At 65.8% G+C, this 57671-nt stretch carries 45 protein-coding genes (2 of these 45 cut by a window edge); 30 read left to right on the forward strand and 15 right to left on the reverse strand.

Annotation, left to right across the window (positions count from 1 at the left end; all coding sequences use genetic code 11):
* Positions 1 to 1468, forward strand: partial view of an ABC transporter ATP-binding protein gene (locus HGB41_RS07495; RefSeq protein ID WP_229422879.1) — the 3' portion only. The gene continues 341 nt to the left of window position 1, outside the view; only the last 1468 of its 1809 coding nucleotides appear in the window; its start codon lies beyond the left edge, outside the window; its stop codon occupies positions 1466 to 1468.
* Between the two features lie 199 nt (positions 1469 to 1667).
* Here HGB41_RS07495 and HGB41_RS07500 read toward each other — a convergent pair whose 3' ends face one another.
* The 3 genes from HGB41_RS07500 to HGB41_RS07510 all read right to left on the reverse strand — a co-directional run bounded on the left by HGB41_RS07500 (position 1668) and on the right by HGB41_RS07510 (position 4935).
* Entirely contained in the window at positions 1668 to 2420 is a 753-nt protein-coding gene (locus HGB41_RS07500) for a DUF2243 domain-containing protein (protein WP_171082752.1), read from the reverse strand.
* Positions 2421 to 2503: 83 nt separating this feature from the next.
* Complete coding sequence (locus HGB41_RS07505; RefSeq protein WP_171082754.1) at positions 2504 to 4069, reverse strand: hypothetical protein; 1566 nt, start codon at positions 4067 to 4069, stop codon at positions 2504 to 2506.
* On the reverse strand, positions 4066 to 4935 hold the full coding sequence (locus HGB41_RS07510) for an ABC transporter ATP-binding protein (protein ID WP_171082756.1): 870 nt from the start codon (positions 4933 to 4935) through the stop codon (positions 4066 to 4068). The genes HGB41_RS07505 and HGB41_RS07510 overlap by 4 nt, the downstream gene beginning before the upstream one ends.
* Positions 4936 to 5194: 259 nt before the next feature.
* On the opposite strand from HGB41_RS07510, the gene HGB41_RS07515 reads away from it, so the two are divergent.
* Positions 5195 to 7231 carry a tetratricopeptide repeat-containing diguanylate cyclase gene (locus HGB41_RS07515; protein WP_171082759.1) on the forward strand — a complete coding sequence of 679 codons (2037 nt, stop codon included), beginning with the start codon at positions 5195 to 5197 and terminating at the stop codon, positions 7229 to 7231.
* Positions 7232 to 7362: 131 nt separating this feature from the next.
* On the opposite strand, the gene HGB41_RS07520 is transcribed toward HGB41_RS07515, so the two are convergent.
* The 6 genes from HGB41_RS07520 to HGB41_RS07545 all read right to left on the reverse strand — a co-directional run bounded on the left by HGB41_RS07520 (position 7363) and on the right by HGB41_RS07545 (position 15778).
* Positions 7363 to 7659 carry a hypothetical protein gene (locus HGB41_RS07520; RefSeq protein ID WP_229422891.1) on the reverse strand — a complete coding sequence of 99 codons (297 nt, stop codon included), beginning with the start codon at positions 7657 to 7659 and terminating at the stop codon, positions 7363 to 7365.
* Positions 7660 to 7751: 92 nt separating this feature from the next.
* A complete protein-coding gene (locus HGB41_RS07525; RefSeq protein WP_171082761.1) occupies positions 7752 to 8606 on the reverse strand; it encodes a hypothetical protein in 855 nt (284 codons plus the stop codon).
* Positions 8603 to 12277: a tubulin-like doman-containing protein gene (locus HGB41_RS07530; RefSeq protein WP_171082763.1), complete on the reverse strand. Its 3675-nt coding sequence runs from the start codon at positions 12275 to 12277 to the stop codon at positions 8603 to 8605. Before HGB41_RS07530 ends, HGB41_RS07525 begins: the two co-directional genes overlap by 4 nt.
* A gap of 30 nt (positions 12278 to 12307) precedes the next feature.
* Positions 12308 to 12766, reverse strand: coding sequence for a hypothetical protein (locus tag HGB41_RS07535; protein WP_171082765.1), 459 nt, complete (start codon positions 12764 to 12766; stop codon positions 12308 to 12310).
* Between the two features lie 25 nt (positions 12767 to 12791).
* On the reverse strand, positions 12792 to 14285 hold the full coding sequence (locus HGB41_RS07540; protein ID WP_171083484.1) for a hypothetical protein: 1494 nt from the start codon (positions 14283 to 14285) through the stop codon (positions 12792 to 12794).
* Positions 14285 to 15778 (reverse strand): hypothetical protein, encoded by a 1494-nt coding sequence (locus tag HGB41_RS07545; RefSeq protein WP_171082767.1) that lies wholly within the window; start codon positions 15776 to 15778, stop codon positions 14285 to 14287. Before HGB41_RS07545 ends, HGB41_RS07540 begins: the two co-directional genes overlap by 1 nt.
* A 237-nt stretch (positions 15779 to 16015) precedes the next feature.
* On the opposite strand from HGB41_RS07545, the gene HGB41_RS07550 reads away from it, so the two are divergent.
* Together HGB41_RS07550 and HGB41_RS07555 are read left to right on the forward strand one after the other, a co-directional pair.
* Positions 16016 to 17077 (forward strand): M29 family metallopeptidase, encoded by a 1062-nt coding sequence (locus HGB41_RS07550; protein ID WP_171082769.1) that lies wholly within the window; start codon positions 16016 to 16018, stop codon positions 17075 to 17077.
* A 59-nt stretch (positions 17078 to 17136) separates the two neighbouring features.
* Complete coding sequence (locus HGB41_RS07555) at positions 17137 to 18312, forward strand: GAF domain-containing sensor histidine kinase (protein WP_171082771.1); 1176 nt, start codon at positions 17137 to 17139, stop codon at positions 18310 to 18312.
* A 9-nt stretch (positions 18313 to 18321) separates the two neighbouring features.
* Here HGB41_RS07555 and HGB41_RS07560 read toward each other — a convergent pair whose 3' ends face one another.
* Both HGB41_RS07560 and HGB41_RS07565 read right to left on the reverse strand, forming a co-directional pair.
* Entirely contained in the window at positions 18322 to 19026 is a 705-nt protein-coding gene (locus HGB41_RS07560) for an anti-sigma factor (protein WP_171082773.1), read from the reverse strand.
* Positions 19023 to 19613 carry a sigma-70 family RNA polymerase sigma factor gene (locus HGB41_RS07565; RefSeq protein ID WP_371868476.1) on the reverse strand — a complete coding sequence of 197 codons (591 nt, stop codon included), beginning with the start codon at positions 19611 to 19613 and terminating at the stop codon, positions 19023 to 19025. Before HGB41_RS07565 ends, HGB41_RS07560 begins: the two co-directional genes overlap by 4 nt.
* 194 nt (positions 19614 to 19807) lie before the next feature.
* Between HGB41_RS07565 and HGB41_RS07570 the strand changes: the two genes are divergently transcribed.
* The 12 genes from HGB41_RS07570 to HGB41_RS07625 all read left to right on the forward strand — a co-directional run bounded on the left by HGB41_RS07570 (position 19808) and on the right by HGB41_RS07625 (position 35526).
* Entirely contained in the window at positions 19808 to 21304 is a 1497-nt protein-coding gene (locus HGB41_RS07570) for a DUF4331 domain-containing protein (RefSeq protein ID WP_171082776.1), read from the forward strand.
* A gap of 16 nt (positions 21305 to 21320) precedes the next feature.
* On the forward strand, positions 21321 to 21596 hold the full coding sequence (locus HGB41_RS07575; protein ID WP_171082024.1) for a hypothetical protein: 276 nt from the start codon (positions 21321 to 21323) through the stop codon (positions 21594 to 21596).
* A gap of 62 nt (positions 21597 to 21658) precedes the next feature.
* Complete coding sequence (locus HGB41_RS07580; protein WP_171082778.1) at positions 21659 to 22840, forward strand: tetratricopeptide repeat protein; 1182 nt, start codon at positions 21659 to 21661, stop codon at positions 22838 to 22840.
* A complete protein-coding gene (locus tag HGB41_RS07585) occupies positions 22837 to 23967 on the forward strand; it encodes a HupE/UreJ family protein (protein ID WP_171082779.1) in 1131 nt (376 codons plus the stop codon). The genes HGB41_RS07580 and HGB41_RS07585 overlap by 4 nt, the downstream gene beginning before the upstream one ends.
* 74 nt (positions 23968 to 24041) lie before the next feature.
* The gene (locus HGB41_RS07590; protein ID WP_171082781.1) at positions 24042 to 25487 is read left to right on the forward strand and encodes a serine hydrolase domain-containing protein; all 1446 of its coding nucleotides are present in this window, start codon (positions 24042 to 24044) and stop codon (positions 25485 to 25487) included.
* Between the two features lie 72 nt (positions 25488 to 25559).
* Positions 25560 to 26411, forward strand: a complete 852-nt coding sequence (locus HGB41_RS07595; protein WP_171082783.1) for a phytanoyl-CoA dioxygenase family protein — start codon at positions 25560 to 25562, stop codon at positions 26409 to 26411.
* A gap of 165 nt (positions 26412 to 26576) precedes the next feature.
* Positions 26577 to 26948 carry a PilZ domain-containing protein gene (locus HGB41_RS07600; protein ID WP_171082785.1) on the forward strand — a complete coding sequence of 124 codons (372 nt, stop codon included), beginning with the start codon at positions 26577 to 26579 and terminating at the stop codon, positions 26946 to 26948.
* A 310-nt stretch (positions 26949 to 27258) separates the two neighbouring features.
* Positions 27259 to 29634, forward strand: coding sequence for a M1 family metallopeptidase (locus HGB41_RS07605; protein WP_171082787.1), 2376 nt, complete (start codon positions 27259 to 27261; stop codon positions 29632 to 29634).
* Between the two features lie 181 nt (positions 29635 to 29815).
* Positions 29816 to 32206, forward strand: coding sequence for a M1 family metallopeptidase (locus tag HGB41_RS07610; RefSeq protein WP_171082789.1), 2391 nt, complete (start codon positions 29816 to 29818; stop codon positions 32204 to 32206).
* A gap of 2 nt (positions 32207 to 32208) precedes the next feature.
* A complete protein-coding gene (locus HGB41_RS07615) occupies positions 32209 to 32709 on the forward strand; it encodes a DUF6702 family protein (protein ID WP_229422895.1) in 501 nt (166 codons plus the stop codon).
* Positions 32706 to 34748 (forward strand): TonB-dependent receptor, encoded by a 2043-nt coding sequence (locus tag HGB41_RS07620; protein ID WP_171082793.1) that lies wholly within the window; start codon positions 32706 to 32708, stop codon positions 34746 to 34748. The genes HGB41_RS07615 and HGB41_RS07620 overlap by 4 nt, the downstream gene beginning before the upstream one ends.
* A 40-nt stretch (positions 34749 to 34788) precedes the next feature.
* Positions 34789 to 35526 carry a 2OG-Fe dioxygenase family protein gene (locus HGB41_RS07625; protein ID WP_171082796.1) on the forward strand — a complete coding sequence of 246 codons (738 nt, stop codon included), beginning with the start codon at positions 34789 to 34791 and terminating at the stop codon, positions 35524 to 35526.
* A 436-nt stretch (positions 35527 to 35962) separates the two neighbouring features.
* Here HGB41_RS07625 and HGB41_RS07630 read toward each other — a convergent pair whose 3' ends face one another.
* The gene (locus HGB41_RS07630) at positions 35963 to 37051 is read right to left on the reverse strand and encodes a DUF1800 family protein (protein ID WP_171082797.1); all 1089 of its coding nucleotides are present in this window, start codon (positions 37049 to 37051) and stop codon (positions 35963 to 35965) included.
* Between the two features lie 155 nt (positions 37052 to 37206).
* Here HGB41_RS07630 and HGB41_RS07635 point away from each other — a divergent pair, with 155 nt between their 5' ends.
* Positions 37207 to 38367, forward strand: coding sequence for an efflux RND transporter periplasmic adaptor subunit (locus HGB41_RS07635; RefSeq protein ID WP_171082800.1), 1161 nt, complete (start codon positions 37207 to 37209; stop codon positions 38365 to 38367).
* Positions 38368 to 38380: 13 nt separating this feature from the next.
* Entirely contained in the window at positions 38381 to 41503 is a 3123-nt protein-coding gene (locus HGB41_RS07640; RefSeq protein WP_171082803.1) for an efflux RND transporter permease subunit, read from the forward strand.
* A 240-nt stretch (positions 41504 to 41743) separates the two neighbouring features.
* Here HGB41_RS07640 and HGB41_RS07645 read toward each other — a convergent pair whose 3' ends face one another.
* Positions 41744 to 42634 (reverse strand): hypothetical protein, encoded by an 891-nt coding sequence (locus HGB41_RS07645; RefSeq protein ID WP_171082805.1) that lies wholly within the window; start codon positions 42632 to 42634, stop codon positions 41744 to 41746.
* A gap of 503 nt (positions 42635 to 43137) precedes the next feature.
* Here HGB41_RS07645 and HGB41_RS07650 point away from each other — a divergent pair.
* The 11 genes from HGB41_RS07650 (at position 43138) to HGB41_RS07700 (ending at position 54956) form a co-directional block, all read left to right on the forward strand.
* The gene (locus HGB41_RS07650) at positions 43138 to 44691 is read left to right on the forward strand and encodes a methyl-accepting chemotaxis protein (RefSeq protein ID WP_171082807.1); all 1554 of its coding nucleotides are present in this window, start codon (positions 43138 to 43140) and stop codon (positions 44689 to 44691) included.
* Positions 44692 to 44871: 180 nt separating this feature from the next.
* Complete coding sequence (hemN, locus tag HGB41_RS07655) at positions 44872 to 46314, forward strand: oxygen-independent coproporphyrinogen III oxidase (RefSeq protein ID WP_171082809.1); 1443 nt, start codon at positions 44872 to 44874, stop codon at positions 46312 to 46314.
* A 2-nt stretch (positions 46315 to 46316) separates the two neighbouring features.
* Positions 46317 to 47075, forward strand: coding sequence for a sulfite exporter TauE/SafE family protein (locus HGB41_RS07660; RefSeq protein ID WP_171082811.1), 759 nt, complete (start codon positions 46317 to 46319; stop codon positions 47073 to 47075).
* Positions 47072 to 49462, forward strand: a complete 2391-nt coding sequence (locus HGB41_RS07665; RefSeq protein WP_171082813.1) for a heavy metal translocating P-type ATPase — start codon at positions 47072 to 47074, stop codon at positions 49460 to 49462. The genes HGB41_RS07660 and HGB41_RS07665 overlap by 4 nt, the downstream gene beginning before the upstream one ends.
* Before the next feature lies 1 nt (position 49463).
* Positions 49464 to 49616, forward strand: coding sequence for a cbb3-type cytochrome oxidase assembly protein CcoS (gene ccoS, locus HGB41_RS07670; RefSeq protein WP_171082815.1), 153 nt, complete (start codon positions 49464 to 49466; stop codon positions 49614 to 49616).
* A gap of 166 nt (positions 49617 to 49782) precedes the next feature.
* Entirely contained in the window at positions 49783 to 51255 is a 1473-nt protein-coding gene (gene ccoN, locus HGB41_RS07675; RefSeq protein WP_171082817.1) for a cytochrome-c oxidase, cbb3-type subunit I, read from the forward strand.
* 18 nt (positions 51256 to 51273) lie between these two features.
* The gene (gene ccoO, locus HGB41_RS07680; protein ID WP_171082820.1) at positions 51274 to 51891 is read left to right on the forward strand and encodes a cytochrome-c oxidase, cbb3-type subunit II; all 618 of its coding nucleotides are present in this window, start codon (positions 51274 to 51276) and stop codon (positions 51889 to 51891) included.
* 1 nt (position 51892) lies between these two features.
* Positions 51893 to 52057 carry a cbb3-type cytochrome oxidase subunit 3 gene (locus tag HGB41_RS07685; protein WP_171082822.1) on the forward strand — a complete coding sequence of 55 codons (165 nt, stop codon included), beginning with the start codon at positions 51893 to 51895 and terminating at the stop codon, positions 52055 to 52057.
* On the forward strand, positions 52050 to 53036 hold the full coding sequence (gene ccoP, locus HGB41_RS07690) for a cytochrome-c oxidase, cbb3-type subunit III (RefSeq protein WP_171082825.1): 987 nt from the start codon (positions 52050 to 52052) through the stop codon (positions 53034 to 53036). Before HGB41_RS07685 ends, ccoP begins: the two co-directional genes overlap by 8 nt.
* Positions 53033 to 54418 (forward strand): cytochrome c oxidase accessory protein CcoG, encoded by a 1386-nt coding sequence (gene ccoG, locus HGB41_RS07695; protein ID WP_171082827.1) that lies wholly within the window; start codon positions 53033 to 53035, stop codon positions 54416 to 54418. The genes ccoP and ccoG overlap by 4 nt, the downstream gene beginning before the upstream one ends.
* 10 nt (positions 54419 to 54428) lie before the next feature.
* Positions 54429 to 54956: a FixH family protein gene (locus tag HGB41_RS07700; protein WP_171082829.1), complete on the forward strand. Its 528-nt coding sequence runs from the start codon at positions 54429 to 54431 to the stop codon at positions 54954 to 54956.
* A 29-nt stretch (positions 54957 to 54985) separates the two neighbouring features.
* Here HGB41_RS07700 and fnr read toward each other — a convergent pair whose 3' ends face one another.
* Both fnr and HGB41_RS07710 read right to left on the reverse strand, forming a co-directional pair.
* Complete coding sequence (fnr, locus tag HGB41_RS07705) at positions 54986 to 55753, reverse strand: fumarate/nitrate reduction transcriptional regulator Fnr (RefSeq protein ID WP_171082831.1); 768 nt, start codon at positions 55751 to 55753, stop codon at positions 54986 to 54988.
* Positions 55754 to 56332: 579 nt separating this feature from the next.
* On the reverse strand, positions 56333 to 57121 hold the full coding sequence (locus tag HGB41_RS07710; protein WP_171082833.1) for a RuvA C-terminal domain-containing protein: 789 nt from the start codon (positions 57119 to 57121) through the stop codon (positions 56333 to 56335).
* A gap of 276 nt (positions 57122 to 57397) precedes the next feature.
* Here HGB41_RS07710 and HGB41_RS07715 point away from each other — a divergent pair, with 276 nt between their 5' ends.
* Positions 57398 to 57671: the 5' portion of a recombinase family protein gene (locus tag HGB41_RS07715; protein WP_171082834.1), read on the forward strand. 275 nt of this gene lie beyond the right edge of the window; the window shows 274 of its 549 coding nt (coding positions 1-274); it begins with the start codon at positions 57398 to 57400; the stop codon falls past the right edge of the window.

Genomic DNA, 57671 nt, shown 5'->3' on the forward strand with positions numbered 1-57671 from the left:
CCTGCGCGAATGGGTGTATGGCCACGTACTGCGCCTGCCGATGGCTTTTTTTGACCGCGCCATCACCGGCCAGCTGGTCAGCCGCGTCACCAACGATACCGAGGCGGTCAAGACCCTGTACATCCAGGTGCTGTTCGTGATGCTCGATTCGACCATCGTGCTGGTCGGGACCCTGGTGGCGATGGCCTGGCTCGACTGGCGCCTGATGCTGGTGGTGCTGGCGCTGGTGCCGGCGGTGGTCGGCATCGTCTGGCTTTACCAGCGCCTGTCGGCGCCGGCGGTGACGCGCGCCCGCGCCCTGCGCAGCGACATCAATGGCCAGATGGCGGAATCGATCGGCGGCATGAGCGTGCTCCAGGCCAGCAATGCCGAAGGACGTTTCGGCGAGCGCTTCCTGGCGACCAACCGCGCCCACCGCACCGCGCGCCTGGCCGAACTCAAGGCCAACGCCTTCCTGCTGCGCCCCGCGCTGGACCTGCTGAACGTGGTGCTGCTCACCATCGTGATCTACGGCTTCGGCCGGCGCGAAATGAATGCGATCGAGGTCGGCGTGCTGTACGCCTTCATCAGCTATATCGCACGGGTGGTCGAGCCGCTCATCCAGATCACCATGCAGTTCAGCGGCCTGCAGCAGGCGGTGGTCGCGACCGCGCGCGTGGAAGCGCTGCTGGATGAAACCGGCGCGGCAGAACATACGCTGGGGCGCATCGGGAACGAAGCGGCCTTCGACCCGCAAGCGCCGGCGGTGCGGGTGCGCGGCCTGAACTTCGGCTATATCGAAGGCCAGCGCGTGCTGCACGAGCTGTCGCTCGACGTGCCCCAGGGCGCTTTCTTCGGCATCGTCGGCCACACCGGCAGCGGCAAGTCGACCCTGCTCTCGCTGCTGCTGCGCTACTACACGGCGGATGACGGCAGCATCGACATCGGCGGCCTGCCGCTAGCCTCGATCGGCAACGAGCGCTTCCGCAACGAAGTGGGCCTGGTGCCGCAAGACCCCTTCATCCTGGCCGCGACGGCGCGCGAGAACATCGACATGGGGCGCGGCCTGCCCTTAGAGCGCATCGAGGCGGCGGCGCGGGCGGCGCATGCGCACAGCTTCATCTCCAGGCTGGAACAGGGTTACGAGACCCAGCTCGGCGAAGGTGGCTCGCGCCTGTCCTCGGGCCAGAAGCAGCTGGTGGCGATCGCCCGCGCACTTGCCGGCGAGCCGCGCATCCTGCTGCTGGACGAAGCAACCTCGCGTATCGACAGCGCCACCGAACAGATCGTGCAGGAAGCGCTGGAAGAACTGCGCGGCAAGGTGACCATTATCGCGATCGCGCACCGGCTGTCGACGATCCGCGCGGCCGACCGCATCATCGTGCTGAACCACGGCCGCATCACGGAAGCCGGCGCGCATGAGGACCTGATGCGGATCGAGGGTGGTTTGTACCAGCGGCTGTATTTGCTGCAGCAGATTGCGGTGTAGTGAGCCGGCCTAAGGTCTGTCTGACTGACGCGATGTGTGGAAAAGTGGATGTTCGTAGGGTGGTCGGGTCCTCCCGACCGCGCGTTCAACTCTGGCATGCACTGCGGCGACGCACGATCTGGCTGAACGCGCGCTCGGCGGAGCCGACCACCCGACGGTGTCGTGGTGGGCATGATGTAACGGTTCCTCCAGACTAGGTCTAGCCCCGGCTCCAGTTGAAGCACCCGGCCGGCACCCCCGCCCCGCTCACCAGCAGGGCCCCGTGCCGGTAGAAATCCCAGCGCCGTTCTGCGGGCACGGCAACCACCACCACACCCATCGCCCGGTCGCTCCACACCAGGCGCGCATCCACCGCATCGAGCGCGGCGAAGACCTCGCGCGGGCCGGCGCCGGGCGCGAATACCACCGTGGCAAAGCCGGTTTGCGCCGGCGGCAGCAGCGCCCAGGCGCCGGCGCCGGAGGTGACGGCCGCCAGCACCAGCATGGCCGCGGTGCTGGTCAATCCAGTACCGCCGCCCTTGCCCCGCAAACGCAGTCCCAGCGCGAGCGGCAGGAGGCCGAACAGGGCCAGCCACAGCAATTCCCACAGTAGCGGCGCATCGCTGTCGATGCGGATGCGGTGGATCTGCAGCAGCCAGTGCGACAGCACCGAATCGACGATGTGCCACACCCCGAAGCCTACCAGTACCGCTCCGACAAGAGGCCAGCCCCAGGCGCCGGCGCCGCGCCGGTGCAGGCGCCACAGTCCGGCCAGCGCAGCCAGGGCAATCACATACATCAGCGCGTGGAAATACCCGTCCCACAGCACCTGCAGCCGCAGGTCGTCCATGCCCGGAACCAGGCTGAGCAGGTGGTGCCACTGGAGGATCTGGTGCAGCAGGATGCCGTCGAAAAAGCCGCCAAGCGCGAAACCCAGCGCAGCGGCCCAGCGGGCCCACGGTGTTTTCCACATCACAATCACCTCGCGTCGAAGCAGGACCGGCCCAGTATAGCCGGGCCGGTTTCAACGCAAAGGCACCGTTCGCAAAGGAACGATCAGGTCCGCCGGCTCCAGGCAATACCGGCCGCAAGCGCAGCGAGACCGGCGACCATGAAGGTCGTGGCCGAGCGCAGGTTGGCAGCGCCGTGGAAGCCCACGACGTCCAGCATCGGCATTCCCGTGGCATTGATGACGACATAGAGCCCGAACAGGAACAGGCCGAGGAACAGGCGCGGCGTACGGCTCAGCTGGCCGAGCAGGGCGGCGAAGCCGGACAGTGCCAACACGCCGGCGGCGACGGCACATGCACGCACCGGTTCGTCGCTGCTCCAGCGCAGGGCGACGGTCCCGGTGAACAGGGCGCCGAGCAGTGCGGAGGCGGCCCATTGGCGCACGAAGCGCCGCCCTGCGCCACCCGGCACGGCGGCGGTGAGGCCGTCGCAATTGGCACTGAAGTCGCGCGTGGTGCTTTCGCTGCACAGGATGCCCCACCAGGCGACCGCACCGGCCAGTAATCCCGGCAGCACCGCGGCAGGCAGCACCAAAGCGCCGACGATGCTGGCAGCGATGGCGAGGATGGCGCTGGGGGCAGTCGTCAAGACCAGGCCGGCGTCGGCCAGCACCTGTCCCGGGGTGCCAGGGACGCGCGCGGCCAGGCGCATCAGGGGTTGCACGATGCGGGTCAGCGGCCGCAGCCAGCCATTGAGTACGCCCAGCGGCGAGCGGCGCTGGCGTGCCTTGCCGGCCTTGACGCGGTCCGGCGAGAAGCGGTGGAACAGCAGGACCGCCGGCAGCAGCGGCGCCAGCGCCAGCAGGCAGGAGAACAGGCGCCCGGCGACCTGCGAACCGCTCCACAGCCATTGCGGCAAGGTATGCGTCGGCAGCGCCGCATTGAAGGTCATGGCGCCGATGCCGACGCTGTCGGTGCTCAGGTAAAGCCGCATGGCTTCCATGGCCTGGGCCATGCCGGTGAAGTCGAGGATGGCCAGCGCGGGTGACGCCCCGGCCTCCTCGATCATCCCGCCGAGCGACAGCATCGCGGTCCAGACGAAGAAATACAGGATGTCGCCACGCTTTCCCATCAGCGGCGCCCAGCTGTCGCACAGCACCGCACAACTGGCGGCGAACAGCACCATCGGCAGCAGCAGCACACAATAGGTTTGCAGGTAGACGAGGGGCTGGACCGGTCCTTCGCCGCGCAGCAGGTGCAGCGCGAGGATGGTCAGCATGAAGGCGCCGAGCAGGGTCAAGAGGCCGCCGACGGCCCCGAGCCAGCGGCTGCCCACCAGTACCAGGTTGCCGGCGGGCGTGGCGCCCACCACCCCGCCGATGCCGCTGCGCAGGTCTTCGCCGGTGCGCCCGCGCGCGAGATAGAAACCGGCCAGCGAGAACAGCAGGCCGGCCAGCGTGGCGCTGCCCAGCGCCAGCGCGGAACTGGTGTACAGCACCCGTGCGTCCTCCACGATCAGGAGGGTCCTGCCGCTGGACGGGTCTTCGATCATGGCCCAGCTGATGGCGGCGATCGCCAGCACCGCGGCCAGGGTCGACATGCGGCGCATGCGCAGCCGCACTTCGCTCGCGGCCAGCACGGCCAGGATGCGCCAGGGGATGTGCCGCGTCATGCCGCCTCCGCCTGCAGCGCGTAGCGCTGCGCCATCAGCGCTTCTTCCAGGCTCGGTTCGGCCTCGCGCGCGCCGAGGCAAGGCAGCTCGGGGTGCGCGATGCGCAGCGCCATGCGCTCGCCCTGGCGCTGGGCCTGCAGCACGTGCACGCGTTCGCGCAGTGCTGCGTAGTCATGCTCGGCCACGTTGGCGGTCCAGACCTGGCCGCGCGCGCGCTGCAGGATCGCTTCGGGCGTTTCGTGCGCCACCAGCCGGCCCGAGCGCATGATCGCCAGTTCGGTCGCGATGCTCTCGACGTCGGACACGATATGGGTGGACAGCAGCACCAGCTTGCCGTAGCCCAGCTCCGCCAGCAGGTTGCGAAAGCGCAGCCGCTCTTCCGGGTCGAGGCCGGCGGTGGGTTCATCCACCACCAGGATGTCGGGGTCGTTCAGCAGCGCCTGCGCAATCCCGAGGCGGCGCTTCATGCCGCCCGAGAACGAGGCTGCCGGCCGGTGGGCCTGGTCGTGCAGGTTGACCAGCTCGAGCAGGCGCCGGATGCGCGCAGGGTCGCGCACACCCTTGAGTGCGGCGAAGTACTGCATGAACTCGAGCGCGCTCAGGTTCGGGTAGACGCCGAAATCCTGCGGCAGGTAGCCCAGGCGGTGGCGGATCGCATCCGGTTTGGCGGCAATGTCGACGCCGTCGAACAGGATCTGGCCTCGCGTCGGCCGGGTCAGGGTGGCGATCATCTGCATCAGCGTCGACTTGCCGGCGCCGTTGTGGCCGATCAGCCCCACCACGCCATGCCCGAGGGACAGCGACACCTCCTCTACCGCCCTGACTTCCTTGCCAAAGTGCTTGGTGACGCCGCGCAGTTCGAGCATGCCGTTCTCCTATTAGGTTGTTGCTGTAACTATAAGAAGACGACCTCCGGGTGACGAGCGGTTTGAGACAGAAGGTCGTAAATGCGGGATGAGTGCGCCGTGGAGAAGCGTTTGGGGGGCAGCCGAGGCAGTAACTATCGGTGAGCACCATGTGTCTTTTTGGTGACAACAAGATAGAAATTGAATTTCCATGTTGCAACAGGAATATAATGTTTCAATCATCACCTATTACTTTTTGTCGGTAAACCCGAGACCTTTCATGCTCCCTAGCCTGTCACGCGCCTTGGTGCGCTCCCGACGCATCGCGAATGTCGCAGCGCTGTGCATTGCGTCGGCGGCAGCTGGTGCGGGCGACACGGCCCCGTTGGCGCAGCGGCTGGCGGAAATCCGCGAGATTAACAAGTATGCCGGGCAGCGCGCCTTGCCGATCCTGCTGGCCATGGAGGCCGAGGGCCGCGCCGCGCCACTGGCCGAGCGCATCGAATTCCTGAACCAGCTGTCGAATGCCTATGACGAAGTCGGCAAGCTTGACGAAGCCAACGCCGTCGCAGACGAGCTGGTGGCGCTGGGCCGCAAGAACAACAACAACATCGCACTCGCCAAGGGTTTGCTGCGCAAGGCCTATATGGCCTTCCGCCGCTCCGAGCTGGCCGAATCGCACCGCCTGGTGTGGGAAGCGGAAACGCTGGCTTACACCACCAACGACGCCGAACTGAAAGTGCGCGCGACCATCTCCTCGGGCGATTCCTGGGCCGAGGAAGGCAACTTCCCCAAGGCGCTCGAACGCCTGCAGGCAGCCGCCGCGATGGCGCGCCAGAACAACGACCCGACCCAGGTGGTCATGTCGCTCAATGCGCTGATCGACCTGTACGGGCAGATGCGCGAATACGACAAGGGCTTCGAAGCCCTGGCCGAAGCCGTCGAGGCAGCGGAGAAAACGAATTCGCCCGGCCGCATGGCGACGCTCAAGCATGCGGAATACGGTTTGTCGGTGTCCACCGGCCAGTACCAGCGCGGCCTCAAGGCCTTGCTCGACAGCCTGGCGATCGAACGCCGCATCGGCGCCGAATCGCTGGCTGCCTACACGCTGGTGAACCTGTCCGATTGCTACCTGAAGCTGCGCGACTACCGGAATGCCGCCACCTATGCCGAGCAGGCCGTTACCGCCGCCCGCACGCTCAACGATGCCGGGCTCGAGGCGACGGCCCGCCTGAACCTGGGACAGGCCTATCTCGCCCTCGGGCGACCGGCCGAGGGCAAGCGCCATATCGAAGCCGGCATGACGGCCTACGAAAACCTGGGCGACCAGCCGGAACTGCAGCAGGTCCTGGTCGAATACGGCCAGGCGCTCGAACGCGTCGGCGACCTGCCGGGCGCCTTGCGCGCCTATCACCGCGAGCGCAAGATCTCGAACGAGCTGTTCGAAAAACGCCGCCAGCGCGCCGTCCTCGACCTGCAGGAAAAATACGAAACCGAGAAGAAGCAGCGCCAGATCGAGCTGCTGCGCAGCGAGAACGAAGTCAACCGCCTGCAGCACCGCGTCATGTGGCTGCTGGCGGCCGTGTTCGCGCTGGCCGCGGTCGTCGTCGGCCTGCTGTACCGCAAGGTGCGCCATGCCAACGCCCAGCTCTACGAAAAAAACAAGGAGCTCAAGCAGCAAAGCGTGCGCGATCCGCTGACCGGGCTGTACAACCGCCGCCACTTCCTGGACTACATGCGCACCACGCCGCAGCCGGAAGTACGCGAAGGCAGCGACCAGTGCGGCGGTCTGTTCCTGCTCGACGTCGACCACTTCAAGCACATCAACGACACCTATGGCCACGCTGCCGGCGATGCCGTGCTGACGGCTATCTCGGCCAGCCTGCGCGACATCCTGCGCGAAACCGACATGATCGTGCGTTGGGGCGGCGAAGAATTCCTGGCCTTCCTGCCGACCGTCCCGCGCGGCAGCCTGGACGAAGTGGCCGAGCGCATCCTGACTGGTATTTCAGCGGTGACGATTGCGCACGCCGGCCATGCCCTGACCGTGAACGTCTCGATTGGCTTCGCGCCCTTCCCGCTCGCATGCGGCGGCGAAGTGCTGCCGTGGGAGCGTGCGGTGAACGTGGTCGACATGGCGCTGTATCTCGCCAAGGCACATGGCCGCAACCGCGCCTATTGCGTGCGCGGCTTCGGCGACCCGTCCCAGGTCTGCCTCGAAGACATCGAGCAGAATCTGGAACGCGCCTGGCGCAACGGGCAGGTGAATTTGTCGGTCGTGCATGGCGCCGTGCAGGGCCAGCGGGTCAGCGCCTGACCAGGTTCTCGTTGGGTGGGCGGGTTTCCCGCCCGCGCGTTCAAACCGTCGTTGTTCCGTCGATATTTAATTCTACGCGTGCACTGGTTGAACGCGCGGGCGGCGGAGCCGCCCACCCTACGGGTTCCCGGCTAATCCGCCGCGTCCTGGATCTTCTCGCCGGCGTCCTCCACCTTCTTGCCGACTTCCTCGGTGGCGCGTTCCAGACCGCCCTTGGCGTCCTTGGTCGCATCCTTGATCTTGTCGCGGGCTTCGGCGGCGGCGCGGTCGGCCTTGGCCAGTTCATCCTCGACCTGGCGCGAAACCCGCACGCCGGCATCATCGAGCGCCTTGCCGGCCTTCTGGGCCGGCCCGAGCGCGTCTTCATCACGGCTGCAGCCTGCCAGCACGGCAAGGGCCAGCAGCGTTCCCAGCATGGTGGTTTTCATGGTTGACTCCTGCTATCTAGTTGCCAAATAGCATACACCTGTCAGGAAAAAGCTGGCTGACCGTTGGACGGGGTGAGTAGTCACTCCTGCGCTTACTCCCCACGGGTCGGGTCGGCCAGCGGATGCTCGCGCTCATCAATGATCTCCTGCCTCAGCGCGCGGGTGGCGTCGTCCTCGCCCCAGCGCCTGGTGAACACGGCCAGCCGGGCCAGCGCCTTGTCGTAGGTGCGCGCCCGCCGCAGCTTCTGCACCGCGCCGTTGGTGTCGGTCCAGGCCCGGGCGCGCTGCTCGGCGCGGGTGCAGTCGGCCGCCGCCTTGTTCAGCGACGACTGCACCTGGCGCAGCTGCTCCGGCGTGGCGCTGCTGCCGCGCAGGGCGATCAGTTCATCCTGCGCCTCGCGCGCCTTGCACTCGACGGCCAGCGCCACCGCGCGGTCCATGCGGCGCTCGACCCGGCTGCCGTCGGGTTTCACGACCATCCAGATCACCCACAGCATGACCAGCGCAGCGATCCACCAGCGCAGGCGCACCGGCGCCCGCTGCGGCGGGCGTGCCGGCATCGGCGCCCCACGGATGCCGGGCGGCGGAGGGATGCCCCGTCCTGGTCCTGTTCCTGCATCGCCGGCGGGCGGCGGCGTGGCGGAGGCGGCGGCTCGTGCGGAGGGAGGCGGTACCGGCGCCGGCGACGGCGGCGGCACCGCAGCGGCAGCTGCTGCGGCAGCGGCGGCCGGCTGGACCACCGGCGGCGCAGGAGGAGGCGCAGGCACCGGGCGCGGCGGCGTCACCGGCGCCTTGGCCAGCACCGGCGGCGGGCTCACGCCCGGCTGCACCACCTGCTGGGCCGTGCCGCACCAGGGGCAGAAATTCACCCGCCTCGGCGTCAAGCGCCCGCACGAGAGGCCAATGCAGCGGTAGACCGCGTCGTCTTGCACCATACCGTCTTTCATTCGGGATCCGGGATGGCGTCATCCACGTCGTCCGGATCGGGAATCACCTTGTCCAGCACCGCCGCCAGTTCCGGTAACGCGCCGACCGTGCTCCACTTGTCCGCCTTCGGGTTCCAGGCCATGTTCCAGGCGCGCGTGCTTGCGTCGACCTCGCCGCGCGCAGCCTGCTGGGCGATCTCTTCGACCGTGAACGGGCCGCGCTGGGCGCCCTGCACGAACAGCTTGTAGCGCGGCTGGCTGGTTTGCCCGCTGCCCTGCTCCACACCCTGCTGCGTGTCGTAAGCGGGCAGCGCCTTGGCCAGTTCGACCGCCGGGCGCCGCGCCAGCGCCTGGGCCGCGCGTTCGTCGTTCACTAAATATTCGGACAGGATCACCCGCTTGTCCACCGGCCGCTCGACTTCCCAGCTGTAGGCGTCGCCGGCGGAATCGGGTACGGATTCGGTCCACTGCCCGATACCGGCCAGCGCGGTCTCGATCTGCGCCGGCGAGAGCGAAGGGTCGAGCGCGGCGGCGCGGCGGATCCACTGGTCGTACAGGCGCCGCGCCGTGATATTGGGCAGCGATGGCGACGGCAGCTGGGCGCCAGTCTCGTCGACCTCCAGGCGCGGCTCGTAGACGCGCAGCTGGTAGTGGCGCATCAGCGCCGCCAGCAGCGTGAGCTGGTGCGGCCCGACATTGGCCAGGCGGTGGCGCACGGCGCCGATCACCCCGTCACGGTAATACGGCGGCAGGCCGTTGGAGCGGATCGCAAACTCGTTGCCGATCTGGAGCCACTCGCCCGAACCCGGCTCCACCTCGAACAGGTATTGCCCGCGCGGCTGGAAGCTGGCCTCGCGGTCGCCGAGGTCGGGCTTGCGGCGGATGACGCCGAGCGCGATCGCCTGCAGGAACCATTCGTAGTCGTCGGCGAGGCGATTGAGTTCGTCCATCGACGGCGACAACGGATGGCGGAAGCGCGTGGCGTCGAAATGCAGGTGGGTCGGGATCTTCGGGTTCTCGATCTGGTACGAGGCGCGCCAGGTCGGCAAGCCGCGCAGCACCGTCATCGGGTAGCCCGACAGCTCGATATAGCAGACCGCCTTGCCGGAGATGCCGGTGTTGACCACCGAGAGCAGGTCGCCATGGAAGTACCCGGTCGGCACCGCAGCACGGAGCTCGGCTTCCATCTTGCGCCAGCTTGCTGCATCGCCGACGCCGATGAAGCACTTGAACTGGTCGGCCGCGGGTGTGAACTCGGCCGAGAAGCGCGCGTTCACCCAGGGCATGGCACTGCGGATCCATTCGGCGAACACGCGCTGGCGCTCCGGCGGGCTCATGCTTGATAAGCGTTCCAGCAGCGGGTCGACCGGCTCCGGCTGCTCGAGCTCCTGGCTGGAGAGCTGCAGCTGCGCCCGGCGGAATAGCTTGAGCAGCAGGTCGGCGCGCAGGCGCTCGTCGCCCAGTTGCGGGAACAGCCGCGCCGAGCCGCCGAATTCCAGCAGCACTTCTTCGCTCCAGGCGCTGACGTCGCCGGTGAGCCGCACCGGTGGCGGCAGCACGTCGGCGGCCAGCTTGATATAGGTGGCATGCTCCTGGCGCGCATCGGCGCGCAGTTGGCTGATGCGCTGGTCGGCTGCATGCAACATGGCCTGCACCTGGCGGCGGCCATCCTGGAATTCGCCGGCAATGCCGCTCCACTGGGCCTGGCCCTGCTCGTCGGTGCTTTGGGGGTCGCCCAGCCAGGCCGACATGTTGCGCATGACTTCGATCGACTGCCCGGCCGCCACCGCCAGCAGGTGGAAGCGCAGGTAGTCGGCGATGTCGCGCTTGAGGTGGTTCATCACTTCGCGCGCCTGCGGCTCCTTGCCGAACATGCGGCTTGATGCCTGCGACAGGTTGTTGAGCGACTCCTCGACCTGGCGGGTGCGCAGCGCATCGCGGATGTCGCGGTAGCGGCGGCCATTGCGCTCGGCATTGGCCAGGTCGCGCTGCGACAGGCGCGCCTTGACCTGCTCCAGCAGCGACAGCACGAATTCCAGCCCGCCCTGCTTGCGGTCGTCCAGCAGCGCGTACAGGCGCTCGCGCACGCGCGATTTCAGGCGCCCGCTCAATTCACCGGTGTGGCGTTTGATGCGGTCTTCGCTGGTCTCGGCAGTGGCGCCGGCTTCGCGGATCGCATCGCGCTCCAGGTGCGGCAGCAGTTCGGCCACTTTCTCGCGCCACTGCTTGATGTCGTAGGAGGCCATGATGCGGTCGACTTCGAGCTGCACCTTGCTTTCCACGCGTTCCAGCAGCGAGCGCCCGTCCTTGTCGAGCAGGAGCGTGCCGGTGAGCGCGTATTCCGGGAACGGCGTGATGTCCACCGTACCCTTGCGGAAGTCCGGGAAGGCGTCGAAGGGACGCTCGCCCATCTCCATCTGTTCGCGCATGAAGGTGTCGCGTTCGCCGTCGCCGGCACGGCGCGCCATGGAGCCGTCTGTTCCCACCAGTCCAAAGAAAGCCTTCACCATCAGCCCGGCCAGCTCGTAGGCGCGGATGTCGTCGCGCAGGCTTTGCTGGGTGTCCAGCACGGCCTGGCCAAAGGCCGAGTACACCTTGGAATAGGACAGGCGCATGTCGCCGAAGCGCTGTTCCGGCACGCGCGGGTTGTAGGGTCCCAGCTTGTGCTGCTGCTGGTTGACCGCCACCGAGCGCTTGCGGTTGGCGAAATCGGCCGACGCGAAATCTTCGAACAGGGTATCGGCGACCATCTGGTAGACGTCCTTGACGTCGAGCGTGGCCTTGTTGGCGAGGTTGGCGGTGTCGACGAAATACACGTCGTCGAAAGGCGCGCCCTTGCCCGAGATGCTGTCCGGGTCCATCCATGCTACCCGTGCATTCATGTCGCGCATCGCCGTTTCCAGTTCCATCAAGGTAGCGTAGGCATTGGCCTCGGTGCGCTCCTTGTTGGCCTTGGCGAAGCCGCCCGGCATGAACATCACCAGGTCGACCTGGCTGTCCGACACCTCTTGCCGGGCGATGGCTTTCGACAGCCAGCCCAGGTCGATGGCGCTGCCGGCGCCGGTCCCGCCCGCGCACGAGGCGATGACGACGATGCGGAATTTCGAGGTATCCACCTGCAGGCCGAGGCGCTGGTAGTTCTCCTTGCGCTCGATGCCGGCATTGCTGCTCAGGAAATTCAGCGCGCCCTTGATGCGGCCGCGCAGCTTGGGATATTTGTCGAACAGGTAGAGCCGCGCCAGCGCACGGATCTGGCCCGCGCCCTTCGAGGGGTCGATGCCGAGCGAGCGCAGTTTCTTGGGGCGCAGCGGCATCCAGCTTTCGATCAGCGGAAAGCGCGCCAGGCTGTCGTCGGACTCGTGGTATTGCGGCAGGTCGAGCGGCTCGACCAGGCGTTCTTCGTCGGTGAGCTTCACCAGTTCGTACCAGGGGTCGGTGCGCTGCGACTTGCCTTCGTCGATGACGGCGTTGTTGTCGAGGTCGAAGTGCAGGAAACGCGCCACAGGGAAGTCGCCGATCGATTCGACGCGGGTCGGGCTGTGCCGGTTCCAGACGGCCGACAGGATGCGGCGGCGGATGCGCATCATCACTTCCATGCCGGTGCCGCCCGCGCCGATGAACAGCGTTGGGCGCAGGTCGACCTTGAGCTCCGATTTGGCGTTCAGGCTTGCTGGGTTGGGAAAATCTGCCATATCGTGTTCTTTCGAGTGTTTACTTTACGCTTAGCGGCGGCCGACGAACAGCGCCGCGACCAGCGCGATCACGCCCACTGCCACCAGCGGGCCGGTGACGGCGAAGGTCAGGAATTTGCTGGCATTGATGATCGCCAGTACGGCGGCGGCCGATAAAAAGGCCAGGCCCACGAACAGCATCCAGCCGGCGCTGCCCGCCGACGAAGGCGCCACGCGCCGCACCACCAGGTGGTGCACGTAGGCGTTGCGCACGAAGAAATACACCACCAGCAGCACCACGAACACCACCGCACCGATGGCCAGGTCGCGCGTCGAGGTGTCGGTCGCGGGAATCGGCGCATTCGTCGTTCCGGGCACGACTTCGACCGGACGCCCGGCAGTGTCCGGAGAAGTCTGCGGCAGCGAATCCTGGGGCGAGCTTGATTCGTCGGGCAGCTTGAAGCCCGGATCGGCCTGGGACGGTGCGGAAGGTGACTGGGTTCCTTGCATGGAGCGGTTTCCTTTTTTGTTTTTGTCAGCGGCCAAGCCGTACCTGCGCACCTTCGCGCAAATCAAACAGCTCGTGGCCGAACAGGGTGGTTTTCAGCTGCGCCACCTGGGCGCCTGCCTTGTCGTAAATCGGTTGGACCGTGCCGGGACGGGCGCGCATGGTACGCAGCTCGTCCTCGACGGTGACCTGGGCCACGCGCGGCCGGCCATAGGCCCAGGCGCCGGCACCAAGCGCCGCCAGCAGGGCCGCGGCGATGCCGCCGAGCGCCGCCAGCGGTCCCATGCCGTAATGCACGCGCACCTCCAGCGGCAGCACGGCGTTCGAGGCCTGCACCGTGGCCGGCGGCGTGAAGATCTCGGGCAGCGGGTCGCCCGGGAACAGCGCGGCCATGCGCTGGCGGAAGGCCTGCGACAATTCCAGCTTCTGGTTCGCCAGGTGCAGCTCGATCCGGCCCGGCAGCACATAGGCCGAACCGGCGGACTTCATCGCTTCCATCGACCATTTGTCGGGCAGCTGGGCCACCGGCAGCTGCATGACCGAGCCGAGCGGCACCGGCTTGCCCGGCGCCAGGTTGTCCACGCGGCTGCTGGCCAGCTCGATCTTGCGGTCTTCGCCGGCCAGCATCGAGCGCGCGCTGAGCGTGGCCGAGGCGATGGTGTACGGGTACATCGTGTTCTCGAGGTGCCAAAGGATGCTGGCTTTTGGCGTGCGCGCATCAGGGTCGACGTCGGCGCGCAGCGCCCCGCCCTGCGCCTGCGAGAAGGCCACGCCGGGCGCGTCCTCCACTTGCGCGGGGCTGAGGCGCACCGTGTCACGGTCGAGCGGCTTCAGGCGCGCCGGCTGCTCGGTGATCACGCTGGCGATGCGGCCGGACGCCAGCAGCGCGTCGAGCGCGCGGCTGCCGGGCGCGCCGACGGCGAAGGCATACACCATCAGGCCATTGGCCTGGTAATGCTTGCCCTGGACTGGCATGCGCAGCGGGAAGGCCACGACCTTGTCGATCGCCGCGCCGCGGTGGATCAGCTCATAGAATTCGCGATTGCGTGCGGCGGTGGCCTGGTCGTTGTTCGGACTGTTGCGGTTGTTCGTCACCAGCCAGACGATGCCGGGCTTGCCGCCGAGCGCCGTGCCGATGGCGGCCTGCACCGCTTCACCCAGGTCGGTGTCGGCCAGTGCGGCACTGCCCGGCTTGCGCGCCACCTCGAGGCCGGAGAGTGCAGCATTGACGCGGCTGCGCACGACCTTCGGGTCGGCCTTGAGCGAGAGCAGCGCCTTGGGCGAGGGCGCGCCCGGCAAGGATTGGTTGAAGGCAGCCAGCACCATGGCGTCGCCTGGCTGCACGACGGCGCCGGCCAGCGCACCAATCAGGGGCTTGAACTGGGATTGCGGGTCGGTGTAGAAAGGCTCCATCCAGCCGGAGTTCTGCACCAGGAAGACGTGTGGGGTCGCAGCCGCGGGGGAAGCGGCGGAGAGCAGCAACAGCAGCGCTGCAGCGCATTGGTGGAAAGTGACCCGCATCACGCCGGATCTTCCAGGCGCCAGCCACGGATCTCGTTCCAGTCCGGATGGTGCAGCCACAGGCAGCCCGCGTACACGAAGGGCACGCAGTCCAGCGGCCGCGACAGGCGCACCACTTCGTCGAGGATCACGTTGCGCCGGCCGATCCATTCGACCGTGGTGCGGGGAAGCACTCGCGCTTCCAGCGCTTCCTCGGCGCGGCCGGTGTATTTATGGAAGCGCAGCACCAGCCCGCTTGGCTGGCTGCGGTTGTTGTTGAAGGCGCGCAGCAGCGGCAGCACCAGGGTGTCGTCCTGGTTCAGGTCTTCGATGTGCTCGCCGGACCAGGGCTCGTCGACGACCGGGTGCCCGCGCCGGAACAGGAAGTTGGCAAAGCCCAGGCGCGCGCCGTCGATCGGCGCGCTCTCGGGACGGTCGGTACCCAGTTCGAGGAAGGAATACCCCTGGCCATCGTGGCCGATATGCCAGAGGCGGCCGTCGCGGCTCTGGGTCGGGCCGCCGAAATCGAGGCGCGGCAGCCAGCCCGGCGGCCAGGGGGTGAACAGCGGCGGCTGGCCCGGACGCCAGGCCAGCTGGCCCTGATCGTGCAGCCAGAACAGGCGGCCGTCGTAGCCGATCGGGCGCGACCAGCCGGCACGGGGAATATCCGGGCAGGCAAATTCTTCGACTTCGAGCAGGTCGCTGCGCGCGCTCCACAGGCGCACCGTGCCGCCGGCGTCGGCGTCCGGGCAGACCAGGCAGGCGATGTGGCGGCGCATGGCGCCGGGCGCGGCGACCAGCGGTGCTTCCAGTACGGGCTCGGTGCGATAGGTTTCGCTCACGGGATTGATCCACAGCCGATGCAGGCCGCTGCTGGTGGGGACAATCGCCACCTCGCCGCGGCGCGGCTCGAGCACCGGCAGCCAGGCATAGCACGAGGCGGTGAAGGCCAGGCCGGCGGCGCCGTCGTCCGGCGCCATCACATGCCACAGGCCGGCGACCGGGTCCCAGTACTGCAGCACGCCGCGCGTGTGGGCCAGCGCCAGCAGGCGCTGCTCGGGAAAACCGTAGTGGGATGCCGCGAACACGCACTGCGCATTCGGCGGCACCGGCATCGCCAGGTCATGGCGGCCGACGTGGGGCGCGGCTGGACGCTCTTCCAGACTGTCGCCCAGCGGCAGCGAGGTGACCGGCAAACCGTGCGGAACGTGGCGCGGCAGCGTGGCATCCACGCCGGGGCCCCACCAGCCAGCCTGGCGCGCAGGTGTCCCCGGCAGCCGCAGCAAGCTGCGGCCGCAGTTCGGGCAAAAGGCGAAACCTTCCGGATAGATGGGCGCGCAGGCGCAGGCGTCCGGCAGCGAGGCGCCGAGCAGGCGGGCGACATCGGGCAGGCGGCTGTGGGCGTGGGCCTGCCAGTCGATGCGGCCCAGGCCCTCGGTTGCCAGCAGTTCGAACTCCCCGCTACGCTCGTCTTCCTGCCAGACACTGGCAGGCGTTTCCCATCTGTATCTCATGCCGTCACCTTGGTGCCCCTTATTCGTATATAAAACCCAGCGTGTCGAGACTATTCGTTCCCTCTTGTTGTTGCTCAAATCATAGCGCTCAGGACTGTCGCGCGGCGCGCCGTACACGGGGTAGCGTGCCATGACCCTTTTGGGATCAACAAATGGGCTGATTGGCAGGTGGTGCGGGGAACTTTTGGCTGACGTACGTATAATGGCGGCCCGGCTTCCGCTCCCAATTTGCCAGACATGCATACCCCCGAATCACCTGACGACCAGCACCCTGGCGACCTGCCGCCACACGCCGTCGATGCCGCCGAGGCGCACTTGCGCGACGTGCTCGCGCATGCGCTCGAATACGGTCCAGCCCACGCCGCGCTGGTCGTCTACGACACCCGCACCGCCCTGGCGCGCGCGCTGCTCGAGGGCTACCGCCGCAACCTGCCCGGCGCGGTCTTCATCGATTTCGATTCCGCCACGCCCGAGGCGGTGCTGGCGGCCTTCCGCGCGATGGCGCCGCAAGACCTGGTGGTGCTGGTGCAGTCGACCAACTTCCGGCTGGATGGCTTCCGTATCCGCGTCGAGCTGTTCAAGCTGGGGCTGAAGGTGGTCGAGCACGTGCACCTGTCGCGCATGCCGGGAGCGCAGTCGGAGCATTACATCGAGGCGCTGGCCTATGACCCGGCCTATTTCCGCGGCGTTGGGCGCGCACTAAAAGCGCGGATCGACGCGGCGCCGCATGCGCGCGTGCTGGGCGGCGGCGAGACCTTGACCTTCGCCTCGGCGCTGGAGCCGGCCAAGCTGAACGTGGGCGACTACAGCGAGATGAACAATGTCGGCGGCCAGTTCCCGATCGGCGAAGTGTTTACCGAAGCGCTCGACCTGGAAGCGGTGCACGGCCGGGTGCAGGTGCACGTCTTCGGCGATACGAATTACCGTTCGAACCGGCCCGAGGTCCCGGTGACCCTGGTCATCGAGCGTGGCCGCGTGGTGGGCACCGAGAACGCCACGCCGGCATTCCAGCAGGTACTGGACAACATCACCGAGATCGAGGGCGAAGTCTGGGTGCGCGAGCTGGGATTCGGCATGAACCGCGCCTTCACGCGCGAGCGCCGCGTCGACGATATCGGCACCTACGAGCGCATGTGCGGCATCCACCTGTCGCTCGGCGCCAAGCATGGCGTGTACACGAAGCCCGGTTTCAAGCGCAAGGACGCGCGCTTCCACATCGACGTATTCGCGGTCACCGATGCGGTCTACCTGGGCGAGGAAAGGGTGTACGCCGACGGCCGCTGGATGTGTAACACCTGAGCAGCGGTCACAATATCGGTGTTACCATGACGGTCTACCATCCCTCCGTAGAGCGTTCCATGGCAGACGACGTCCCTTCTTACGTCAGCGAAATCCAGGCCATCGGCGCTGTCCCCAAGATCCTCGAAACGGTCGCCGCCATGACCGGGCTGCGCTTCGTCTGCATCGCCCACGTGACCCAGGATTCCTGGACCGCCTGCGCCGTGCTCGACGGGCTCGAATTCGGCCTCAAGCCGGGCGGCGCACTCGACGTCACCACGACCCTGTGCGAACAGGTGCGCGACACTGAAGAAGCGGTGATCATCGACAGCGTGCGCGACAGCGCCCGCTACCACGACCACCACACGCCGCGCATCTACGGTTTCCAGAGCTATTTTTCGATTCCGGTGTTCCGCCCCGGCGGCCAGTATTTCGGCACCTTGTGCGGGCTCGATCCCGAACCGGCGCGCCTGACGGGCGAGACCACCGTCTCGACCCTGACCCTGTTCGCCGAACTCATCTCCAAGCAGCTCGAAGCCGAACATGCACGTGGACAGGCCCAGAACGAGTTGCTGACCGAACGCGAAACGGCGGAACTGCGCGAGCAGTTCATCGCCGTCCTCGGGCACGACCTGCGCACGCCGCTCAGTGCGATCCAGTCGGGCGCCGAAATCCTGCTGCTCAAGCACCAGGATTCGGTAACGCGCGAGGTGGCGCAACGCATCCGGCGCTGCGCGTCTCGCATGGCGGCGCTGGTGGGCGACGTGGTCGACTTCACGCGCGGGCGAATGGGCAGCGGGATTGCCCTGGACCTGCGCGACACCCCGAACGCAGACCTGTTCCTGCGCCAGGTCGTCGACGAACTATGCGACGTCTATCCCGAGCGCCAGATCGACAGCAGCATCGAGGCGCCCATGCAGTTCCGCTGCGATCCCGACCGCCTGTCGCAGCTGCTCTCCAATCTCCTGAAAAATGCCGTGGTTCACGGCGACGAGGCCCAACCCATTGTGGTCGACGCCCATATCGACAAGGGCATGTTCGCGCTGCACGTCGTCAACGGCGGCCCCGGGCTCCCGGCGGACGTGGTGACGCAGCTGTTCAAGCCTTACTGGCGCGCAGCCTCGCGCCAGGGCAGCGAAGGACTCGGCCTGGGTCTGTACATCGTCGACCGGATCGCCCGCGGCCACCACGGGACGGTCGCGGTCAATTCCGCCGATGGCGTGACGGAATTCATTTTCACGATGCCCGCGGCCTGAGCGCCGCCTTTACATCACCCTGATCCAGCCGCCCTTGTAGAGGATCGGTCCGCTCGGGCCGTTCGGGTCGGGCGAGCCGCCCTGCGGTTCCAGGCTGACCGCCAGCAGCGCCACGTCGGCGCCGATCGCCTGCGCCGTAAGCGGTAGCGCGAGCTGCCGGCTGCCATCGAGCACGCCGAGCGAACGCGGTGTGCCCTGCTGCGGCACAGCCCACAACTGCAGCACTTGCCCGGGGCTTAAGGGCTGGGTTGCCACCAAACGTACCGTGAGCAGCCTGCGCTCGCGATCGGCCGTGACCAGCAGCGCGGTTTGCGCCTTCTCGTCGAGCAGGGTCGCGATATCGCTGACCGCCGGCTGCTGCGGTTCCCGCTGCATCACAGTCACCAGCAGCAACGCCGCCGCCATGCTCGAGGCAACACCCAGTCGGCGCCAGAAACCGAGCGAACCGTGACGCCAGAATTGCCATGCCGGCGCAGGCAGCTCCAGGCCCAGCCGGGTTCTGATCGCGCGCCAGACCTGCGCGGGCGGCGCCACCGGCGGCACAAATTCGGCCATCGCCCCGATACGGTCGGCCCATGCTGCCACCGTGCGGCGCAGCGCCGCATCGCCATGCATCAGGCCTTCGAAGCGCCGCCGCGCCCGTCCCCGCAGGGTCCCCAGCACATACTCGGCCGCCAGCCGCTCTCGCAAGGGCTCGTTGTCGCGCAGCTTCATCCCGTCCTCCTTCCGGTCAGGCAGTCATGCAGCCGTACCAGGCTGCGGCGTATCCAGGTCTTCACCGTCCCCAGCGGCAGCGCCAGCCGGCGCGCCACTTCGCTGTGCGACAAGTCATGGAAAAAGGCCAGTCCCACGGCATGCCGGTGCTGTTCGTCGAGGGCGGCCATGCAGGCAGCCAGCGCTTTGGCCTCACTGCTCAGCTGGTGCAGGTCGGCCGGGCTCGCCACCGGGTCGCGCAGGGTCGCCATCACCGCGTCGTCGAACTCCACGCCGTCGAGCTCCGCCTCGTGCCGGTGCCGGCGCAGTACGTCGAAGGACTTGTTGCGCACGATGGTCGACATCCAGGTCATCGGCGCCGCCAGCCCTTCCTGATAATCGCGCGCATGGTCCCAGATCGCTACGAAACTCTCCTGCAGCGCTTCCTCGGCCAGCTCGCGGCGGCGCAGGATGCGCAAGGCCAGTCCGTACAGACGGGGCGAACTGGCTTCGTACAACTTCCGGAAAGCAACAGCATCTTTCAGCGCTGCGCCACGAATCCAATTGTTGAGTTCTAATGAATTTGGCAAATTTGTTGACTGAACCACGAAAATCTTTCGAATCAGCGAAAAAAGCGCCGGATTTACCAGCTGTGCATGCTTGAATTATCACATCTACAGAGCAACGATGTACTAAAAATAATTTGAATCCGATAAGGTGCGGGCCGCGTATACGCTAGTGGAGACGTATTCCGCACACTGTCGCCCCCTTCGTGGGGAACAACAATACAGAGGAGATTTACATGCAATTCGGCAACAAGAAACCACTCTGGGCTGCGGCCCTTGCTTCGGGCGCAGCCCTGGCCATGCTCTCCATGCCCGCCGCGGCATCGAGCCACCGCGAAGCCCCATTCCTGACCAACGCCCCGAAAGTGGACGGCACCGACTTCTACATGTTCCGCAGCTATGCGCCTGGCCGCGAAGGCTTCGTGACCATGATTGCGAACTTCATCCCCTTCCAGGATCCGCAGGGCGGCCCGAACTTCTACCAGTTCGATAACAACGCCCTGTACGAAATCCACGTCGACAACAACGGCGACGCGAAAGAAGACATCTCCTTCCAGTTCCGCTTCAAGAGCACCTCGAAACGCACCGCCCTGACCGTCGGCGGCAAGCAGGTCCTGATCCCGCTGATCAACTCCTCGACCATCAGCGGCGTCAACCCAGGCTCGCTCAATGTGCGCGAAACCTATACCATCGACATGGTCAAGGGCGACCGCCGCGCCGGCGCCCGCACCCGCCTGGCGGGCGCCAGCGGCGTCACCGAATTCGACAAACCGGTCGACAATATCGGCGACAAAACCTTCGGCAGCGCCACCGGCTACGAGACCTATGCCAACCAGCATATCTACGACGTGGCCATCCCCGGCTGCGGCACCGGCCGCGTGTTCGTCGGCCAGCGCAAGGAGTCGTTCTATATCGCCGTCGGCAAGATCTTCGACCTGGTCAACCTGAACCCGCTGGGCGCCGAGGTCAACGGCAACAAGAACGACCTCGAGAACAAGAACGTCAGCGCCATCGCCATCGAAGTGCCGATCGCCTGCGTGGCTGCCGCCGGCGAACCGGTGATCGGCGCCTACGCCACTGCCAGCATGCGCCAGGGCCGCCTGCTCAACCCAACTCCTGCCAGCGGCATCAACAACGCGACCAAGGAAGGCGGCGCCTGGACCCAGGTCTCGCGCCTCGGCATGCCGCTCGTGAACGAAGTCATCATCGGCATGGACCTGAAGGACCGCTTCAACAGCTCCAAGCCGCAGAATGACGGCCAGTTCATCGACTTCGTCACCAATCCGACCCTGCCGGCGATCATCGAGACCCTGTTCCCGTCTGCGAAAGCCCCAACCAACTTCCCGCGCAACGACCTGGTCACCGCCTTCCTCAAGGGCATCCCGGGCGTGAACCAGCCGAAGAACGTGGTGGCCTCGGAAATGCTGCGCCTGAACACCAGCATCGCGCCGACCGCGCTGGCCGCGCAGAACGCGATGGGCGTGGCAGGCGGCGACAATGCCGGCTTCCCGAACGGCCGCCGTCCGGCCGACGACGTCACCGACATCGCCCTGCGCGTGTCGATGGGCGCGCTGTGCGCGCTGACCGGCGCCAACGATGCCCTGGGCGTGGGCTGCAAGCCTTCCGACGCACCGGCCGGCGGCCTGGCCCTGACCGACGGCGTGCGCAAGACCGCGGCATCGTACAAGCCGGCATTCCCGTACCTGAACACGCCGCTGCCGGGCAACCAGTAAGCGCGAGGAGAAAGCCATGACTTCCATGACTCCGCACATGCGCAACGCTGCGCTGCTGCTGTCGGCGGCCCTGCTGTTGACGGCCTGCGGCGGCAGCAACGACCGCGACCCCGTCGCGACCACGCCACCGCCGACCGGCACCACGCCGCCTCCGGTGTCCACCGACACCTTCTTCCAGACGGTACTGGCGCGGGTGGCCTCGCTGCTCGACAACGACGAACCGGTGGCGATCGACGCAATCCCCGTCACCGTGCCTGAAACCACGGAGCCGGAGCCGGTACCATCGGCCTGACGCACCCTGAAGGCGGGAATGGGGACGAAAGTCCCCTTCCCGTCTTTTCTCATGGAGAACCGATGATCGCGTTTGTTTATCCGCTGGTGCTGCTGGCGGCCTTGCATTCCGGCGCGGCGCAGGCTGCGCCTTATATTCCGGCCAGCGGCCAGCAGGTGCTGGAGCGCCTGCCGGGACGCCTCGAACCGGCGCAGCGCGAACTGGCGCGCCTGCGCGCCGAACTCACTGCCAATCCGAATGACCTTCCCCGCGCGACCTTTCTTGCGCGGCGCTACATCGAACAGGCACGCCGCGATGGCGATCCGCGTTACCTCGGCTATGCGCAAGCAGCGCTGGCGCCGTGGTGGAACACCGCGCGCGCCAAAGCGCCACCCGATGTGCTGGTGCTGCGTGCGACCCTCAACCAGAGCACCCATTCCTTCGATGCCGCCCTCGCCGACCTGGACGAAGTGGTGCGGCGCGATGCCGGTAATGCGCAAGCCTGGCTGACGCGCGCGACCATCCAGCTCGTTACCGGCGACTACGCCGGCGCACGCACCAGCTGCGCGCGGCTCTTCAGCCGTACGGCCGACCTGGTGGTGCAGACCTGCCTGGCCTCGGTGGGCAGCGTCAGCGGCAGCGCCGGCGCCAGCTACGAGCGTTTGCGCCGGGTGCTGGCGGCGCGTCTTGATTCCCCGGCGCCCCTGCGTGCCTGGGCCGCGACCCTGCTCGGCGAAATGGCCGAGCGCCTGGGCAAGCACGCTGCCGCGGAAAGCCATTTCCGCGAGGCGCTGGCGGCCGATCCGCAGGACAGCTATTTACTGGCCGCCTACGCCGACTTCCTGCTTGAACGCGGCCGTGCGAAAGAAGTGCTGCGCCTGCTGGCCGACCGCACGCTGGCCGACGCCCTGCTGCTGCGTTATGCGATTGCCCTGAAGACGGTCGGGTCGCCCGACGCCGTGCGCCACACCGCCGCATTGCGCGCGCGCTTCGAAGCGGCCCAGCGGCGCGGCGATGTCGTGCACCGGCGCGAGGAAGCGCGCTTCGCCCTCGCCCTGGACGGCAATCCCGCGGGCGCCGTGCGCCTGGCTAAGCTCAACTGGGCGGTACAGAAAGAGCCGGCCGACCTGCGCATCCTGGCGCAGGCCGCGGCCGGCAGCGGCGACGCCGAAGCGGCGCGCCTGGTGCAAGACTGGGTGCGCCGCCACGCGCTGGAAGACCGCTCGCTCGATGCCAGCTTGCGCAGCCTGGGAGCGGCGACATGAAGGGCAGCTGGTGCGTCCTGCTCGCGCTACTGGCCCTGCTGTCCGGCCAGCCGGCTTACGCCCACAAGGCCAGCGACAGCTACCTGAACCTGGAAGTACGCGGCCAGCAGGTCGAAGGCCGCTGGGACATTGCGCTGCGCGACCTGGAGATGGCAGTTGGACTGGACGGGAATGGCGACGGTGAGCTCACCTGGGACGAAGTGCGCGGCCGCCATGCGGCGATCGCCGCCTATGCGCTGGCGCGCCTGAAGCTGAACAGCGATGGCAGTGCCTGCCCGCTGCAGGTGACCCAACAGCTGGTCGACTCGCATACCGATGGCGCCTACACGGTCCTGATGCTGCGAGGGAGCTGCAGCGCTGCGGTGACGCGGCTGGATATCGACTACAGCCTGCTGGCCGATATTGACCCACAGCACAAGGGCTTGCTCGCGCTGCGCCATGGCAGCACGACTTCCACGGCGATCTTCAGTCCCGAACAGCCGCACCAGAAATTGCAGCTGGCCGATCCTTCGGCTGGCCGCCAGTTCCTCGACTACCTGAAGCACGGCGTCTGGCATATCTGGATCGGCTTCGACCACATCCTGTTCCTGCTGTCGCTGCTGCTGCCGGCGGTACTGGTGTGGCGCGACAAGGCCTGGCATGGGCGCGACAGCCTGCGCGGCGGCGCCATCGAGGTGGTGCGCATCGTCACCGCATTCACGCTGGCCCACTCGATTACGCTGACCCTGGCCTCGCTCGGCATCGTCACCCTGCCTTCACGCCTGGTGGAGTCGGCGATTGCGGCTTCGGTGATCGTGGCCGCACTGAACAACGTCTGGCCGATCGTGCATCGGGGCCGCGCATGGTTCGCCTTCGGCTTCGGCCTGCTGCACGGTTTCGGCTTCGCCAGCGTGCTGGCCGGCCTCGGCCTGCCGCAGGATGCCCTGCTACTGTCGCTGGTGGGCTTTAACGTTGGCGTCGAACTGGGCCAGCTGGCCATCGTCGCGGCCTTCCTGCCGGTCGCCTACCTGCTACGCAACGGACTGTTCTACCGGCGCGCCATCATGGTCGGCGGGTCAAGCGTGATCGCGCTGCTGGCCGGCGTCTGGCTGGCCGAACGGGTCTTCGACTTGAGCTTGTTGGCCTGAAAACGGCAGCTTGCGCTCCCTGTCCGGTATCCGGATACTCCCTGTAGAGCTACTAACAACTACAAGGAGACAGAATGGTCGGACGCAAGAACACGGTGGCACTCGCGGCTTATGCAGTGGGCATGACAATGGCCGCGGCATCGGCACCAACAGCGGCACAGGCACAGGATGCGGACGCCATCGCCCGCATCGAACGCGGCCTGCGGCCGGCGGTGGCGATCCAGGGAGTCAAGATCGACGCGCGCACGCTGGCCGGCGAGATGCAGCGCCTGCATGTGCCGGGACTGAGCGTGGCCGTGATCAGGGGCGGCAAGATCGCCTGGGCCAAGGGCTATGGCGTCACGCAGGCGGGCGGCGCGCCGGTCACGCCGCAGACCCTGTTCCAGGCTGCGTCGATCAGTAAACCCATCACCGCGATGGGCGCGCTGAAAATGGCCGAAGCGGGCCAGTTTGACCTCGACGCCGACATCAACAGCATCCTCACCAGCTGGAAACTGCCCGCAGGTGCCGCCAGGCGGCCAGTCAGCATGCGCCAGCTGCTCTCGCATACGGCTGGGACGACGGTGTCGGGTTTCCGCGGCTATGCGGCGGGCGCCCAGGTGCCGACCCTGCTCCAGGTACTGGAGGGCCAGGCGCCCGCCAACAACGGGCCGGTGCGGAACGAGACGGCGCCCGGCGACGCATGGAACTATTCCGGCGGCGGCTACAGCGTGGTGCAGCAGGCCATGGTCGACCGCTCGGGCCGGCCCTTCGATGCGCTGATGGACGAAACGGTGCTCAAGCCGCTCGGCATGGCGGACAGCAGCTTTGCCCAGCCCTTGCCAGGCGCCCTGCTGGCGCGCGCGGCCCTGCCGCACGACGGCGCCGGCACCGCGATTGCCGGCGGTCCCCATACCCACCCTGAAATGGCGGCCGCCGGCATGTGGACCACCCCGACCGACCTCGCGAAATTCGCGCTGGCGGTACAGCGTGGCGCTGCCGGCGCCGATGGCGCCCTGTCCGCCACCATGACGCGCACGATGCTGCGCCCTGTGATGAACAACTACGCGCTCGGCCTCGAAATCGACGGCAAGGCGCCGCAGCACGCCTTTGGCCACGGCGGCCGCAACGTGGGCTACGAGAATTCGCTGTACGCCTACGTGCAGCGCGGCGACGGCGCAGTGGTCATGACCAATGGCGACCGCGGGGGCGAAGTGGCGCAAGGCCTGATCCGTGCGATCGCTGCCGAATACCGCTGGCCGACCTACCAGACCATGCAGCGCAAGGCGATCGCCTTGCCGGCGGCAACCCGCGCGATGCTGGCGGGCCGCTACGCGATCAAGGGCGAGACCGCGTTCGAGATCGCCGATCGCGCGGGCAAACTGATGATCGCGCTGCGTGAGAACCAGTGGGAGCCGCTCTATGCGGAATCGGCGCGCAGGCTGTTCGTGCTGTCGCGCGAGCTGGACCTGCACATGGCCGGCAAAGGCGGCCGCCTGGTGAGCGGGTCATTCCAAGTCGAGGTGACGCGCGTACCTTGAGGACGCAGCGCCGGGAGCACCCTGCCAATGCACCCGGCGCTACAATATGTTTTTTCCCTGGGCTGCCCAACCATGCTTACGCCAGAACAGCGCGAACGCTACCAGCGCGACGGTTTCCTCGTCATCCCCGGTTTCAAGAATCCGGGCGAGATCGCTGTGCTGCGCCGCCGCGCGGAAGAGATCGTCGACGCCTTCGACCCGACCGAGTCGCGGGCCATCTTCACGACGAAAGACCAGGCCCGCGCCAGCGACGACTGGTTCCTCGGCTCGGACAACACGGTGCGCTGCTTCTTCGAAGAAGAAGCCTTCGGCGAGGACGGCCAACTGCGCCAGGCCAAGGCGCTGTCGATCAACAAGATCGGCCATGCCATGCACGACCTGGATCCGGTGTTCGAGGCCTTTACCCGCGACCCCAAACTGGCCGCGGTGGCACGCGGCCTCGGGATGGAACAGCCGCAGGTGTGGCAGTCGATGTATATCTTCAAGCAGCCGGGCATCGGCGGCGAGGTGCGCTGGCACCAGGACGCCACCTTCTTCGACAGCGACCCGATCACCGTCACCACCTTCTGGTTCGCGCTGGAAGATGCGACCGTCGACAACGGCTGCCTTTGGGCCGAGCCGGGCGGCCACCGCGGCCCGCTGCGCGAACGCTTCTTGCGCGACGGCGACCGCATCACGATGGAAAAGCTCGATGCCACGCCCTGGCCGGATGACAGCACCGCGGTGCCGCTCGAGGCGAAGGCCGGCACGCTGGTCTGCTTCCACGGCTTGCTGCCGCACTACAGCGCTCCCAACCGCTCGCCGGTGTCGCGCCATGCATTCACGCTGCACGCAACCGATGCGTCCTCGACCTACTCGCCGCGGAACTGGATCCAGCGCGATGCAGGATTCCCAGTACGCGGGTTCTGGAAGGATTCGGAATAGCACTCGGCATTCGTAGGATTACTCCTACAAACCCTATTGGGGGTATCTTACATTAATGCTATTAAAAAATACGTATCATCAGGCTGTCTCGCTTTTGACCCGCAATATTGAAAGCTTATTTCGCTGCCCTGGACGATCACTTTGGACTCACATCCCGCTCACGCCATGAACCTGATGCACGAAGTCGCGTCGGTTGCGACCTTGCAGGGCTCCGGCTCGATCAGTGTCCGTCTTGTCGACGTCAGCGTTGGCCGCATCAGCTTCGTCAGCTCGGAAAAGTTGGAAAGCGGCCCGTCGGACCAGCTCAGCATGCGATTCACCTTGCCGGGTGACCCCAGGCTGCATTTCGCCATGGTGCAGCTGTCAGGGGCAGTCACCCATGAGCCGACCGCTACCTCCTACGAAGCCGAATTCGTGCGGACCGACCCCAAGACCGTCGACCACATCATGGCCTTTCTCGACTCCTCCGGGACAGGGAAAGACCGCAGCCAATACTCAGTTGCTTTCCAAACGCCGTCCGCGAACATCGGCTCGTAATCCCCCCTCCTGCAGCCTTGCATCCCCGCCAGTTCCTGGCTCGGTCTTCCTCGACTCTTCGTATCGTCCCCTGCCGGCCCGGCACCATCCGCATGCCGGGATACATATGCATCATGTATCAGGTTTTTTACAAATCCTCTGAGCAATGCATAAGTGGTAAAGCTAGAATACTTTTTCTTAGAGCGCCTAACAATTCCCCCCATGGCCGCGTTGCACCGCCTTGCCGTACTAGCGTACTGTCTTCGGCGATGCGCCTTGCCCTGGGGGTTTTGCTAGACGCTCTTATTCTAAATAAAATATCAGGGGAATCATGATACGTTTGCCCATCGGGCTGGCCGCGCTATGCCTCAGCGCCTCCGTTTTCGCCGCCGCGCCTTTCGACGACAAATTCCGCCAGCTCGACGAGCTGCTACCCACGCCGGGTAGCGTGCGCACCGCCTCGGGCGCGCCGGGCCAGGCCTACTGGCAGCAGCGCGCCGACTACACGATGCGCGCCACGCTCGACGAAGCCAGGCGCGCGATCACCGGGTCGGGCACGGTCACGTACCACAACAATTCCCCCGATACGCTGAAATACCTCTGGCTGCAGCTCGACCAGAACATCTACAACCGCAATTCCGACGCCCGCACCTCGGCCGCCCTGCCCTCGCGCGACGCCTGGGCCCAGGCCAAGACGCCTGAAACGGGCGTGAAGTTCGACGCCCTGCGCACCCTGCTCGAAGCCAGCACCTTCGACGGAGGCTTCAGGGTAAGCAATGTGCGCGACAGCAGCGGCCGCCCGCTCAAGCACGTCATCAACCGCACCATGATGCGGATCGACCTGCCGCAGCCCCTGAAACCCGGCGCGCGCGTATCGTTCAGCCTCGACTGGAACTACAACATCAACGAGCAGAAGGTGCTGGGCGGGCGTTCGGGCTACGAGAAGTTCGACGACAAGAACGACCTGTTCGAGATCGCCCAGTGGTTCCCGCGCATGGCGGCCTACTACGACGTCTACGGCTGGCAGCACAAGCAGTTCCTGGGCGCCGGAGAGTTCACGCTGGAATTCGGCGACTACGACGTGCAGATCACCGTCCCGGCCGACCACATCGTCGCCTCCACCGGCGAGCTGCAGAACCCGGGCGACGTGCTCACCAGCGCACAGCGCGACCGCCTGCGCCAGGCGCGCACCGCGAAGAAGCCGGTCATCATCGTGACCCAGGCGGAAGCCGAAGCCGCAGAAAAGCAGCGCGCCACCAAGTCCAAGACCTGGCATTTCAAGGCGAAGAACGTACGCGATTTCGCTTTCGCCTCGAGCCGCAAGTTCATCTGGGACGCGCAGGGCATCAAGTCGGGCGATACCGATGTGATGGCGATGTCCTACTACCCGAAGGAAGGCAATCCGCTGTGGGAGCGTTATTCGACCCAGGCGATCATCCACACCATCGAGCAGTACAACAAGTATTCGTTCGACTACCCGTACCCGACCTCGATCTCGGTGAACGGCCCGGTGGGCGGCATGGAATACCCGATGATCACGTTCAACGGTCCGCGTCCGGTCAAGGACAAGAAGACCGGTGAACTGACCTATTCGAAGCGCACCAAGTACGGCCTGATCGGCGTGATCATCCACGAAGTGGGCCACAACTACTTCCCGATGATCGTCAACTCGGACGAGCGCCAGTGGACCTGGATGGACGAAGGCCTGAACTCCTTCGTGCAGTCGATGGCCCAGGAAGCATGGGAAGAGAACTGGGACGAGATGCGCGGCGACCCGCGCATGATCGTCAACTACATGCGCAGCCAGAACCAGGTGCCGATCATGACGAACTCGGAGTCGCTGCTCCAGTTCGGGAACAATGCCTATGCCAAGCCGGCCGCCGCACTGAACATCCTGCGCGAGACGGTGCTGGGCCGTGAGCTGTTCGATTTCGCCTTCCGCGAATACTCGCAGCGCTGGAAATTCAAGCGCCCTACCCCGGCCGATTTCTTCCGAACAATGGAAGATGCTTCGGGCACGGACCTCGACTGGTTCTGGCGCGGCTGGTTCTACACGACCGATGCGGTCGACGTGAGCGTGGACGGCATCAGCGAATACACCGTCAGCAGCAAGGACCCGGAAATCGAAAAGGCCTGGCAGCGCGCCCGCAAACAGGCCGAGCCGATCTCGATCACCGACCAGCGCAATAAAGGCATGCCGCGCCGCGTCGATGCGCATCCCGAGCTGAAGGACTTCTATAACGCGAACGACGACTTCACCGTCACCAACAAGGACCGCAACAAGTTCGTTGAGGCGGTCGAAGGACTGGAAGATTGGGAAAAGGCGCTGCTCAAGGAAGGCAAGCACCTGTACCTGGTGGACTTCTCGAACAAGGGCGGGCTGGTGACGCCGCTGGTGGTCGAGATCGAAACCAAGAGCGGCAAGAAAACCATCGAACGCATCCCGGCCGAAGTGTGGCGCTACTCCCCGAAGCAGGTGACCAAGCTGTTCATCACCGACGAGCCGATCGTCAGCCTGGTGCAGGACCCGTACTGGGAGACCGCCGACATCGACGTTAACAACAACGCCTGGCCACGTAAGGCAACGCCGTCGCGCCTGGAGCTGTTCAAGACCGAGCGTGATCCGGCTACGGGTAACCTGATGCGTGACTTCAATACCAAGCTCAAGACGCCAGGCCAGAAGGAAGAAGCGCCGAAGTCCGAGTAAGCCCTGACTCAATGCGTGGGGGGATGCCATATCGTAGGGTGGGCAGATTCTGCCCACGCGTTCAAATCGTCTTCGCTCCGTTGGAAGGCGGCTATTTTCAGGCACTGATTGAACGAGTGGGCAAGAAACTTGCCCACCCTACGGGTTTACCGATGACTCTCCCCTCCGTACCAAATTCCGCATGAAAATCAAACACCTGCAGGCGAGCTTCGCCGCCCTCTTCCTCGCAAGCGCTGCAAACGCTGCGCCGGCCTTCGACGACAAGTTCCGCCAGTTAGAGGAGCTGCTGCCGACGCCGAACGAGACCCGCACCGCCTCCGGCGCGCCGGGACACCGCTACTGGCAGCAACGCGCCGACTACCGCCTGCGCGCCACGTTGGATGAGGCCAAGCGCAGCGTCACTGGTTCGGGCACGGTCACCTACACGAATAACTCGCCGGACACGCTTTCCTACTTGTGGGTGCAGCTCGACCAGAACATGTTCCGTGCCGATTCGGACAACCGCCGCATCTCCACCCTGCCCTCGCGCGAAGCCTGGCAAGTACGTGGCAACAACGGCGGCAACGACGGCGTCAAGTTCGACACCCTGAAAGCCACGCTCGAACAGCAGCGCTTCGACGGAGGCATCAACATCATCAGCGTCACCGGCGCCGATGGCCGCGCGCTGCGCCATACGGTCAACAAGACCATGATGCGGATCGACCTGCCACAGCCGCTCAAGCCCGGCGCGCGCGTGTCCTTCAATCTGGCGTGGACCATCAACATCCCCGAAGCGAACGTCGTCGGCCGCCGTACCGGCTACGAGAAGTTCGACGACGGCAACGACATCTACCTGGCTGCCCAGTGGTTCCCGCGCATGGCGGCCTACTACGACATCAAGGGTTGGCAGAACAAGCAATACATGGGCGACGGCGAGTTCACACTGGAGTTCGGCGATTACGATGTGCAGCTGACCGTGCCGGCCGACCACGTGGTCGCCTCGACCGGCGAGCTGCAGAACCCGGATGCGGTGCTCACTGCCGCCCAGCGCGACCGCCTGCGCCAGGCACGCGACGCGAAGAAACCGGTCGTCATCGTCACCCAGCGTGAAGCCGAAGCCGCCGAGAAGGGGCGCTCGAAGGCGACCAAGACCTGGCATTTCAAGGCCAGGGACGTGCGCGACTTCGCATTTGCCTCGAGTCGCAAGTTCATCTGGGACGCCCAGGCCATCAAGAGCGGCGACAAGGACGTGCTGGCGATGTCCTACTACCCGAAGGAAGGCAACCCGTTGTGGGAGCGCTATTCGACAGCCGCCGTTATCCACACCATCGAGCAGTACAACAAGTATTCCTTCGACTATCCCTACCCGACTGCGATTTCCGTGAACGGCTCGATCGGCGGCATGGAATACCCGATGATCTCGTTTAACGCGGGGCGTCCGGTCAAGGACAAGAAGACCGGCGAACTCACCTATGCGAAGGGCATCAAGTACGGCCTGATCAGCGTGATCATCCATGAAGTGGGCCACAACTACTTCCCGATGATCGTCAACTCGGACGAGCGCCAGTGGACCTGGATGGACGAGGGCATGAACAGCTTCCTGCAGTTCCTGGCCGAGGAAGCCTGGGAAGAGGATTACCCTTCGCGCCGCGGCGAAGCGCGCAACATCGTCGACTACATGCGCAGCACCAACCAGGTGCCGGTCATGACGAATGCCGAATCGACCCTCCAGCGCGGCAACAACGCCTATGCCAAGCCGGCCACCGCGCTGAACGTGCTGCGCGAAACCATCCTGGGACGCGAACTGTTCGACTTCGCGTTCAAGGAATACGCAGACCGCTGGAAGTTCAAGCGCCCGACCCCGGCCGACTTCTTCCGCACCATGGAAGATGCTTCGGGCACGGATTTGGACTGGTTCTGGCGCGGCTGGTTCTACACGACCGATGCGGTCGACGTGAGCGTGGACGGCATCAGCGAATACACCGTCAGCAGCAAGGACCCGGAAATCGAAAAGGCGTGGCAGCGCGCCCGCAAACAGGCCGAGCCGATCTCGATCACCGACCAGCGCAACAAGGGCATGCCGCGCCGCGTCGATGCGCATCCCGAGCTGAAGGACTTCTATAACGCGAACGACGACTTCACCGTCACCAACAAGGACCGCAACAAGTTCGTTGAGGCGGTCGAGGGACTGGAAAATTGGGAAAAGGCGCTGCTCAAGGAAGGCAAGCACCTGTACCTGGTGGACTTCTCGAACAAGGGCGGGCTGGTGACGCCGCTGGTGGTCGAGATCGAAACCAAGAGCGGCAAGAAAACCATCGAGCGCATCCCGGCCGAAGTGTGGCGCTACTCGCCGAAGCAGGTGACCAAGCTGTTCATCACCGACGAGCCGATCGTCAGCCTGGTGCAGGACCCGTACTGGGAAACCGCCGACATCGACGTCAACAACAACGCCTGGCCGCGCAAGGCAACGCCATCGCGCCTGGAGCTGTTCAAGACCGAACGTGATCCGGCCACGGGCAATTTGATGCGCGACTTCCGCACGCCGCTGAAGAAGCCCGCTGAAAAATCAGCTGAAAAGAAGGCTGGAGAATGATCATGTGTCGTGTCAAAGCCGTGCTGGCCGTCCTGCTGCTGTGCCTGAGCGCGGCGGCGGGCGCGCACCGCTTCCATACCGGGATCACCGAGCTCGCGTTCAATCCGCGCACCGGCAGCACCGAGATCGTCCACACCTATATGGCGCACGACATCGAAGCACTGCTGATGAACACCTACGGGCGCCAGTTCGACCTCACCGATCCGGAAGACCAGGCCGTGCTGCGCAAGTATGTCGAGACCCAGTTCGTGCTCAAGGGCGCGGACAAGGCGCGCCTGCCGGTGCGCTGGGTCGGCATGACGGCCGACTCGCAAAGCGTCGTCATTTACCAGGAACTCGAGAACGCGCCGCTGTCGAAGACCGTGACGGTCCGCCAGGGCGTGCTGATCGATTTCCTGCCGGATCAATTGAACACCGTCAATTTCAACAATTTGGGTACAATCCGCTCATTGACATTTTCACAATCTTCGCTGGAACAACCGGCTCATACGACCATCCAATGACCCTTCGCCCGCTGCCCTTCGCCATCGCCGCCCTCTGTTTCCAGACCCCGGCCATGGCCGACGATTTCGTGCTGCAGCGCGTGCTGGTGGAAGGCGCGCGCGCCAACCAGATCGGGCTGAGCGACTCGGCCAGTTCCGGCAGCGTCGGCGCCAGGGAACTCGACAAGCTGACCGTGTACCGGCCGGGCGAACTGCTGGAGGCCACGCCGGGCCTGATCGCGAGCCAGCACAGCGGCGAAGGCAAGGCCAACCAGTTCTACCTGCGCGGTTTCAACCTGGACCATGGCACCGACCTCGCCACCTGGGTCGACGGCATGCCGGTCAACCAGCGCAGCCATGCGCATGGCCAGGGCTGGACCGATCTGAATTTCCTGATCCCGGAACTGGTCACCCGCCTCGACTACCGCAAGGGGCCGTATTCGGCGGCGGAAGGGGATTTTTCTTCGGCCGGCAAGGCATCGGTCGCCTACGCGAACCGGCTGGTGGCGCCGCTCGCCTCGGTGACGCTGGGCCAGGACAATTTTGCGCGCAGCGTCATCGCCGGCTCACCGGAAGCGGCGGGCGGCAACCTGCTGTACGCGCTGGAGCTGATGAAGAACGACGGCCCGTGGACCCGGCCGGACGGCTACCGCAAGATCAATGCGGTGCTGCGCTACAGCCGCGGCTACGAGAACAACGGTTGGCACGTCGCCGCCATGCATTACCGCGGCCACTGGAACGCCACCGACCAGGTGCCGCTGCGCGCGGTCGCAAGCGGCCGGCTGGGACGCTTCGACGCGCTCGACCTGAGCGACGGTGGCGAAGCACAGCGCAGCAGCTTGTCTGGCGCCTGGCGCCGCACGACCCAGGAGACGGCGACCAGCCTGAGTGCCTATGTCATCCGCAACCGGCTCGACCTGTATTCGAACTTCACCTATTTTCTGAACGACCCGGTCAACGGCGACCAGTTCAGCCAGCCGGACCGCCGCGTGACCACGGGCCTGGACGCCAGCCATACCTGGCACCTGCTGAGCAAGGGCGCGCTCACCTCGGACATGACGGTGGGCCTGCAGGCGCAGCATGACAATATCTTCAACGGCCTGTACGACACCCGTGCGCGCCAAAGGCTGGCGACCACACGCGAAGACCATATCGTGGAAACCAGCGCCGCCTTGTACGCGGAGAACGCCACCAAATGGAGCGAGGCCCTGCGCACCGTGGTCGGGGTACGCGCGAACGCCTACCGCTTCCGCGTGGATGGCGACCGTCCGGAGAATGCCGGACGCGCCAGCGATTCGCTGCTCACGCCATCGCTGAGCGTCGCCTACGGGCCGTGGAAGTCGACCGAGTTGTACTTCAATTATGGCCACGGCTTCCACAGCAACGATGCGCGCGGCACCGTGGCGAGCGTCGATCCAAAAACGCTCGATCCGGTCGAGCGTACGCCGGGACTGGTGCGCTCGCGCGGCATGGAACTGGGCCTGCGCACGGTGGCGATCCCGAAGATGGAAACGACGCTGTCGCTGTACCATCTCGAGTTCGACTCGGAGCTGACCTATATCGGCGACGCCGGCAATACCGAAGCGGGCGACCCGAGCCGCCGCGTCGGCATCGAACTGTCGAACAGCTACCGCATCAACAAATGGGTAACGGCGAACGTCGACGCTGCCTATGCGCATGCGCGCTCGCGCGGCGGCAACCCCGCCGGCGACCGTATTCCCGGCGCAGTCGAAGGCGTAGCCCAGCTGGGCCTGAGCGTGGACCGCGCGGGGCCGTGGTCGGGGGCGCTGCGCCTGCGCTATTTCGGCCCGCGTCCGCTGATCGAAGACGACAGCGTGCGCTCGCAGGCCAGCGTCACGCTCAATGGCCGGATTGGCTACCGGATCGGCAAGGACCTGCGGCTGGAGCTGGAAGGCTTCAACCTGGGCAACCGGCGCGACTCGGCCATCGACTATTACTATGCCTCGCGCCTGGCGGGCGAAACCGAGGCCACCGACGACATCCATTTCCACCCGATCGAGCCGCGTTCCTTCCGCATTACCCTGGTCAAGAATTGGTAAGCCTCAGGTCCGCGGCGTGGAAAAATGCTACGCTAACCGGATGACGATACGTGAACTCCCCTATACCGCCCCGGCCGACCTGGCCGATGCCGTGCGCAGCGAGGGCTATGCCCTGCTGCGTCCCCTCGATGTGGCCCGCCTTGCCGGCTGCACCCTGATTGAGCTCCAGGCGCTCGTACCGAGCTGGGACCGGCTCGAACTCGACAACTACCTGAAAGACGGCGGCCGCTACCGCCGGCGCCGCCATTCCTGCTTCATTGACAACGGCGAGACGCTGGCGCAGACGCCGCACCGCGCGCACTGGCAGCCGGTCGAGTACAACGCCCTGCACGGCGGCATGCACCGCCTGTTCGAACCGATCGAGCCTGGCACCGTCGCGCTGCCTTCCTGGGAGCGCCTGCTGCACGCGCTGGGCGAGGTCTGTTCGAACGTCGCCGGCCGCCACACCTGGCATGTCGAAGCGCACCAGTTCCGCATCGATACCGCCGACGGCATCGGCCGCCCGACCCCCGAGGGTGCTCACCGCGACGGCGTCGACTTCGTCGCCGTCATCCTGATCGGGCGCACCGGCATCAAGGGCGGCGAAACGCGGGTATTCGAGGCCGAAGGTTCGATGGGCAAGCGCTTCACCATGGAGGAGCCCTGGACCCTGCTGCTGCTCGACGACGCAGCCGTGATCCACGAATCGACCCCGATCCAGCCGCTCGGCGAGCATGGGCACCGCGACACGCTGGTGCTGACCTGGCGCGCGGGGTCGTTCCAGGGCGAGGGCGCCTAGATCTGATAGTGGAAGGTTTGGTAGGGTGGGCGGGGTCATTTGGGCCAATGGCCCGAATGACGAACGCCCACGCGGTGATAGTCGTGACACGAATAAGCGCACGGGCTTCAGCACCGTGATCTGAACGCGTGGGCAGAATCTGCCCACCCTACGGGTCAGCGGCGGCGCTCAAGTGATCGGCATTGCGCCATCGCCCAAATACCCGCCGCCTTACAAGCTCGCAACCCGATACGATAAAAAAACGCCCGCGAACCTTGCGGCTGGCGGGCGAGAATCCAATTTTCGGAGAAAACTGGAGGAGACGGTTTCAATATAACCCAGTTTTTTGTGCACTGCAATACCGTACAACTACTGTGCTTATTGCCATAAGGAACCGTTTCCAATTTCAGACAATATTGAGGCGTTTGCTGCACCGCGCAAACCGATTTCTGCCCTCTCAATAGCGCAGGAAGGCTTCTCCCAACAGCGCCTCTTTCAACCCATCGGCATCCGCCGGCCGGTTGCGCGCAGCCGCCATTGCCGCAGCCGCGGGCGTGGGCGCTTCCATCAATACCGGCCCGGGCTGGGCGACCTCGCCCTGCGGCGCGGCGCCCTCCACTGTCGCCCGCAGCGGCGGCGCCATCGAGGCCTGTTCGTGCGCGCGCGGCGCCGGCGCTGCCAGCAGCACACGGCCCTCTGCCAGGCGCGTCACGAAATCCGTACGCTCCCTGCTATCCATCGGCACCATCCGTCCGTACACCGGCGAACCGGCTTGCGCCAGCACCTCGGCCAGCGCGACCGTATCGGTTACTGCAATGCCGCTCGCCCGCACCGCCGACACCACGAAACGCAGGGCGTCCTTGCGCTTGCTGCCCGCCTCCGCCTGCGCCAGGAAGGCCGGGCTGGTGAACAGCGTACGCAAGACGGCGCGCTGGTCGGCGCCGGTCTGCCGCCATACCCCCGCCAGTGAGCGCACCAGCGCGGCCGGTGGGGCAGAGACGAAATGCGCCGCGAGTGCGCGCACGGCATCGTGTTCGCTGCGCCCGCCGAGGCGCCGGCCCTGCATGCCCGGATGCCGGGCCACGGCGCTCCGCAGCGCGGCATAGCTGCCGAAGACATGGGGGCGCACCGCCTCGCGTGCAATCGCGCCGATGCCGGCCGCGCCGAGTCCCTTCCCTTCCATAATGCCGAAATGCGCCAGCCAGAATGCGCACAGGACTTCCTCGAGCTGGCGCGGGCTGGCGATGGCGCGCAGCAGGCGTTCCTCGCGCGCCCCGGCGTCGGTGGCGGCAGGCTGGCGCAGCTGCGCCTCGATATACGCAGGCAAAGCGGGCGGTGCGAGCTGGCTGTCGACATAGACACGCAGCCCCATGGCGCGCACGCGGGCCAGGTCGCCGGGTGCGGGGCCGTAGCCCAGGCGGTTGAGCAGGTGCAGCGCGGTGGCCTCGTCGATGGCCTCGTCGGCGCGTGCGCCTGGTGCGCACAGCAGCGCCACGGCCAGCAGGGCTGGCACGGCGAAACGAAGGAAGCTCGGACAGGATCGCATGAACACTGTTATATCCTCGCGGAAGGCAAGCCACGAATCGGATTGGTAAATTTTTGTAAGCGCCCGGATTTACCGGGCGAACCCGGCCCATTGCGCGCTCAGGACATTGCATTTTTGCTACACTTCACAGCTTAACCGAAAGCCCGCCAAACACTATGCCTACCCTTCGCCACCTTCCCCCGGCCGCCCTGGCTTCCGTCGCCGGCGCCGCCCTGTGCTTTGCCGCCGCGCTGGCCGTACCGAACCGCGCTGCGGCCAAGGACGAGAAGCCCACCGCGCCGACGCCGGCCCTGACCGTCACCACCACCCAGCCCTCGAGCACGTCCCTGCCCCTGGGCCTGAACGCCAACGGCAGCGTCGCGGCCTGGCAGGAAGCGGTGATCGGCAGCGAGTCGAACGGCCTGCGCCTGCTTGATGTGCGTGTCAATGTCGGTGACGTCGTGAAGAAGGGCGACACCCTTGCGGTGTTCGCGAGCGAGACCGTGCGCGCCGACGTCGAGCAGGCGCGCGCCGCGCTGCAGGAAGCACAGGCCAACGCCTCCGAGGCAAAGGCCAACGCAGACCGCGCCCGCGCCCTGCGCAGCTCCGGCGCGCTGAGCGAGCAGCAAATCACCCAGTACTTCACCGCCGAGCGCACTGCAGCGGCACGCGTGAACGCAGCCAAGGCCACGCTGGAGCAGCAGAACCTGCGCCTGCGCTTTGCCACCGTCACCGCGCCCGATAGCGGCATCATTTCGGCGCGCAGCGCCACGGTCGGCGCCGTGATCGGCGGCGGCACGGAACTGTTCCGCATGATCCGCCAGGGCCGCCTCGAGTGGCGCGCCGAAATTACCTCGGCTGACCTGGGCCGCATCAAGCCGGGCATGCGCGCCGCAGTGCGCGCCGCCAGCGGCTCCGAGATCAGCGGCAAGGTGCGCGCCGTGGCGCCGACCGTGGATCCGCAGACCCGCCTCGCGCTAGTGTATGTCGACCTGCCGCCGTCGCTGTCCGCCAACGCACCGCTCAAGGCCGGCATGTTTGCCAGCGGCCGCTTCGAGCTGGGCAAATCGAATGCCCTCACCGTGCCGCAGCAGGCGGTCGCCGTGCGCGACGGCTTCAGCTATGTATTCCGCCTCAACCGCGACAGCCGCGTGAGCCAGCTGAAGGTCAGCACCGGCCGCCGCCTCGGCGACCAGGTCGAGATCGTCGGCGGCCTGGCGGCTGGTACGCCGATCGTGGTCAGCGGCGCCGGCTTCCTGAACGACGGCGACCTGGTACGTAATGTGCCAACTCCGATCCCCGCGAAGCCGGCGCCGCGTCAAACCGCGGCACGCTGAACAAGGCGCCATCATGAATTTTTCCGCACTGTCGATCCGGAACCCGATTCCGGCCATCATGCTGTTCACCCTGCTCACGCTGGCAGGGCTGCTGGCCTTCAAGGCCAACAAGATCCAGGACTTCCCGGACATCGAGCTGCCGATCGTCACCGTTGCCGCCACGCTGGAAGGCGCTGCGCCGGCCCAGCTGGAAACCGAAGTCGCGCGCAAGATCGAGGATTCGGTCGCCACCCTGCAAGGGGTGAAGAACATCTATACCAAGGTGCTCGACGGCGTGGCCACCGTCACCGTCGAATTCGTGCTCGAGAAAGACCTGGCCGAGGCGGTGAACGACGTGCGTGACGCGGTTGCGCGCGTGCGCGCCGACCTGCCACCCGAGATGCGCGACCCGAGCGTGACCAAGGCCGCCACCTCGGGCCGCGTGATCGCCACCTTCACGGCGACCCCGAGCCCGACTGCGGGCAGCGCCATGGACGACCAGGAACTGAGCTGGTTCGTCGACAACGACGTCGCCAAGCGCCTGCTGAGCGTGCCGGGCCTGGGTGCGGTCAAGCGCGTCGGCGGCGTGACGCGCGAGGTTCGCGTGGAACTCGACGACGAGCGCATGGCGGCGCTGCAGGTGTCGGCGCTGGACGTGTCGCGCCAGCTGCGCAACGTGCAGCGCGAAGCGCCGGGCGGACGCGGCGACGTGAACGGCGCCGAACAATCGGTGCGCACCATCGCCACCGTGCAGTCGGCGCAGGCGCTGGGCGAGATGGAGATCCCGCTGCCGGGCGGGCGCCATGTGCGCCTCGACCAGGTGGCCACCGTGACGGATACCGTGGCCGAGCCGCGCTCGATTGCCGAGCAGGATGGCCGCAAAGTGGTGGGCTTCGAGATCTTCCGCACCCGCGGCGCGGGCGAGGTGGACGTGGCCGTAGGCGCGCGCGAGGCCATGGCCCAGCTGCAGAAAGAGCATCCGAACGTCGTGCTGCGCGAAGTGGTCGACAATGCAGAACCGGTCCAGGAAAACTTCGACGCCTCGATGGAGATGCTGTACGAAGGCGCCGTGCTGGCGGTGCTGGTGGTGTGGTGGTTCCTGCGCGACTGGCGCGCCACCCTGGTAGCGGCGGCGGCCCTGCCGCTGTCGGTGATTCCGGCCTTCCTCGGGCAGTACCTGTTCGGCTACACGCTGAACATGGTGACGCTGCTGTCGCTCGCGCTCGTCATCGGGGTGCTGGTCGACGATGCGATCGTCGAGATCGAGAACATCGCGCGCCACCTGCGAATGGGGAAATCACCCATGCAGGCGGCGCTGGAAGCGGCCGACGAGATCGGGATGGCGGTGATCGCCACGACCTTTTCGCTGGTGGCGGTATTCCTGCCGACCGCTTTCATGGGCGGCATCGCCGGCAAGTTCTTCAAGCAGTTCGGCTGGACCGCGGTGATTGCGATCCTGGCCTCGCTGGTGGTGGCGCGCCTGCTCACGCCAATGATGGCGGCCTACCTCCTCAAGCCGGCCAAGCACATCGGCGAGGAAAAGGACGGCCGCATCATGAGCCTGTACATGCGCACGATGCAGTGGTGCCTGCGCCACCGGCTGGTGACCGCGATCGCATCGGCGCTGTTCTTCATTGGTTCGATCCTGCTGGTGCCGCTGCTGCCGACCGGCTTCGTGCCGCCGGCCGACCGTTCGCAGACCCTGGTGACCCTGGAACTGCCGCCCGGCTCGACGCTCAAGGAAACCCACGCCGTGGCCGAACAGGCGCGCCTGGCGGCGATGCAGGTCCCCGGTGTGAAGGGCGTGTTCAGCTCGATCGGCGGCGGCTCCAGCGGCGACGCCTTTGCACCCGGCGCGGCAGCGGAAGCGCGCCGCGCCGTGCTGACCGTGACGACCGCGCACCGCGACGAGCGCGACACGGGGCTGTCCGACATCGAGCGCGCGCTGCGCGAGAAGGTCGCCCAGATCCCGGGCGCGCGTTTCAACGTCGGCGCCAACGACACCGGCACCAAGATGCAGCTGGTGCTGCGCAGCGAAGACCCGGAAGCGCTGAGCGCCGCCGCGCGCCAGGCCGAGCGCGAACTGCGCACGCTCAAGGGCATCGGCAACGTCAGTTCCAGCGCCTCGCTGGTGCGTCCCGAAATCATCGTTCGCCCGGACTTTGCGCGTGCCGCCGATCTCGGCGTGACCGCTGCCGCGATCGGCGAAACGGTGCGCGTGGCGACGGCCGGCGACTACGACATCTCGCTGGCGAAGATGAACCTGGCCGAGCGCCAGGTGCCGATCCGCGTCAAGCTACCGGACGCGGTGCGCGCCGATCTCGATGCGCTGGGACGCTTGACCGTGCCGGGCGCAAACGGCCCGGTGCTGCTGGCGAACGTCGCCACCATCACGATGGAAAGCGGCCCGGCACAGATCGACCGCCTCAACCGCAGCCGCAACGTCACGCTCGACGTCGAGCTGCAGGGCCGCTCGCTGGGTGACGTGAATACCGAGGCGCGCGCCCTTCCGGCCTTCCAGAAGCTGCCGCCATCGGTGCAGATCGCGGAACTGGGCGACGCCCAGGAAATGCAGGCGCTGTTCGCCAGCTTTGGCGTAGCGATGCTCATCGGCGTGCTCTGCATCTATGGCGTGCTGGTGCTGCTGTTTAACGACTTCATGCAACCGGTGACGATCCTGGCCGCGCTGCCGCTGTCGATCGGCGGCGCCTTCGTGGCGCTGCTCATCACCAGCAGTGCGCTGTCGATGCCGAGCATGATCGGCCTGATCATGCTGATGGGGATCGTGACCAAGAACTCGATCCTGCTGGTGGATTACGCGATCCTGGCGCGCAAGGCCGGCATGAACCGGTTCGATGCGCTGGTCGACGCCTGCCACAAGCGCAGCCGCCCGATCGTCATGACCACCATCGCCATGGGCGCCGGCATGCTGCCGCTGGCGCTCGGCCTGTCGGGCGACCCGAGCTTCCGGGCGCCGATGGCGATTGCCGTCATCGGCGGGCTGATCACCTCGACCTTGCTGAGTTTGCTGGTGGTGCCGGCGGTGTTTACGTATGTGGACGACTTCGAGCACCTGATGAAGCGCGGGATGGGCAAGTTGCGGCGCAAGCCGAAACAGGCCGTCGTGCCGGTGGTGGCGACGGATATGGTCAAGTAATCGCTGGAGCCGGGGTTCACGTAGGGTGGGCGGGTCTCCCGCCCGCGCGTTCAATCAGTGCGGAATGGCCCGACCGTTTTTAGGGCTGAGCTTCGCATGGCTAGACGCGCTTTGCGGCTGAGCTTCGTGACGTTGAACGCGCGGCCGGCAAAGCCGGCCACCCTATATAAACCAAACAGCCAATAAAAAAAACCCGACAGGCTTGGCGCCTGCCGGGTTTTTTAATAAACGCTAAACCGATCAGTCGCGGTAGTAGCGATTCTCTTTGCGCTCGGTGCTGCTGCCACCCAGCAGCTTGGCCAGCAGGAAGCCGACGCCGGCTGCGACCAGCAGGGCGGTGCCTGGATTGGTCTTCACGTACTCGGTGCTCTTGACCGAGTAGTTCTGGTAGGTTTCGTTCAGCTGGCCCTTGCGCGCGCCCAGGGTTTCACCCGCGCCGCTCAGCATGCCCGACAGGCGATCGACGCCTGCGTGTGCGGTGCCAACCAGGCGATCGACCAACGGCTGCGCACCTTGCGCGACCTGGTCGATTTTCTCGTGCAGCTTGTCAGGCGACACCGATGCCGACACCGACGCCATGGCGCCTTTGATGCCGCCGGTTGCGGACGACTTGTCGCTGTCCGACGACTGGGAGCTTGCGCCGCCCATGCTGCCACCGGTGCTGCCGGTGCTGCTGCCGCTGGTGCCCAGTGCGCTGTTGGTGCTGTTGGAGTTGCTCAGGCTGCCGCTGCTGCCGGCTGCGCTCGAAGGCGACGAACCGCTCTGCAGGCTGCTGCCCGACAGGCTCGACGAGCTCGATGGGCTCGACGAAGACGACGAGCCGCTTTGCTGGCTACCGCTGCTGCTCGAAGGGCTCGACGACGAACCGCTCAGGCTGCTGCTGCCCATGTTGCCCGAACCTTGTGAGCCGCTTTGCTGGCTGCCTGCATTGCTGGTGCCACCGACGGAACCCGAGCTGCTTGGCGAAGCGTTGGCGCTGCCAAGGCTGCTGCCCGACGAGCTGCTCTGGCTACTGCCCGACAAGCTGCTGCTCTGGCTCGAGCCAGGAGTCTGGTTCTTGCCAATGTTCGAACCCAAACCCTCGCGGCTTGCGTCGCTGCCTTTTCCCTCGGTAGATTTCTGATTATCCATGATGTATCCCTCGTTTAAATGTAGACCAACGCGAAGTAGACCGAAACTCGACTATCACCACATTCTTCCTCGATTCCGCCAAAAACAGAACGAAGGGACGAGACTGGCGTGCGCTATATCAATCGGCACTTTGCTCTTTTGCCCAAGGTCACGATTAATGTCAGTGACCCAAAGCCAGCGCAAAAGTTCCATGTCTAGCGCCGACGTATTCGTCGTCGCTCGTGGGCGGTCGCTGTGGCGGTCCGAAATTGCGCGCAGTATCAGGCGCTGCGACACGATACAAAAAATACAATGGATCAGGTTCAGCGACCGTGCGTTGACTAACAGAGTCAGGAGATCGCCTGGCACTAGCTCGCCGTCCGCTAGGCGCCACGGGCAGCATGAGCCGACATGTTGGTTTTGACTATCAGGGTCAGTTATTTGATGTAGATCAAATCTTTTGATGGCGGAGCAAACATACAATCGTGCGTTTGTAATTTGCCGCAGGGCAACAGGAGAAGTCAGTGCGCAACAATTTGCCCGTCACCAGCAATGAATACAGAATGCAGGAAGGCCAGTCGATCGTGTCGAAAACCGACACCCGGGGCCGCATCACCTATGTCAACCCGAGCTTCATCGAGGTCAGCGGCTTTTCCGAACACGAGCTGCTCGGCAAGGCCCACAACCTCGTGCGGCACCCCGACATGCCGCCCGAAGCCTTTGCCGACCTCTGGAAGACGCTCGGTGCCGGCCAGCCCTGGACCGGGCTGGTCAAGAATCGCCGCAAGAATGGCGATTTCTACTGGGTCGTCGCGAACGTGGTGCCGGTCAAGGAAGCGGGGCATGTAGTCGGCTACATGTCCGTGCGCACCGCGCCGACGCGCGAGCAGGTTGCCGCAGCGAGCGAACTCTACCGAAAATTCCGCCACGGCCAACAGGGCGCACTGGCCATCCGCGGCGGGGTTGCCGTGCACACGGGCATGCGCGCGCGCCTGGCTACGATGCGCCGCTTGCCGCTGGGCCGCAGCCTGGGCCTGGCCTTGGGCATGCAGGCGCTGCTGCTCGCCGCGCTTGGCCTGGCCGCGCACGGCGCCGTGTGGCGCGGTGTGGCCGCGTTCGGCGTGCTTGCCAGCCTCGCGGCCTGGGCCAGCCTGCGCGCTGCGATCGTGGCGCCCCTGCGTTCGGCCCTCGACGCGGTGCATGCGCTGGCCGGCGGCGACCTGTCGCACCTGCCCGACCCATCCGGCCCGGACGACATCGCCCATCTGCTGCGCGCGCTGCGCCAGCTCAACATCAACCTGCAGGCGATCGTCGGCGACGTGCGCGGCAACGTGCATTCGATTGAGCACGCCACGCGTGACATCGCCGCCGGCAACCTCGAGCTGGCAGCACGGACAGAATCGCAGGCGGCAAGCCTGGAGCAGACCGCCGCCAGCCTCGGCCAGATCGCCGCCGCGGTCCAGCAGAACACGGCCGGCGCCATGCGCGCGGACGAGCTCGTCGGCGCCGCCGCCAGGGTTGCCGGGCGCGGCGGCGAGGCCGTCGACAGCGTCGGCACGACAATGGCGCAAATCAGCACCTCGGCCACGCGCATCGTGGATATCATCGGCCTGATCGACGGCATCGCCTTCCAGACAAATATCCTGGCGCTCAATGCTGCCGTCGAGGCCGCGCGCGCGGGCGAACAGGGCCGCGGTTTCGCTGTCGTGGCCGGAGAAGTGCGCAGCCTGGCCCAGCGCTCGGCCGGCGCCGCCAAGGAAATCAAGCTGCTGATCGAAGACTCGGTGCGCCAGGTGGGCGCGGGCGACGCATTGGTCGGCGAAGCCGGCCACACCATGCAGCAGGTGGTGGGCTCGGTCCGTGGCGCGGCCACGATCATGCACGAGATCACGCTGGCCAGCCGCGAGCAGGGCAGCGGCATTGCCCAGCTCAACGAGGCGATGGCCGGGCTGGATGTGATGACGCGCCAGAATGCAGCGCTGGTCGAGGAATCGGCTGCGGCCTCGCACAGCGTTGCCCAGCAGGCGGCGCAGCTGGCGCAGGCCTTGTCGGTATTCAAATTGGGGCGCCGAACCTGAAAGAATCTGTCGTTTCAGGGCGCTAAATGAAAGAATATTTCATACAGTGAGAATTCTGCACCAGCAGCTCAACCGGCCAAATTTGATGCAAGTCAAGGATTTTGCTCGGTCGCATCAATACACTCCTCACATCAAGTCGCGCCGCAGCCCGCGGCCCGGCAGGTAGCAGGAGTGGTCTACATGTTTCACCAGCAAATTCCCGTCAGTACAATCCGCAACGCGCCGGCACCCTTCGCGAATAGCGTCGGCTTCGACGCCGAACTCATCCGGCGCCTGAGCAAGAACGGGCCGCGCTACACCTCCTATCCCACGGCCGATCGCTTCGACGACAGCTTCAACTACCGGGACTACCTGCACGCCGTTGCCTCGGTGCGCACGCGCGGCGCGCCGCGCTCGCTGTCACTGTACCTGCACATTCCGTTTTGCGAGTCCATCTGCTATTACTGCGCCTGCAACAAGATCGTCACCAGAAACCGTGACAAGGCGGCCACCTACCTGGCCTACCTGAAACGCGAGATCGCGATGCAAGGCGCGCTGTTCGCGGGCCTGAACGACATCGAACAGCTGCACTTCGGCGGTGGCACGCCGACCTACCTGTCGGACGCACAGATGGGCGAACTGATGGCCCACCTGCGCCGCCATTTCAGGTTCGCACCGGACCAGACCGGCGAGTATTCGATCGAGGTCGATCCGCGTACCGTATCGACGGAGCGCGTACACAGCCTGCGGCGCCAAGGCTTCAACCGGATCAGCCTCGGCGTGCAGGATTTCGACACCGGAGTGCAGCAAGCGGTCAACCGCGTCCAGCCTGAAGCCGAAACGCGCGCCATCATCGCGGCGGCGCGCGAGGCGGGCTTCCGCTCGGTGAGCATCGACCTGATCTACGGCCTGCCGAAGCAGAGCCTGTCGACGATGGCTGCCACCATCGACAAGGTGATCGACGCCAGTCCCGACCGCATCTCGATCTACCACTATGCCCACCTGCCGCACGTGTTCAAGCCGCAGCGCCGCATACTCGAGGCGGACATGCCCGCCAGCGAAGAGAAGCTCGCCATGCTGGGCCTGTGCATCGAGCGCCTGAGCAGCGCCGGCTATGTGTACATCGGCATGGACCATTTCGCCAAACCGGACGACGACCTCGCCGTCGCCCAGCGCCAGGGCCGCCTGCAGCGCAATTTCCAGGGCTATTCGACGCATGCCGACAGCGACCTGATTGCCTGTGGCGTCTCGGCCATCGGCGCGGTCGGCGCGACCTACAGCCAGAACGCGAAGACGCTCGTGGCCTATTACGAGGCGCTCGACAACAACGAGTTGCCGGTCGTGCGCGGCCTGGCGCTCGACCTGGACGACCTCCTCCGCCGCAGCGTCATCGGAAAACTGATGTGCCAGTTCGAGCTCTCGGTGTCCGCGATCGAGCAGGCCTTTCCGATCAGCTTCGCCCGCCATTTCGCACCCGAACTGGCGCAGCTGCGCACGCTCGAAGCGGATGGCCTGGTCACCTTCGACGGCGACTGGATCACGGTGACGATGCGCGGGCGGCTCCTGATCCGCAATGTCTGCATGGTGTTCGACCGCTACCTGGCCGCACCCGGCAAGGCGCCGCGCCATTCGCGCACCGTTTAACGATGAGCGCGAGCCTCTTTCCCGTGTTCCTGGTGGGGCTGCTCGGCAGCGTCCACTGCGCCGGCATGTGCGGCGGTATCGTCGGCGCCCTGTCGCTGGCCCCGCCGCGTGCGCGCGGCAATGGCATCGTCATCCGGTTGCGCACCGTCGCTGCGGCGCCCGCTGGCCTGCAGGCGGCTTCCTACAATGCCGGTCGCATCGCGAGCTACACCAGCGCCGGCCTGCTGGCCGGCGGGCTGGCCCAGGGCGCCTCGAACCTGTCCGCGCTGCCGGCGCTGCAGGGGGGCGCCTATGTGCTGGCCAACCTGCTGCTGGCGGCGCTCGGCCTGCACCTGATGGGGGCCTGGTCCGGCATCGCCCGGCTCGAACACGGCGGGCAGCTGGTGTGGCGGCATGTGCGACCGCTGCTCGCGCGCATCGGCCCGCCCGACACGCCGGGCCGGATGTTCGCCGCCGGTGCGCTGTGGGGCTGGCTGCCTTGTGCCATGGTCTACAGCGTGCTGGTGACGGCGATGCTGAGCGGCTCGGCCGTTTCCGGCGCGCTGGTGATGCTGGCTTTCGGACTCGGGACGCTGCCGATGATGCTGGCGCTCGGCCTGGCCGGGGCGCGGCTGCGCGGCTGGCTGCGCCTGGCAGCCGTACGCGTGGCCTGCGGCGCGACCGTGCTCGCCTTTGGCCTGCTCGGCCTGGCGCGCGCGGCTGGCAGCCTGCCGGCCAGCTGGCTGCAGGTGCTGTGCGTGACGCCCGGGATGGCGCCATGAGGGACGAGGCCGGCGCCGCGCAGGCCTGCTTCCACTGCGGCCTGGCGCTCGCCGGCCAGCGCTGGTCGGCGAGCGTCGGCGGCATCGATCGCCCGATGTGCTGTCCCGGCTGCGCGGCCGCGGCCCAGCTGATCGTCGATGCGGGCTGCGCGGACTACTACGACACCCGCACCGCCTACGGCGCCACCGTCGCGGGCGACGATGCGCCCGAACTCGACCTGTTCGATGCGAACGGCAATACCGGCGAAGGCAGTTTCACGATCGAGGGCCTGCGCTGCGCGGCTTGCGCCTGGCTGATCGAGCGCCGGGTCCAGGCAGTACCGGGCGTGTCCGAAGCAGCACTCAATGTCAGCAGCGAGCGCCTTCGGGTGAGCTGGGATCCGGCCCTGTGCAAGGCCAGCACCATCGTGCGCGCGCTGCGCGCCGTCGGCTACACGGCCTACCCCTACGATCCGCAGCGCCACGGCGAGCAGCTGGAACAGGCCCGCCGCAAGCTGTTTCGCCAGCTCTTCATCGCCGGCCTGTCGATGATGCAGGTGATGATGTACGCGGTCCCGGTGTATATGGCGACCGACGGCACGATGGACGCCGGCATGCGGGCGCTGATGGGCTGGGCCTCGCTGCTGCTGACCCTGCCCGCCGTGCTGTATTCCGCCCAGCCTTTTTTCGCCGGCGCCTGGCGCGACCTGCGCCGCGGCATGCCCGGCATGGATGTGCCGGTCGCGCTCGGGATCGGCGCCGCTTTCGCGGGCAGCACGGCGGCCCTGGCGCGCGGGCACGGCGAGGTGTACTTCGATTCGGTGACGATGTTCGTGTTCCTGCTGCTGGCCAGCCGCTACCTCGAACTGACGGCACGCCGGCATGCGGCCGGCGCGCTCGAGTCGCTGCAGGCGGGCTTGCCGGCTTCGGCGCAGCGCATGCGGGATTATCCGGCCACGCGCACGGTCGAACTGGTCGCCGCGGCCGCGCTGCGGCCAGGCGACATGGTACTGGTGGCGCCGGGACAGGCGGCGCCTGCCGACGGCGTGATCGTCGAAGGCGAGACCGAGGCCGACCTGGCCCTGCTCACCGGTGAAAGCCGCACGCGGCGCATGGGGCCGGGCGACAGCCTGCCCGGCGGCGCCGTCAACGTGACCCAGGCGATCGTGCTGCGGGTCGGCGCCGCGGCCTGCGACAGCACGCTCGCGATGCTGGTGCGCCTGGCCGAACGCGCGGGGACGGGCAAGCCGCAGCTTGCCTTGTGGGCCGACCGCGTCGCCGCCTGGTCGGTCGCGGCGCTGCTGGTGCTGACGGTGCTGGTCTTCGCGGCATGGCAGGCCATCGACCCGGCCCGCGCCTGGCCCGCGGCGATCGCGGTGCTGGTCGTGACTTGTCCATGCGCGCTGTCGCTGGCCACCCCGACGGCGCTGGCGGCGGCGACCGACAGCCTGCTGAGGCGCGGCGTGCTGGCGCTCGGCCCGCACACGCTCGAGACCTTAGAACGGTCCACCCACGTGGTGTTCGACAAGACCGGCACCTTGAGCATGGGCCGGCCGCGGGTACGCGCCACGCAGGTGTTCGCACCAGGCGCCGCCGCTGCCGCATTGAAGGCTGCGGCGGCGCTGGAAGCGGACAGCGCGCATCCGCTGGCGCAGGCGATACGGGCTGCCGCGCCCGCAGGTCCCCTCCCCCAGGCCACCAAGCTGCATGCCACGGTCGGGCGCGGCATCGAAGGCGAGATCGGCGGGCTGCGCTACCGGCTCGGCAGCGCAGCCTTCGTGGCGGGCCTTGCCGGCTGCGCCCCGCCGCCGATCGAGGCGGCCGAGGGCAGCGCCGTCTGGCTCGGGCAGGCCGGCAGCTGGCTCGCGCGCTTCGATATCGCGGACGCCTTGCGTCCGGAAGCGCAGGAACTGGTGCGACGCTTCGAGGCAGCCGGCAAGACCGTGGTGCTCCTGAGCGGCGACGAGGAGCGCGCCGTCGCGGCGTCCGCTCCGCGGCTCGGCATCCGGCAGGCCGCCGGCGCCCAGCTGCCTGAACAAAAGCTCGCTTACGTACGTGGCTTGCAGGAAGGGGGCGCGGTGGTGGCGATGGTGGGCGACGGCATCAACGACGCGGCCGTACTGCGCGGCGCCGATGTGTCGTTCGCCATGGGAGGCGGCGCAGCGCTGGCGCAGCTGCACGCCGATGCCGTCCTGCTGGGCGACAGCCTGGCGCCGCTGCAGGCCGCCGCCGACACCGCGCGCCGCAGCCTGCGCATCATCCGCCAGAACCTGGCGTGGGCCAGCGCCTATAACCTGGTCGCGATTCCCGCCGCGGCAACCGGCCTGCTCAACCCCTGGGTATCGAGCATCGGCATGGCAGCGAGCTCGGCCATCGTCGTGCTCAACGCACTGCGCCTGAGGAACTAGCATGGAAGCCTTGTATCTCCTGATTCCGCTGAGCCTGGTGCTGGTCGCGCTGGCAGTCTGGATCTTCTTTGGCGCTGCCGACAGCGGGCAGTTCGAGGACCTCGAAGGCCCCGGACTGCGCATCCTGCGCGACGACGACAGCGCCGGCAGCTGAAGTCCGTCATGGCGCCGGCGCCCGCCCGCGAGCGTGAGCATCGCCCGGTCACGCATCGCATCCATATTTCAGGCGTAACTGAACAATTTGATTCACATCAAGGATTTTTAAGGTTCAGAAAATTACTCTCCTGCTGTCAACTAAGGGAATCCATCAGGAGAGAATCGTGGAACGCAGTCTTCACTATAACTACAAGGTCGTGCGCCAGTTTGCCGTCGCCACTGTCGTCTGGGGCGTGATCGGCATGGCCGCAGGCGTCTTCATTGCGGCCCAGCTGGCCTGGCCCGCGCTCAATTTCGATATCGCCTGGCTGTCGTATGGGCGCCTGCGTCCGCTGCACACCAATGCGGTCATTTTTGCCTTCGGTATCTGCGGCCTGTTCGCCACCTCGTACTATGTGGTGCAGCGTACCTGCCAGGTACGGCTGTTTTCCGACAGGCTGGCCGCCTTTACCTTCTGGGGCTGGCAGGCGGTGCTGGTGGCGGCCGCGGTCACGCTGCCGATGGGTCTCACGCGCGGCAAGGAATACGCCGAGCTCGAATGGCCGATCGCGATCCTGATCACGGTCGTCTGGATTGCCTACGCGGTCGTGTTCTTCGGCACCATCGTCAAGCGCAAGGTGCAGCACATCTATGTCGCGAACTGGTTCTTCGGCGCCTACATCATCGCCGTGGCCGTGCTGCACGTGGTCAATGGCGCGGTGATTCCGGTCTCCGCCTTCAAGTCCTATCCGGTGTATGCGGGCGTGCAGGACGCCATGATCCAGTGGTGGTACGGCCATAACGCGGTGGGCTTCATCCTGACCGCCGGCTACCTGGGCATGGTCTATTACTTCATCCCCAAGCAGGCGCAGCGCCCGGTGTATTCGTACCGCCTGTCGATCGTGCACTTCTGGGCCCTGATTTTCACATACATGTGGGCCGGCCCCCACCATCTGCACTACACCGCCCTGCCCGACTGGACCCAGTCGCTGGGCATGGTGTTCTCGCTGATCCTGCTGGCGCCGTCGTGGGGCGGCATGATCAATGGCGTGATGACGCTCTCGGGCGCCTGGCACAAGCTGCGTTCCGACCCGATCCTGAAGTTCCTGATCGTTTCGCTGTCGTTCTACGGCATGGCCACCTTCGAGGGGCCGATGATGTCGATCAAGACCATCAATTCGCTGTCGCACTACACCGACTGGACCGTCGCCCACGTGCACGCCGGCGCCCTGGGCTGGGTCGGCTTCATCACGATGGGATCGATCTACTACCTGGTCCCGCGCCTGGCCGGCAAGAAGCAGATGGCCAGCCTGGTCCTGGTCGAGACCCACTTCTGGGTCGCCACCATCGGCATCGTGCTCTACATCGCATCGATGTGGATCGCCGGCGTCATGCAGGGCCTCATGTGGCGCGCCGTGAATGCCGACGGCACCCTGACCTACACCTTCGCCGAAAGCGTGAAGGCGACCTATCCCTACTACGTAATCCGCTTCACGGGCGGACTGCTCTACCTGTCGGGCATGGCACTGATGGCCTTCAATACCTGGAAGACGCTGGCCGGCACGGTAACGGTCGATCCGCCCGTCGCGCAGCCGCGCAAACACCGCGCCAGCGATGAAGCCGGCGCAGCCGCATCCCATGTGCCGTCGCACGCCTGATATCGAAAGACCAAGCAAATGAAAAACTTCACCCACGAATGGATCGAGAAGAGCCCGTGGCTCCTGATCGGGCTGGTGCTCCTGGTGATCTCGGTTGGCGGCCTGGTCGAGATCGTGCCGCTGTTCTTCCAGAAGTCGACGACCGAGCCGGTGGCGGGCCTGCAGCCGTATTCTCCGCTGAGGCTGGCGGGCCGCGACATCTATATCCGCGAGGGCTGCTACAACTGCCACTCGCAGATGATCCGGCCCCTGCGCGCCGAGACCGAGCGTTACGGCCACTATTCGGTCGCCGGCGAGTTTGTCTACGACCACCCGTTCCAGTGGGGCAGCAAGCGCACCGGGCCCGATCTTGCGCGGGTCGGTGGGCGCTACAGCGACGAATGGCACCGCACCCACCTCGACAACCCGCGCGACCTGGTGCCGGAATCGAACATGCCCGGCTACCCGTGGCTGGCTAACACCATGATCGATCCGGCCACGATCGTGCCGAAGCTGCGCGTTATGCAAATGCTGGGCGTTCCGTACAGCGAGCAGCAGGTGAAGAGCGCGCCTAGCGAGCTCGCAGGCAAGACCGAGCAGGACGCGCTCGTCGCCTACCTGCAAGGCCTCGGCACCCAGATCAAGACAAGGAACTGATATGTCCATCGACACGCTTTTCGACCGCGCCAGCAGCGTGATGACGGTCCTCTCCTTTGCCACTTTCATCGGTATCCTGCTATGGACTTTCCTGTTGCGCCGCGGCGCCGATTTCGATGGCGCCGCCGCACTGCCCTTCGCCGACGAGGAGGCGCACCATGGCTGATTTCACGAGCAGCTTCTGGGACGGGTACATCGCCCTCGTCACGCTACTTTCCATCGCCGGTTGCGCGGTCCTGTTGTGGTCGCAGTCGAAGCACCGGGTGACGCTCGATGCCGATGGCCAACCGCAACAAACCACGGGCCACGTATGGGACGAGGACCTGACCGAGCTGAATACGCCAATGCCGCGCTGGTGGATGTGGCTGTTCTACCTGACGATCGTGTTCGCCGTGGTGTACCTGGTCCTGTACCCGGGGCTGGGCAGTCATGCCGGCAAGCTCGGCTGGCACTCGACGGGTGAATACCAGGCGGAGCTGAAGAAGGCCGCCCAGGATTTCGGGCCGGTGTTCGCCCGCTATGCTGGCCAGGACCTCAAGGCGGTCGCGGCCGATCCGCAAGCGCAGGCTATCGGCGAACGCATGTTCATGAACTACTGCGCCCAGTGCCATGGCTCGGACGCGCGCGGCAACAAGGGTTACCCCAACCTGACCGACCGCGATTGGCTGCACGGCGGGGACCCGGGCACGATCAAGGCCACCATCATGGCCGGGCGCGTCGGACAGATGCCGCCGATGGGCGCCGCGCTGGGTTCGGACAAGGATGTCGAGGCAGTCGTGCACTATGTGCGCAACCTGTCCGGCCTGACGGCCGACCCGATCAAGGTGGCGTTCGGCAAGCCCAAGTATGCTGCCTGCATCGCTTGCCACGGCGCCACCGGTACGGGCAACCAGGCGCTGGGAGCGCCCAACCTGGCGGACAAGACCTGGCTCTACGGGAGCAGCCGGGAAACGGTGATGGAGACGATCCGCAAGGGCCGGACCAATACCATGCCGGCGTTCGGCGAGTTCCTGGGCGAGGCCAAGGTGCACGTGCTGGCAGCCTATGTCTGGAGCCTGTCGAATCCACCGGGCGCCGGATCGCCGGCCGCCGGATCGCCGGCCGCCGGATCGCCGGGCGATGTGAAACAGGTCGCCGCCAAATGAATGCGCCGAAGGAAGCGGTCATCAAGATGTACGCCGCGCGCGAGGAAATCTACCCGCGCGAGGTGAAAGGCCGCTATGCAACGCTGCGCTGGGCCTGCGTTTGGCTGACCCAGCTGCTGTTCTATGGCCTGCCATGGATCGGCTTCAACGGGCGCCAGGCAGTGCTGTTCGACCTCGGCGCGCGCAAATTCCACCTGTTTGAGCTCGTGCTGTGGCCACAGGACTTCATCTATCTCGCGGCCCTGCTGATTGTCTGTGCTTATGGATTATTTCTTGTCACGACGGTGGCGGGGCGCGTCTGGTGCGGCTTCGCCTGCCCGCAAACGGTCTACACGGAACTCTTCCTCTGGATCGAACGCCGGATCGAAGGGGCGCGCAGCGCGCGCATCCGGCTCGACCGCCAGCCCTGGAGTCTCGACAAGATCGGAAAAAAAACCGCCAAGCACGCCGCCTGGCTGCTGGTGGCGCTGTGGACGGGTTTCAGCTTTGTCGGCTACTTCACGCCGGTGCGCTCCCTGATGGGCGAAATCCTCGCCTTGGACCTCGGTCCGTGGGAAGCGTTCTGGGTGCTGCTCTATGGCTTTGCCACCTACGGCAACGCCGGCTGGATGCGCGAGCAGGTCTGCAAGTACATGTGCCCTTACGCGCGCTTCCAGAGCGCCATGTTCGACAAGGACACCCTCATCGTGACCTATGACCGCGGCCGCGGCGAGCCATGCGCACCGCTCGGCCATGCAGCGCAAGCGCCTGCGGGCGACTGCATCGGCTGCAACCTGTGCGTGCAGGTCTGCCCGACCGGCATCGACATCCGGCGCGGCCTGCAGTACGAATGCATTGGCTGCGCTGCGTGTATCGACGCCTGCGATGGCGTGATGGAAAAAACAGGAAAGCCTGCCGGCCTGATCCGCTACGCGACCGAGAACGCGCTGGTGCAGGGCTGGGGACCGGAGAAGATGCGCCAGCGCCTGCTGCGTCCGCGCGTGCTGGCCTACACGGCGGTGCTGGTGCTCATGCTGGCGGCGATGACGGCGTCGCTGGCACTGCGCGTTCCGCTCAAGGTCGACGTGATCCGCGACCGCGGATCGATGGGCCGCGAAGTGGACGGCGGCTGGATCGAGAATGTCTACCGCTTGCAGCTCATGAATACCAGCGAAGTGCCGCGCCGGCTGCACCTGCGGGTCGACGGGCTGGCCGGAGCGGTGATCGTGGAGCAGGCAGTCGTCGCGCTCGACGGCGCCAGCACGCGCGCGCTGCCGGTCCGGGTGCGTATTCCTCCGGAGACGGGCAAACCCGGGTCGAACCGGATCGAATTCACCATCACCGCGCTCGACGACGCAGCAGTCGCCGTGCGCGAAGAAGCGGCCTTCATCGTGCCGCGCTAGGAGCCACATCATGCCAACACTGCCACCCGTGTTTCCGCAGCCTTCCATGCCGCCATGGTACCGCCATCGCTGGCCTTGGTTCATCATGCTCGGCCCGGCCGCCGTGATGCTGGCCACCGCCGTCACCGTCTGGCTGGCGGTCAAGCAGCCAGACGCGGTGGTGGTCGATGATTATTACAAGCGCGGCAAGGCGATCAACCAGGACCTGCGGCGCGACCGCGCGGCCACGGCGTTGCGCCTGGCCTTCACGGCGCGCTACGACGCGAAGAATGGCGTGCTCGAAGGCCAGCTCGAAAGCTTCGGCCGTCCCATGCGTGCGCCTTACCGGATTCTGTTCGCGCATCCGACGCTGCCCGGGAAAGACCTGGTACTGGTGGCGCGGCCTGATGCGCGTGGCGTGGCCGCGGTTCGGCTGCCGGCGCTGGAGATGACGCATTGGCGCGTGGTCATCGAGGACGAAGGCCGCGCCTGGCGCCTGGCGCGCGGCTGGAGCCCGGCCTCGTCGGGAACGCTGGAGATTGCCGCCGATCCGGGGTAGTGAGGGCCTGCGTTACGCCCTGCCATGGTTCAGGCCATTGGACTGCACTGTTCGGTGCCGGCGGCAATGGCCTTCAGCCTGGCCGGTTCGACCAAGTGCACTTCACGCTTGTCGACCGCGATCAGGCCCTGTTTCTTGAAACGCGACAGCAAGCGGCTGATGCTCTCGATGGTCAGCCCGAGGTAGTTGCCGATGTCCTCGCGCGACATGCGCAAGCCGAAGTCGGTCGACGAGTAGCCGCGCGCCGCATAGCGCGCCGACAGGTTGACCAGGAAGACTGCGAAGCGCTGCTCGGCCCGCATGTTACCCAGCAGGAGCATCACGTTTTGTTCGCGCGTGATCTCCTGGCCCATGATGCGGTGGAAGTGGCGCAGCAGTGCCGGAACCTCGCCGAACAATTCTTCCAGCCGCGCGAACGGAATCTCGCACACTTCGCTGTCTTCGAGCGCAACGGCATCACAGTGGTGGCGGTCGCCGCTGATGGCGTCCATGCCGAGCAGTTCGCCGGCCATCTGGAAGCCCGTGATCTGCTGTTCGCCAGAAGCGTTGATCTGGTAGGTCTTGAAATGCCCGTAGCGCACCGCGTACAGGCTGCGAAACGGTTCGCCCATGCCATACAGGCGCTCGTCGCGCATGAGGCGCCGGCGCTGGCCGATGATCTGGTCGAGCCGGTTGATGTCGGCGTCGTCCAGCCCCATCGGCAGGCACAGCTGGTGCATGCTGCATGCCCTGCAGCTGGCCTTGATTGCCCCGAGGCTTATCGGTGCCGGATTGGGAAACGGGATTCCTTGGCTCATCTGGTAGGAAAGTGGTAGGTGTAACAGATTATAGACCGGTGAATCAGCTCCTACGCACTTTCGCCCGCAGCATGCACGCCGGACCATTTGCCGTGCAAGGCCGAAAAATGGCATCAGGCCGACAAAAGAAAAAGGGTTACACGCGATAGCATGTAACCCTTGATCTGACGAACATATCCTGGTGCCGCTGACCAACATCGAACCAGCATTCCAACCCCTGCACGAATGGGACTAAGTGTCCTACAAAACCTAATCATATCAATGACTTACTGTTGAGTGCAAGCGATATTGAGGCTGTACTGAAGATGCCTTGTGTTACCCGATGTGGTCCCAATGTGATACCTGAGACGTGGACTACCCTGTAATGCCCGCCCATACAGGGGGGCCACCTGAGGCATCAAGGTCGGGGCCTACTGCGCGGCTACACGGGGGCCATAGGTCCGGGGGGGGGTATCCTGTGCCTGTGTACAGAAAACGTCCCCACTTATCAAAAGCCCAACAACAACGAATAGAAATCGACCCTTTAGCGTCTTTTGAAATTGCGATCTCGGTTAAAGGGAGGGGGGTACACGGCTGACTCTAGCTATCTGCTTCCAGCGTTCGGAGGGCGACTTCAATTCCTTCACGCGCACTGAGACCATACGGCACATTCCTAAGCGCAGTAGCGGCCTCCTCTGCTCCATATCCTAAGGCTAACAGGGCATTTAAGGTATCTTCGCGTCCTTCATCGTACGCTCGACTAGGACGGGGCTTTGCATCGGCAGAAACAGGATACTTAATCACTGGAAGAGTCCGACTGGCAGCTTCGGTAGCGTTGGTCCTTTGGTAGATAGAGTCTTGCACCAGTTCGTGTACAGAAACGAGCCTGTTACCAACTGAGACAATGTAGGTAATGTCTGCGTCTGCGGTCTCTTTATCAATCCGTTTGTACCGATGGAGAATACCGCTTCTACTCGACCTAGTTTTAACCTTGATGTATGCATCAGCGCGGAGACCGGACCAATCAGCATGTGCATACCCGTTGCGGATCGTCGCAGCTAAGCTTAAGTCCTTTTCAAGTTCCACAACTTCGCCTTCAGGCAAATGCACTGCCCCATGCGCAACTGCTTGGCCGTATAGGTGCATTAAAGCGCGTGCCTTAGCCATGTAGCCCATTTCTGCTAGGAATACGTCAAGCCGTTCGTCCTGATACGGGTCGCGCAACATCATTTCCCGTAAGAAGTTGGCGATTGAATCCTCTAGCGAGTTAAAACAGATGACGATCCAGCCTATTTCCTCTGCGATTCCAGCAAGGTAGTCATTTAATTCGTCATCGTCGACGGTTTCGGGATGGGCATCGTAGTCCGAATGCGGAATTTCCTTGTTCATTTTTACGATCCTTACCTGTGTTCTAAGGGTTCTACGCTTGACCTCAGCGTTGCTCAAAATGTACTTCTTACGGAGTTGCCCTAGCTTTGTCAACTCAACGTAAGTTTCTTCGCGTATCCCTGGACTTTCCTATTGGTCTCAATGTGTTCTCTACCACAGGACCCTGCCCTAGTGAGAGCATGACAACGTCTGAATAGAGTCTATCAATAGGATTGCGTTTCCTGTTTTGATAGGCTATTATCCCTACATCTTAGGCTCATCTGATAGGGAACAAGCATGTTGATCGGGTACGCACGGACTTCCACTGTGGAGCAGGTAGCAGGGTTTGACTCTCAAGTGTCGGCGCTGACGGCTGAGGGATGCGAACGGGTGTTCAAGGAACAGGTTTCCTCAGTGGCCGAGCGGGAGCAGCTTGAGGAAGCCATACGCTTCGCAAGGTCAGGCGATGTGTTCACGGTAACGAAGCTTGATCGCCTTGCGCGTAACACTCAACACCTGCTAGAGATTGTCCAGCGCCTAGAGGCCAAGGGTGTATCCCTGAGGGTTTTGA

Source organism: Telluria aromaticivorans (assembly GCF_013003915.1).
GTDB lineage: Bacteria > Pseudomonadota > Gammaproteobacteria > Burkholderiales > Burkholderiaceae_D > Telluria > Telluria aromaticivorans.

Bases quoted from the DNA above. Each gene is read 5' to 3' on its own strand.
- HGB41_RS07500 (WP_171082752.1), bottom strand. From the start codon at position 2,420: ATGTGGAAAACACCGTGGGCCCGCTGGGCCGCTGCGCTGGGTTTCGCG.
- HGB41_RS07505 (WP_171082754.1), bottom strand. From the start codon at position 4,069: ATGACGCGGCACATCCCCTGGCGCATCCTGGCCGTGCTGGCCGCGAGC.
- HGB41_RS07510 (WP_171082756.1), bottom strand. From the start codon at position 4,935: ATGCTCGAACTGCGCGGCGTCACCAAGCACTTTGGCAAGGAAGTCAGG.
- HGB41_RS07515 (WP_171082759.1), top strand. From the start codon at position 5,195: ATGCTCCCTAGCCTGTCACGCGCCTTGGTGCGCTCCCGACGCATCGCG.
- HGB41_RS07520 (WP_229422891.1), bottom strand. From the start codon at position 7,659: ATGAAAACCACCATGCTGGGAACGCTGCTGGCCCTTGCCGTGCTGGCA.
- HGB41_RS07525 (WP_171082761.1), bottom strand. From the start codon at position 8,606: ATGAAAGACGGTATGGTGCAAGACGACGCGGTCTACCGCTGCATTGGC.
- HGB41_RS07530 (WP_171082763.1), bottom strand. From the start codon at position 12,277: ATGGCAGATTTTCCCAACCCAGCAAGCCTGAACGCCAAATCGGAGCTC.
- HGB41_RS07535 (WP_171082765.1), bottom strand. From the start codon at position 12,766: ATGCAAGGAACCCAGTCACCTTCCGCACCGTCCCAGGCCGATCCGGGC.
- HGB41_RS07540 (WP_171083484.1), bottom strand. From the start codon at position 14,285: ATGCGGGTCACTTTCCACCAATGCGCTGCAGCGCTGCTGTTGCTGCTC.
- HGB41_RS07545 (WP_171082767.1), bottom strand. From the start codon at position 15,778: ATGAGATACAGATGGGAAACGCCTGCCAGTGTCTGGCAGGAAGACGAG.
- HGB41_RS07550 (WP_171082769.1), top strand. From the start codon at position 16,016: ATGCATACCCCCGAATCACCTGACGACCAGCACCCTGGCGACCTGCCG.
- HGB41_RS07555 (WP_171082771.1), top strand. From the start codon at position 17,137: ATGGCAGACGACGTCCCTTCTTACGTCAGCGAAATCCAGGCCATCGGC.
- HGB41_RS07560 (WP_171082773.1), bottom strand. From the start codon at position 19,026: ATGAAGCTGCGCGACAACGAGCCCTTGCGAGAGCGGCTGGCGGCCGAG.
- HGB41_RS07570 (WP_171082776.1), top strand. From the start codon at position 19,808: ATGCAATTCGGCAACAAGAAACCACTCTGGGCTGCGGCCCTTGCTTCG.
- HGB41_RS07575 (WP_171082024.1), top strand. From the start codon at position 21,321: ATGACTTCCATGACTCCGCACATGCGCAACGCTGCGCTGCTGCTGTCG.
- HGB41_RS07580 (WP_171082778.1), top strand. From the start codon at position 21,659: ATGATCGCGTTTGTTTATCCGCTGGTGCTGCTGGCGGCCTTGCATTCC.
- HGB41_RS07585 (WP_171082779.1), top strand. From the start codon at position 22,837: ATGAAGGGCAGCTGGTGCGTCCTGCTCGCGCTACTGGCCCTGCTGTCC.
- HGB41_RS07590 (WP_171082781.1), top strand. From the start codon at position 24,042: ATGGTCGGACGCAAGAACACGGTGGCACTCGCGGCTTATGCAGTGGGC.
- HGB41_RS07595 (WP_171082783.1), top strand. From the start codon at position 25,560: ATGCTTACGCCAGAACAGCGCGAACGCTACCAGCGCGACGGTTTCCTC.
- HGB41_RS07600 (WP_171082785.1), top strand. From the start codon at position 26,577: ATGAACCTGATGCACGAAGTCGCGTCGGTTGCGACCTTGCAGGGCTCC.
- HGB41_RS07605 (WP_171082787.1), top strand. From the start codon at position 27,259: ATGATACGTTTGCCCATCGGGCTGGCCGCGCTATGCCTCAGCGCCTCC.
- HGB41_RS07610 (WP_171082789.1), top strand. From the start codon at position 29,816: ATGAAAATCAAACACCTGCAGGCGAGCTTCGCCGCCCTCTTCCTCGCA.
- HGB41_RS07615 (WP_229422895.1), top strand. From the start codon at position 32,209: ATGTGTCGTGTCAAAGCCGTGCTGGCCGTCCTGCTGCTGTGCCTGAGC.
- HGB41_RS07620 (WP_171082793.1), top strand. From the start codon at position 32,706: ATGACCCTTCGCCCGCTGCCCTTCGCCATCGCCGCCCTCTGTTTCCAG.
- HGB41_RS07625 (WP_171082796.1), top strand. From the start codon at position 34,789: ATGACGATACGTGAACTCCCCTATACCGCCCCGGCCGACCTGGCCGAT.
- HGB41_RS07630 (WP_171082797.1), bottom strand. From the start codon at position 37,051: ATGCGATCCTGTCCGAGCTTCCTTCGTTTCGCCGTGCCAGCCCTGCTG.
- HGB41_RS07635 (WP_171082800.1), top strand. From the start codon at position 37,207: ATGCCTACCCTTCGCCACCTTCCCCCGGCCGCCCTGGCTTCCGTCGCC.
- HGB41_RS07640 (WP_171082803.1), top strand. From the start codon at position 38,381: ATGAATTTTTCCGCACTGTCGATCCGGAACCCGATTCCGGCCATCATG.
- HGB41_RS07645 (WP_171082805.1), bottom strand. From the start codon at position 42,634: ATGGATAATCAGAAATCTACCGAGGGAAAAGGCAGCGACGCAAGCCGC.
- hemN (WP_171082809.1), top strand. From the start codon at position 44,872: ATGTTTCACCAGCAAATTCCCGTCAGTACAATCCGCAACGCGCCGGCA.
- HGB41_RS07660 (WP_171082811.1), top strand. From the start codon at position 46,317: ATGAGCGCGAGCCTCTTTCCCGTGTTCCTGGTGGGGCTGCTCGGCAGC.
- HGB41_RS07665 (WP_171082813.1), top strand. From the start codon at position 47,072: ATGAGGGACGAGGCCGGCGCCGCGCAGGCCTGCTTCCACTGCGGCCTG.
- ccoS (WP_171082815.1), top strand. From the start codon at position 49,464: ATGGAAGCCTTGTATCTCCTGATTCCGCTGAGCCTGGTGCTGGTCGCG.
- ccoO (WP_171082820.1), top strand. From the start codon at position 51,274: ATGAAAAACTTCACCCACGAATGGATCGAGAAGAGCCCGTGGCTCCTG.
- HGB41_RS07685 (WP_171082822.1), top strand. From the start codon at position 51,893: ATGTCCATCGACACGCTTTTCGACCGCGCCAGCAGCGTGATGACGGTC.
- ccoP (WP_171082825.1), top strand. From the start codon at position 52,050: ATGGCTGATTTCACGAGCAGCTTCTGGGACGGGTACATCGCCCTCGTC.
- ccoG (WP_171082827.1), top strand. From the start codon at position 53,033: ATGAATGCGCCGAAGGAAGCGGTCATCAAGATGTACGCCGCGCGCGAG.
- HGB41_RS07700 (WP_171082829.1), top strand. From the start codon at position 54,429: ATGCCAACACTGCCACCCGTGTTTCCGCAGCCTTCCATGCCGCCATGG.
- fnr (WP_171082831.1), bottom strand. From the start codon at position 55,753: ATGAGCCAAGGAATCCCGTTTCCCAATCCGGCACCGATAAGCCTCGGG.
- HGB41_RS07710 (WP_171082833.1), bottom strand. From the start codon at position 57,121: ATGAACAAGGAAATTCCGCATTCGGACTACGATGCCCATCCCGAAACC.